This window comes from Stenotrophomonas sp. RG-453 (assembly GCF_033843685.1).
Classification (GTDB): Bacteria; Pseudomonadota; Gammaproteobacteria; order Xanthomonadales; family Xanthomonadaceae; genus Stenotrophomonas; species Stenotrophomonas bentonitica_A.
In genome coordinates this window covers 114,032-171,125 of the sequence record NZ_JAMYED010000006.1, presented here as the reverse complement: position 1 = coordinate 171,125, position 57,094 = coordinate 114,032, and the positions used below count along the sequence as shown (strand labels likewise).

General features: G+C 67.1%; 50 protein-coding genes, 2 tRNA genes and 1 pseudogene (2 of these 53 cut by a window edge). 28 read left to right on the top strand and 25 right to left on the bottom strand.

Annotation, left to right across the window (positions count from 1 at the left end; genetic code table 11):
* From NJD74_RS13180 to NJD74_RS13160, 5 genes are all read right to left on the bottom strand, one after another.
* Positions 1 to 1,075 carry the 5' portion of a monovalent cation/H+ antiporter subunit D gene (locus tag NJD74_RS13180; protein WP_102788622.1) on the bottom strand. It extends 461 nt beyond the left edge of the window, so only the first 1,075 of its 1,536 coding nucleotides appear in the window; it begins with the start codon at positions 1,073 to 1,075; its stop codon lies off the left edge, out of view.
* A complete protein-coding gene (locus NJD74_RS13175) occupies positions 1,072 to 1,455 on the bottom strand; it encodes a Na+/H+ antiporter subunit C (protein ID WP_019185295.1) in 384 nt (127 codons plus the stop codon). The genes NJD74_RS13180 and NJD74_RS13175 overlap by 4 nt, the downstream gene beginning before the upstream one ends.
* A complete protein-coding gene (locus NJD74_RS13170; RefSeq protein WP_070426119.1) occupies positions 1,455 to 4,280 on the bottom strand; it encodes a monovalent cation/H+ antiporter subunit A in 2,826 nt (941 codons plus the stop codon). The genes NJD74_RS13175 and NJD74_RS13170 overlap by 1 nt, the downstream gene beginning before the upstream one ends.
* Before the next feature lie 359 nt (positions 4,281 to 4,639).
* Positions 4,640 to 5,119, bottom strand: coding sequence for an Mpo1-like protein (locus tag NJD74_RS13165; RefSeq protein WP_070426118.1), 480 nt, complete (start codon positions 5,117 to 5,119; stop codon positions 4,640 to 4,642).
* A 186-nt stretch (positions 5,120 to 5,305) separates the two neighbouring features.
* Positions 5,306 to 6,232 (bottom strand): phosphoribosylaminoimidazolesuccinocarboxamide synthase, encoded by a 927-nt coding sequence (locus NJD74_RS13160; RefSeq protein ID WP_019185298.1) that lies wholly within the window; start codon positions 6,230 to 6,232, stop codon positions 5,306 to 5,308.
* A 143-nt stretch (positions 6,233 to 6,375) separates the two neighbouring features.
* On the opposite strand from NJD74_RS13160, the gene NJD74_RS13155 reads away from it, so the two are divergent.
* From NJD74_RS13155 to yegS, 4 genes are all read left to right on the top strand, one after another.
* Entirely contained in the window at positions 6,376 to 6,705 is a 330-nt protein-coding gene (locus NJD74_RS13155; protein WP_319624320.1) for a DnaJ domain-containing protein, read from the top strand.
* Between the two features lie 42 nt (positions 6,706 to 6,747).
* Positions 6,748 to 7,425: a ribulose-phosphate 3-epimerase gene (rpe, locus tag NJD74_RS13150; RefSeq protein WP_070426117.1), complete on the top strand. Its 678-nt coding sequence runs from the start codon at positions 6,748 to 6,750 to the stop codon at positions 7,423 to 7,425.
* Between the two features lie 12 nt (positions 7,426 to 7,437).
* Entirely contained in the window at positions 7,438 to 7,920 is a 483-nt protein-coding gene (locus tag NJD74_RS13145) for a GNAT family N-acetyltransferase (RefSeq protein ID WP_102788740.1), read from the top strand.
* Between the two features lie 271 nt (positions 7,921 to 8,191).
* Positions 8,192 to 9,124: a lipid kinase YegS gene (gene yegS, locus NJD74_RS13140; protein ID WP_019185303.1), complete on the top strand. Its 933-nt coding sequence runs from the start codon at positions 8,192 to 8,194 to the stop codon at positions 9,122 to 9,124.
* A gap of 66 nt (positions 9,125 to 9,190) precedes the next feature.
* Here the strand turns inward: yegS and NJD74_RS13135 are convergent, their stop codons facing one another.
* From NJD74_RS13135 to NJD74_RS13125, 3 genes are read right to left on the bottom strand one after another with little or no spacing between them, the layout of a single operon-like run.
* The gene (locus NJD74_RS13135) at positions 9,191 to 9,907 is read right to left on the bottom strand and encodes a hypothetical protein (RefSeq protein ID WP_102788621.1); all 717 of its coding nucleotides are present in this window, start codon (positions 9,905 to 9,907) and stop codon (positions 9,191 to 9,193) included.
* A gap of 10 nt (positions 9,908 to 9,917) precedes the next feature.
* Positions 9,918 to 10,259, bottom strand: a complete 342-nt coding sequence (locus NJD74_RS13130) for a hypothetical protein (RefSeq protein WP_019185305.1) — start codon at positions 10,257 to 10,259, stop codon at positions 9,918 to 9,920.
* A gap of 29 nt (positions 10,260 to 10,288) precedes the next feature.
* On the bottom strand, positions 10,289 to 11,182 hold the full coding sequence (locus tag NJD74_RS13125) for a hypothetical protein (protein WP_139146348.1): 894 nt from the start codon (positions 11,180 to 11,182) through the stop codon (positions 10,289 to 10,291).
* Between the two features lie 34 nt (positions 11,183 to 11,216).
* Between NJD74_RS13125 and NJD74_RS13120 the strand changes: the two genes are divergently transcribed.
* The 6 genes from NJD74_RS13120 (at position 11,217) to NJD74_RS13095 (ending at position 17,336) form a co-directional block, all read left to right on the top strand.
* Positions 11,217 to 12,341 (top strand): hypothetical protein, encoded by a 1,125-nt coding sequence (locus NJD74_RS13120; RefSeq protein WP_319624319.1) that lies wholly within the window; start codon positions 11,217 to 11,219, stop codon positions 12,339 to 12,341.
* 223 nt (positions 12,342 to 12,564) lie between these two features.
* Positions 12,565 to 14,040 (top strand): anthranilate synthase component I, encoded by a 1,476-nt coding sequence (gene trpE / locus NJD74_RS13115; RefSeq protein ID WP_284128686.1) that lies wholly within the window; start codon positions 12,565 to 12,567, stop codon positions 14,038 to 14,040.
* A 75-nt stretch (positions 14,041 to 14,115) separates the two neighbouring features.
* The gene (locus NJD74_RS13110; protein ID WP_019185309.1) at positions 14,116 to 14,694 is read left to right on the top strand and encodes an aminodeoxychorismate/anthranilate synthase component II; all 579 of its coding nucleotides are present in this window, start codon (positions 14,116 to 14,118) and stop codon (positions 14,692 to 14,694) included.
* A 33-nt stretch (positions 14,695 to 14,727) separates the two neighbouring features.
* The gene (gene trpD / locus NJD74_RS13105) at positions 14,728 to 15,765 is read left to right on the top strand and encodes an anthranilate phosphoribosyltransferase (RefSeq protein WP_070472315.1); all 1,038 of its coding nucleotides are present in this window, start codon (positions 14,728 to 14,730) and stop codon (positions 15,763 to 15,765) included.
* 63 nt (positions 15,766 to 15,828) lie between these two features.
* Positions 15,829 to 16,623 carry an indole-3-glycerol phosphate synthase TrpC gene (gene trpC / locus NJD74_RS13100; RefSeq protein ID WP_070472312.1) on the top strand — a complete coding sequence of 265 codons (795 nt, stop codon included), beginning with the start codon at positions 15,829 to 15,831 and terminating at the stop codon, positions 16,621 to 16,623.
* Positions 16,620 to 17,336, top strand: coding sequence for a haloacid dehalogenase-like hydrolase (locus NJD74_RS13095; protein WP_319624318.1), 717 nt, complete (start codon positions 16,620 to 16,622; stop codon positions 17,334 to 17,336). The genes trpC and NJD74_RS13095 overlap by 4 nt, the downstream gene beginning before the upstream one ends.
* Positions 17,337 to 17,386: 50 nt before the next feature.
* On the opposite strand, the gene NJD74_RS13090 is transcribed toward NJD74_RS13095, so the two are convergent.
* Together NJD74_RS13090 and crp are read right to left on the bottom strand one after the other, a co-directional pair.
* Positions 17,387 to 18,148 carry a sulfite exporter TauE/SafE family protein gene (locus tag NJD74_RS13090; RefSeq protein ID WP_019185313.1) on the bottom strand — a complete coding sequence of 254 codons (762 nt, stop codon included), beginning with the start codon at positions 18,146 to 18,148 and terminating at the stop codon, positions 17,387 to 17,389.
* A gap of 123 nt (positions 18,149 to 18,271) precedes the next feature.
* Positions 18,272 to 18,937 (bottom strand): cAMP-activated global transcriptional regulator CRP, encoded by a 666-nt coding sequence (crp, locus tag NJD74_RS13085; RefSeq protein ID WP_019185314.1) that lies wholly within the window; start codon positions 18,935 to 18,937, stop codon positions 18,272 to 18,274.
* A 170-nt stretch (positions 18,938 to 19,107) separates the two neighbouring features.
* On the opposite strand from crp, the gene speD reads away from it, so the two are divergent.
* Both speD and sugE read left to right on the top strand, forming a co-directional pair.
* On the top strand, positions 19,108 to 19,902 hold the full coding sequence (speD, locus tag NJD74_RS13080) for an adenosylmethionine decarboxylase (protein ID WP_019185315.1): 795 nt from the start codon (positions 19,108 to 19,110) through the stop codon (positions 19,900 to 19,902).
* A gap of 172 nt (positions 19,903 to 20,074) precedes the next feature.
* A complete protein-coding gene (sugE, locus tag NJD74_RS13075; protein ID WP_070472306.1) occupies positions 20,075 to 20,392 on the top strand; it encodes a quaternary ammonium compound efflux SMR transporter SugE in 318 nt (105 codons plus the stop codon).
* Positions 20,393 to 20,538: 146 nt separating this feature from the next.
* Here the strand turns inward: sugE and coq7 are convergent, their stop codons facing one another.
* Complete coding sequence (coq7, locus tag NJD74_RS13070; protein WP_019185317.1) at positions 20,539 to 21,183, bottom strand: 2-polyprenyl-3-methyl-6-methoxy-1,4-benzoquinone monooxygenase; 645 nt, start codon at positions 21,181 to 21,183, stop codon at positions 20,539 to 20,541.
* Positions 21,184 to 21,364: 181 nt separating this feature from the next.
* On the opposite strand from coq7, the gene rplM reads away from it, so the two are divergent.
* Both rplM and rpsI read left to right on the top strand, forming a co-directional pair.
* Positions 21,365 to 21,793 (top strand): 50S ribosomal protein L13, encoded by a 429-nt coding sequence (rplM, locus tag NJD74_RS13065; protein ID WP_017354548.1) that lies wholly within the window; start codon positions 21,365 to 21,367, stop codon positions 21,791 to 21,793.
* A 2-nt stretch (positions 21,794 to 21,795) separates the two neighbouring features.
* Complete coding sequence (gene rpsI, locus NJD74_RS13060) at positions 21,796 to 22,188, top strand: 30S ribosomal protein S9 (RefSeq protein ID WP_019185318.1); 393 nt, start codon at positions 21,796 to 21,798, stop codon at positions 22,186 to 22,188.
* 265 nt (positions 22,189 to 22,453) lie between these two features.
* On the opposite strand, the gene NJD74_RS13055 is transcribed toward rpsI, so the two are convergent.
* Together NJD74_RS13055 and NJD74_RS13050 are read right to left on the bottom strand one after the other, a co-directional pair.
* Positions 22,454 to 22,528 (bottom strand) — tRNA-Gln (locus tag NJD74_RS13055).
* A 49-nt stretch (positions 22,529 to 22,577) separates the two neighbouring features.
* A tRNA-Met gene (locus NJD74_RS13050) sits at positions 22,578 to 22,654 on the bottom strand.
* A gap of 121 nt (positions 22,655 to 22,775) precedes the next feature.
* Here NJD74_RS13050 and NJD74_RS13045 point away from each other — a divergent pair.
* From NJD74_RS13045 to bfr, 3 genes are all read left to right on the top strand, one after another.
* Positions 22,776 to 23,405 carry an RNA pyrophosphohydrolase gene (locus NJD74_RS13045; RefSeq protein ID WP_019185319.1) on the top strand — a complete coding sequence of 210 codons (630 nt, stop codon included), beginning with the start codon at positions 22,776 to 22,778 and terminating at the stop codon, positions 23,403 to 23,405.
* Positions 23,406 to 23,521: 116 nt separating this feature from the next.
* Positions 23,522 to 23,728 (top strand): (2Fe-2S)-binding protein, encoded by a 207-nt coding sequence (locus NJD74_RS13040; RefSeq protein ID WP_019185320.1) that lies wholly within the window; start codon positions 23,522 to 23,524, stop codon positions 23,726 to 23,728.
* Positions 23,729 to 23,874: 146 nt separating this feature from the next.
* The gene (gene bfr, locus NJD74_RS13035) at positions 23,875 to 24,345 is read left to right on the top strand and encodes a bacterioferritin (protein ID WP_019185321.1); all 471 of its coding nucleotides are present in this window, start codon (positions 23,875 to 23,877) and stop codon (positions 24,343 to 24,345) included.
* A gap of 1 nt (position 24,346) precedes the next feature.
* Here the strand turns inward: bfr and NJD74_RS13030 are convergent, their stop codons facing one another.
* From NJD74_RS13030 to NJD74_RS13020, 3 genes are read right to left on the bottom strand one after another with little or no spacing between them, the layout of a single operon-like run.
* Entirely contained in the window at positions 24,347 to 26,662 is a 2,316-nt protein-coding gene (locus tag NJD74_RS13030; protein ID WP_319624317.1) for an ATP-binding protein, read from the bottom strand.
* A 2-nt stretch (positions 26,663 to 26,664) separates the two neighbouring features.
* Positions 26,665 to 28,524, bottom strand: coding sequence for an EAL domain-containing response regulator (locus tag NJD74_RS13025; RefSeq protein WP_070426107.1), 1,860 nt, complete (start codon positions 28,522 to 28,524; stop codon positions 26,665 to 26,667).
* A 57-nt stretch (positions 28,525 to 28,581) separates the two neighbouring features.
* Positions 28,582 to 29,208: a DUF4126 domain-containing protein gene (locus tag NJD74_RS13020; RefSeq protein WP_070472299.1), complete on the bottom strand. Its 627-nt coding sequence runs from the start codon at positions 29,206 to 29,208 to the stop codon at positions 28,582 to 28,584.
* 181 nt (positions 29,209 to 29,389) lie between these two features.
* Here NJD74_RS13020 and NJD74_RS13015 point away from each other — a divergent pair, with 181 nt between their 5' ends.
* The 5 genes and pseudogenes from NJD74_RS13015 to ampE all read left to right on the top strand — a co-directional run bounded on the left by NJD74_RS13015 (position 29,390) and on the right by ampE (position 33,038).
* Positions 29,390 to 30,139, top strand: a complete 750-nt coding sequence (locus NJD74_RS13015; RefSeq protein WP_019185325.1) for a DUF6776 family protein — start codon at positions 29,390 to 29,392, stop codon at positions 30,137 to 30,139.
* Between the two features lie 4 nt (positions 30,140 to 30,143).
* Positions 30,144 to 30,509, top strand: a pseudogene (locus NJD74_RS13010) (polymer-forming cytoskeletal protein); the annotation flags it as partial.
* 150 nt (positions 30,510 to 30,659) lie between these two features.
* Complete coding sequence (erpA, locus tag NJD74_RS13005; protein ID WP_019185327.1) at positions 30,660 to 31,049, top strand: iron-sulfur cluster insertion protein ErpA; 390 nt, start codon at positions 30,660 to 30,662, stop codon at positions 31,047 to 31,049.
* Between the two features lie 69 nt (positions 31,050 to 31,118).
* A complete protein-coding gene (nudC, locus tag NJD74_RS13000) occupies positions 31,119 to 32,024 on the top strand; it encodes an NAD(+) diphosphatase (RefSeq protein WP_070472296.1) in 906 nt (301 codons plus the stop codon).
* Between the two features lie 120 nt (positions 32,025 to 32,144).
* Positions 32,145 to 33,038, top strand: coding sequence for a regulatory signaling modulator protein AmpE (gene ampE / locus NJD74_RS12995; protein WP_319624316.1), 894 nt, complete (start codon positions 32,145 to 32,147; stop codon positions 33,036 to 33,038).
* Between the two features lie 10 nt (positions 33,039 to 33,048).
* Here the strand turns inward: ampE and NJD74_RS12990 are convergent, their stop codons facing one another.
* The 8 genes from NJD74_RS12990 to NJD74_RS12955 form a co-directional block, all read right to left on the bottom strand.
* A complete protein-coding gene (locus NJD74_RS12990; protein ID WP_070426103.1) occupies positions 33,049 to 33,468 on the bottom strand; it encodes a DUF2752 domain-containing protein in 420 nt (139 codons plus the stop codon).
* Positions 33,468 to 33,827, bottom strand: a complete 360-nt coding sequence (locus tag NJD74_RS12985) for a CD225/dispanin family protein (RefSeq protein WP_019185331.1) — start codon at positions 33,825 to 33,827, stop codon at positions 33,468 to 33,470. The genes NJD74_RS12990 and NJD74_RS12985 overlap by 1 nt, the downstream gene beginning before the upstream one ends.
* A 214-nt stretch (positions 33,828 to 34,041) precedes the next feature.
* Entirely contained in the window at positions 34,042 to 35,931 is a 1,890-nt protein-coding gene (locus NJD74_RS12980; protein ID WP_319624315.1) for an MFS transporter, read from the bottom strand.
* Between the two features lie 116 nt (positions 35,932 to 36,047).
* Complete coding sequence (gene yccS / locus NJD74_RS12975; RefSeq protein WP_319624314.1) at positions 36,048 to 38,225, bottom strand: YccS family putative transporter; 2,178 nt, start codon at positions 38,223 to 38,225, stop codon at positions 36,048 to 36,050.
* 146 nt (positions 38,226 to 38,371) lie between these two features.
* Entirely contained in the window at positions 38,372 to 40,441 is a 2,070-nt protein-coding gene (locus NJD74_RS12970) for a TonB-dependent receptor (RefSeq protein WP_319624313.1), read from the bottom strand.
* A 323-nt stretch (positions 40,442 to 40,764) separates the two neighbouring features.
* On the bottom strand, positions 40,765 to 43,890 hold the full coding sequence (locus tag NJD74_RS12965) for an efflux RND transporter permease subunit (protein WP_319624312.1): 3,126 nt from the start codon (positions 43,888 to 43,890) through the stop codon (positions 40,765 to 40,767).
* A 34-nt stretch (positions 43,891 to 43,924) separates the two neighbouring features.
* On the bottom strand, positions 43,925 to 47,164 hold the full coding sequence (locus tag NJD74_RS12960) for an efflux RND transporter permease subunit (protein WP_319624311.1): 3,240 nt from the start codon (positions 47,162 to 47,164) through the stop codon (positions 43,925 to 43,927).
* An 88-nt stretch (positions 47,165 to 47,252) separates the two neighbouring features.
* Positions 47,253 to 48,491, bottom strand: a complete 1,239-nt coding sequence (locus NJD74_RS12955) for an efflux RND transporter periplasmic adaptor subunit (RefSeq protein ID WP_319624310.1) — start codon at positions 48,489 to 48,491, stop codon at positions 47,253 to 47,255.
* A gap of 230 nt (positions 48,492 to 48,721) precedes the next feature.
* On the opposite strand from NJD74_RS12955, the gene NJD74_RS12950 reads away from it, so the two are divergent.
* The 5 genes from NJD74_RS12950 to NJD74_RS12930 all read left to right on the top strand — a co-directional run bounded on the left by NJD74_RS12950 (position 48,722) and on the right by NJD74_RS12930 (position 54,594).
* Complete coding sequence (locus tag NJD74_RS12950) at positions 48,722 to 50,053, top strand: M20 family metallopeptidase (protein WP_319624309.1); 1,332 nt, start codon at positions 48,722 to 48,724, stop codon at positions 50,051 to 50,053.
* A gap of 170 nt (positions 50,054 to 50,223) precedes the next feature.
* On the top strand, positions 50,224 to 51,042 hold the full coding sequence (gene queF / locus NJD74_RS12945; protein WP_319624308.1) for an NADPH-dependent 7-cyano-7-deazaguanine reductase QueF: 819 nt from the start codon (positions 50,224 to 50,226) through the stop codon (positions 51,040 to 51,042).
* Positions 51,043 to 51,227: 185 nt separating this feature from the next.
* Complete coding sequence (locus NJD74_RS12940) at positions 51,228 to 51,521, top strand: LysM peptidoglycan-binding domain-containing protein (RefSeq protein WP_070426094.1); 294 nt, start codon at positions 51,228 to 51,230, stop codon at positions 51,519 to 51,521.
* A gap of 39 nt (positions 51,522 to 51,560) precedes the next feature.
* Positions 51,561 to 52,064, top strand: a complete 504-nt coding sequence (locus NJD74_RS12935) for a hypothetical protein (protein WP_070472258.1) — start codon at positions 51,561 to 51,563, stop codon at positions 52,062 to 52,064.
* A gap of 304 nt (positions 52,065 to 52,368) precedes the next feature.
* Positions 52,369 to 54,594, top strand: a complete 2,226-nt coding sequence (locus NJD74_RS12930; protein WP_070472255.1) for an NADP-dependent isocitrate dehydrogenase — start codon at positions 52,369 to 52,371, stop codon at positions 54,592 to 54,594.
* Positions 54,595 to 54,685: 91 nt separating this feature from the next.
* Here NJD74_RS12930 and NJD74_RS12925 read toward each other — a convergent pair whose 3' ends face one another.
* Complete coding sequence (locus NJD74_RS12925; RefSeq protein ID WP_102788616.1) at positions 54,686 to 55,306, bottom strand: hypothetical protein; 621 nt, start codon at positions 55,304 to 55,306, stop codon at positions 54,686 to 54,688.
* Between the two features lie 458 nt (positions 55,307 to 55,764).
* Between NJD74_RS12925 and aceK the strand changes: the two genes are divergently transcribed.
* On the top strand, positions 55,765 to 57,094 hold the 5' portion of the coding sequence (gene aceK, locus NJD74_RS12920) for a bifunctional isocitrate dehydrogenase kinase/phosphatase (protein WP_319624377.1). It continues 383 nt past the right edge of the window; 1,330 of the gene's 1,713 nt are visible here — the first part of the coding sequence; the start codon lies at positions 55,765 to 55,767; the stop codon falls past the right edge of the window.

Here is a 57,094-nt window from a genome sequence, read left to right as displayed (position 1 = left end):
CGCCGCGGCGGCGGCGGATCAGATCGGCAATGAGGAACAGTGCGGCGGCCACGAAGGTGCTGTGCGGCAGGTAGTAGAGGCCGGCCGAGAGCACTTCGGGCGTACGCACCGAGAAGGCGATGAACAGCGTCGCTGCCGAGACCACCACCAGGTAGGAGATCAGCACGCGCAGGCGTGCCGCAGCGAGCACGCCCAGGCCGCCCAGCACGAGGGTGGCCACACCGGCCCAGAGCAGCCACTGGCTGCCGTAGCCGGCCATCGGTCCGGCACCCTCGCCGAACCACAGCGTGCTGACCCGCAGCACCGCGTACAGGCCGACCTTGGTCATGATCGCGAACAGCGCCGCCACCGCCGCCGGCGCACGCGCATACGCTTCGGGCAGCCACAGATACAGCGGCATCAGCGCGGCCTTGCTGCAGAACACCAGCAGCAACAGCCCCATGGTCGCCTTGACCAGGGTCAGGTGCGAGGCCGGCACTTCAGCGATGCGCTGGGACAGTTCGGCCATGTTGAGCGAGCCCAGCGAGGCGTACAGCAGGCCGAGTGCGATCAGGAACAGGGTCGAGGCGGTGACGTTGAACACCACGTAGTGCAGGCCGATGCGCATGCGCAGGCCGCGCCCGCCGCTGAGCAGCAGGCCGTAGGAGGCGATCAGCATCACCTCGAAGAACACGAACAGATTGAAGATGTCGCCGGTCAGGAACGCGCCGTTCAGGCCGACCAGCTGGAACTGGAACAGCGCATGGAAGTGCGGCGCGCGCCGGTCCCAGCCCGAGCAGGCGTGCAGCAGGCAGGGGATGGCCAGCAGCAGGGTGGTCACCAGCATCCATGCCGAGAGGCGGTCGGCCACCAGCGCGATGCCCAGCCGCGAGGGCCAGTCGCCCAGCAGGTACACCGCGATACTGCCATCGGCGGTCTGCGCGAACAGCAGGGCCACCGCGGCGGCCAGCGCGGCCAGCGTGGTCCACGCCACCGTGCGCTGCACCTTCGGCCCGTAACGGCGGTGCTCGACGAACAGCGAGCAGGCCGCGCCGAACAGGGGAATCAGGATGGGCAGGATCACCGCATGGTTCATGCGCCGCCCTCCCGGCCCGGCGCGGTATCGGCAGGCAGCTCTTCTTCTTCGTGCGCGTCCACGTGGTCGCTGTGGTTGTCGCTGCGACTGCGCATGGCCAGCACGATGCTGACCGCGGTCATCGCAAACGCGATCACGATGGCGGTGAGCACCAGCGCCTGCGGCAGCGGATCGGTGTAGTTGCCCAGGTCGCTGTCGATGCCCTCACGCAGCACCGGCGCCTTGCCCTGCACCAGGCGTCCACCGGCGAAGATCAGCAGGTTGGTCGCATACGACAGGAAGGTCATGCCGAGGATCACATCGAAGCTGCGCGCGCGCAGCAACAGGTAGATGCCGATCGCGCTCAGTACGCCGATGGCGCTTGCCAGGGCCAGTTCCATCAGTGCATCTCCCCGGTTTTTGCCGAACGGCGGGTGGGATCGATCTCGCCTTTGCGGGCGTTGCGGGTGCGCGAGGGCTTGATCGTGCCCATCATCGAGAGCATCAGCATCACCCCGCCGAACACCACCAGGTACACGCCGGTATCAAAGCCGATCGCACTGGCCAGCGGCACCTCGCCGATCAACGGAATGTGCAGGTCCAGGTGGCCGCTGGTCAGGAACGGCACGCCGAACAGCATCGAGGCGCAGCCGCTGAGGATGGCGATCAGCAGACCGGCACCGATGCAGCGGATGTAATCGAAGCCGAAGCGCGATTCCACCGAAGTGGTGCCTTGGATGACGTACTGGATCAGCAGCGGCACGGCCAGCACCAGCCCGGCGATGAAGCCGCCGCCGGGCGCGTTGTGGCCGCGCAGGAACAGGAAGATCGAGACGGTCAGGGTCAGCGGGAACATGATCTGGGCAAGATCGGCCGGTACCGGCAGCTTGATCGGCGGGCCGGGCATGATCTGCTCCGGTGCCATCCGCGAGCGGCGCAGCATGGCGTGCACCACCAGCGCGGCGATGCCGAACACGGTGATCTCACCGAAGGTATCAAAGCCACGGAAGTCGACCAGGATCACGTTGACCACGTTCTGCCCATAGGCCTCCGGCAGCGCACGTGCCAGCAGCTCGCCGGCCATGGTGTTGGGCGGCAGGGTCATGGCGGTGTAGGCCATCGCGGCCAGGCCACCACCGGCGACGATCGCGATCACCGCATCGCGCCGCTTGCGCCAGACCGACTTCTCCGGCGGCGACTGGATCGGCAGGTAGTTCATGCCCAGCAGCATCAGCACCAGGGTGACCATCTCCACCAGCAGCTGGGTCAGGGCCAGATCCGGCGCGGACAGGAACACGAAGGTCAGCGAGACCATCAGGCCGACGCCACCGACCACCAGCACCGCCAGCAAACGCTGCCGGTAGACGAACAGCGCGCCCAGCGCGCAGGCCATCATCACCAGCCACAGAGCCCAGCCCAGCAGCGGGATCGGCTGCGGCGAGGGCCAGTTGGGCGAGGCGGGATGGGCCACGAACGGGGCGGCGGCGACGATCACCGCCACCACCACCAGCGCCATCAGCATGCGCTGCAGGCTGCCGTTGGCCAGGCCCTGGGTGAGCCGGTGGGCGAAGCCGAACACCAGGTCCAGCTGCTTGTGGAAAATGTTGCGGCCGATGCTGCGGCTGACCACCGCGTGCAGGTCGATCAGGCGGCGCAGGCCGAAGTACAGCGCGATGCCGCCGACCACACCGGCTGCGCTCATCGCCAGCGGCATGTTGAACCCGTGCCAGACCGAGAGGCTGTAGGCCGGCATCGCCGGGCCGAGGATGGACGACGCCGCGGCGTGCAGTACCGGGGCGATGGTGATCGCCGGCGCAACGCCGACGGCTACGCAGACCACCACCAGGATCTCCACCGGCACCTTCATGAAGCGCGGCGGCTCATGCGGGACGCGGTCCAGATCGTGTGGCCCCTTGCCGAAGAAGGTGTCGTGCACGAAGCGCAGGCTGTAGGCCACACCGAACACGCCGGCCAGCAGCGCGGCGATCGTCATGGCGATGCGCATCGCCTCCGGCCCGGCGGTCAGGGCTTCGGCGAACAGCATTTCCTTGGACAGGAAGCCGTTGAGCAGCGGGATGCCCGCCATGGCCAGCGAAGCGATGATCGCCAGCGCGCTGGTGATGGGCATCAGCTTTCGCAGTCCCCCCAGCTTGCGCATGTCGCGGGTACCGGTTTCATGGTCGATGATGCCGGCGGCCATGAACAGCGAGGCTTTGAAGGTGGCGTGGTTGAGGATGTGGAACACACCGGCCACCACCGCCATCGGCGCGGACAGGCCGAACAGCATCGTGATCAGGCCCAGGTGGGAGATCGTCGAATAGGCGAGCAGGCCTTTGAGGTCATGCTGGAAGATCGCGTTCCAGGCACCGATCAACAGGGTGATCGCACCGATCCCGCTGACCGTATAGAAGAACAGGTCGGTGCCGGCCAGCGCCGGGTGCAGTCGGGCCAGCAGGAAGACGCCGGCTTTGACCATCGTGGCCGAGTGCAGGTAGGCCGAGACCGGCGTCGGCGCGGCCATCGCGTGCGGCAGCCAGAAGTGGAACGGGAACTGGGCGCTCTTGGTGAAGATGCCGGCCAGGACCAGGAACAGCGCATAGGGATACAGCGAACTGGCGCGGATCAGATCGCCGGCGGCGAGCACGGCATCCAGTTCGAAGCTGCCGACGATGCGGCCGATCAACAGCACGCCGCCAAGCAGGGCCAGGCCGCCGCCGCCGGTGACCACCAGGGCCATCCGGGCGCCCTCGCGGGCGTCCTGCCGGTGCGACCAGAAGCCGATCAGCAGGAACGAGCTGATGCTGGTCATTTCCCAGAACACCATCAGCAGCAACAGGTTGCCCGACAGCACCATGCCCAGCATGGCGCCCATGAACAGCAGCAGGTAGCAGTAGAAGCGGTGGGCGCTGTCGCGGGCACTGAGGTAGTAGTGGGCGTACATCACCACCAGTGCGCCGATCGCCAGCACCATCCCGGCGAACATCCAGGCCAGGCCATCCAGGCGCAGCGAGAAGGCCAGGCCGATCTGCGGTATCCACTCCCCGTAACTGCGGACGATGCCGCCGTCCATGATCGCCGGGGTCATCGTCGCCAACAGCGCCAGGCCCCCCAGCGGAGCGGCCGCGGCTACCCAGGCGGCCGTGGAGCGGGAGGTGCGGCGGAATGAAGCGACAGCCACTGCCATCAGGAAGGGCAGGGCGAGCAGCAGGAGCAGACTAGGATTCATGCAGGGAATGCGGGATTCACGAGCAGGCCGTTCAGTCTAACAGGCAGGCAATTGCTGCCGATACACCCGAATACGCCCTCAATTGCATGTAACGTGCACTGATTCATTTTTTCCGGGCAGCGCCCGGCCCCATTCGGGTCCGTCGGCGGCCGTATGGAAGCCCGCTGGTGACTTTGCCGACTGTGGCCTCCCGACGCCTGTGGAAACGGATCCGGAACCAGGCGTCGCAGGGGCTGCGGGGCCGAAACGGTGTGCACGAAGATGAACGGTGGCCGTCGCTCGAAAGGCCACTGGGGACGATGCTGGAGGGTGCGGCGTGGAGTGCCGGTGAGTGTCCGCGCTCGTTCAGGAAAAGCGGGTCAGTAGCGCCAGTCCATCCGGCGATAGAGCTTGGCCAATACCCACAGGGGGCCGATCAACAGGTAGACCAGATCGGTCAGGAAGCTCGGCTTGCGGCCTTCGTGCTTGTGGCCGATGAACTGCGCCACCCACGCCACGGCAAAAAGCCCCAGCGCCAGCCAGAACAGGTTCACCAGGCCGATCTCGGCTTCCAGCAGCCGGCAGACGCAGCCGCTGACGAAGAAGAACGCGAGCATGCCGTAGCCCAGCGTGCGCGAAAGACGGTTGTAGAAGCACCAGGCGGCGAACATCGCCAGGCCGGCCCAGATCCCGTTCTGGAACCAGGTGATCAGCGGCGGCAGGCACCACAGCAGGGCGATGACCGACCACGCGATCGCCGGGACGGCCAGGACGTGGATGCGCTGGTTCAGCACATTGCGGTGGTCGTCGGAATAGCTGGCGAAGTAGCGGTCGATCGGGCGTGCGACGGTGGTGGCCATGGTCCCTCCCAGGATCTGCAGAGCATACCGCCCCGGGCGGGTGGAGCCGACCGTTGGTCGGCTTGCTCTCGCCCAGACGATACCCCTCGTGCTGCACGCGATAGGCCACCAACGTCCGCGGCAGTCGACCAACGGTCGACTCTACGGCCGGGACCCCCGGCCATCACGGCCGGGGGCGCAGGCGAATCAGTCGACCGAGATCCCGGCCAGGCGCTGCAGCGCCTCGGCGTACTTGGCGCGGGTACGTTCGATGATCTCGGCCGGGATGCTCGGGCCGGGCGCGGTCTTGCCCCAGTCCAGCGTCTCCAGGTAATCGCGGACGAACTGCTTGTCGTAGCTTGGCGGGCTGGTGCCCACCTCGTACTCGTCGGCCGGCCAGTAGCGCGAGGAATCCGGGGTCAGCATCTCGTCCATGATGTACAGACGGCCATCGGCATCGGTGCCGAACTCGAACTTGGTGTCGGCCAGGATGATGCCGCGCTCGCGCGCATAGTCGGCGGCGAAGGCGTAGATGCGCAGGGTCGCATCGCGTACGCGCTCGGCCAGGTCCGCCCCGACCGCCTTCACCATCGCATCGAAATCGATGTTCTCGTCATGGTCGCCGACGGCGGCCTTGGTCGAGGGGGTGAAGATCGGTTCGGGCAGCTGCTCGGCCTGGCGCAGGCCGTCAGGCAGCTCGATGCCGCTGATCTTGCCGGTGCGCTGGTAGTCCTTCCAGCCACTGCCGATCAGGTAACCGCGGGCGATCGCCTCCACCGGGACCGGCTTGAGCTTGCGGGTGACCACCGCGCGCTTGGCGTACAGGGCCGGATCCACGCCCTCGGGCAGCACGCTGGCGACATCGATGCCGGTCAGGTGGTTGGGCATCAGGTGCGCGGTCTTGGCGAACCAGAAGTTCGAGACCTGGCAGAGCATTTCGCCCTTGCCGGGGATCGGGTCGGGCAGCACCACGTCGAAGGCTGACAGACGGTCGGTCGCGACCATCAGCAGGTAGTCCCCCGGCGGTGTGCCGGCGGGGAGCCGGTCGCGCGGAATGTCGAAAACATCACGCACCTTGCCGCGATGGCGCAAGGGCAGGCCGGGGAGATCGGATTGCAACAACGTGGTCGGCACGGGCACTCCTGAGGCTTCGTCATGACAGCTGTCCAGGGGACCCGGAGGGCCCGCACAGACAGCGGGCGGCCTAGTGTAAAGCGGGTTGGGCCTGCTGTGACGTAAAATGAGGATCCTTTGTCGCCTCGGCTGCCCAGACCACCATGCGCTGGTACGGAAAACTGCTCGGATTCATCGCTGGCGCCCTGTTGTTCAGGCCCAATCCGCTGTTCGGGGCCGCGTTCGGGCTGTTGCTGGGGCATGCCTTCGACGCGGACTGGTTCCGGCTGAACAGGGAAAATCCCTACCGTGAGCTGGGGCTGACCTCCGAGGCGACCGATGCCGAGATCGACCTGGCCTACCGCCGGCTGATGTCCCAGTACCACCCCGACAAGGTGGTCGGCGCCGCCCCGGAGCTGCGCCAGCAGGCCGAGCGCAAGTCGCGCGAGCTCAATGCCGCCTATGACCGCATCAAGACCCTGCGCAAGCGCTGATTCCGCGCGGCGCTCCCTTTCAACATCCTGAAGGTCCCGGCCATGTCCAACTGCATCATTGCTCCCTCCATCCTGTCCGCCGATTTCGCCCGCCTGGGCGAGGAAGTGGACAACGTGCTCGCGGCCGGCGCCGACTGGGTGCATTTCGATGTGATGGACAACCACTATGTGCCGAACCTGACGATCGGCCCGCTGGTCTGCCAGGCGCTGCGCAAGCATGGCGTGACCGCACCGATCGACGTGCACCTGATGGTGGAGCCGGTGGACCGCATCATTCCGGATTTCGCCGAGGCCGGCGCGACCTACATCAGCTTCCATCCGGAGGCGAGCCGCCACGTGCACCGCACCATCCAGCTGATCCGTTCGCTGGGCTGCAAGCCGGGCGTGGTGCTCAATCCGGCCACGCCGGTGGACATCCTGGACTGGGTGCTCGATGACCTGGACCTGGTGCTGGTGATGTCGGTCAACCCGGGCTTCGGCGGCCAGGCCTTCATTCCCTCGGCGCTGGACAAGGTGCGCGCGATCCGCAAGAAGATCGATGCCAGCGGCAAGGACATCCGCCTGGAGATCGACGGTGGCGTGAAGGCCGACAACATCGGTGCCATCGCGGCGGCCGGTGCGGATGCGTTCGTGGCCGGCTCGGCGATCTTCAATGCGAAGACCAGCTACCAGGACATCATCGCGCAGATGCGCGGCAATGTCGCCGCGGCGCGGGGCTGAGCCATGGGATCGGTGGCTGCCGTGACCATCCGCGTGGCCACCGCCGAGGATGCGGGGCGGATCCTGCGCTTCATCCGCGAGCTGGCGATCTACGAAAGGGCCGAGTCGTCGGTGCAGACCGACGAAGCGGGCATCCGCGCGAGCCTGTTCGGGCCGGAAGCGAAAGCGCACGCGCTGATCTGCGAGGCCGACGGCGTGGCCATCGGCTATGCGGTGTATTTCTACAATTACTCGACCTGGCTGGGCCGCAACGGGATCTACCTGGAAGACCTGTACGTGAGCCCGGAACGGCGCGGCAGCGGGGCCGGCAAGGCATTGCTGCAGCACATCGCACGGATCGCGGTGGCCGAAGGCTGCGGCCGGTTCGAGTGGTCGGTGCTGGACTGGAATGAACCGGCGATCCAGTTCTACCAGGCCGCCGGTGCGAAGCCGCAAAGCGAGTGGACGGTGTACCGGATGGAAGGCGAGGCATTGCGGACCTTCGCCGAAGGCTGAGCACCCGGCAGAGCCGACCGTTGGTCGGCTGCCGCAGCCAACCCACCCCGGTAGAGCCGACCGTTGGTCGGCTGCCCTCCCGGCGGCAAAAAAAAAGACCGCACCCTTGCAGATGCGGCCCCGGGAACAGCGGGAGGCTGATCCTGCCTCCATCCATCTTCCTTGCTATGGCCTTCCATTCTCCGGGCCATCGGTGACGCTTTGATGACGTTCACCGACGGCCACCCCGCGCGCTGCTAGCCTTCGCTTCCCCACTCCCTGGAAGTACCCCATGAGCCGTCCCCATTGGCGTTTGATCCTCAACGGCAAGGCCACCGGCAATGAGGATGTGCGCGAGGCGGTGGCAGCACTGCGCGAGCGCGGGGTGCAGCTGGAGGTGCGGGTGACCTGGGAGTCGGGCGATGCCGAGCGCTACGTGGCCGAGGCGATCGCACACGGGGTCGACACGATCATCGCGGCCGGCGGAGACGGCACGCTCAGCGAGGTGGCCGAGACGCTGGCCCATCGCGAGGAGCCGGCCGATGCACTGCCGTCGCTGGGCCTCTTGCCGCTGGGCACGGCCAATGACTTCGCCACGGCGGCCGAAATTCCCGACGAACCGCTGGCGGCGCTGGAGCTGATCAGGCACGCGCCGGCGCGGCCGGTCGATCTGCTGCGCATCGATGCCGACGGCAAGGTGTGGTGGTGCGCGAACGTAGCCAGTGGCGGTTTCGGCACCGAGGTGACGGTGGAGACCGATGAGGGCCTGAAGAAGGTGCTCGGCGGGCTGGCCTATCTGGTGACCGGGGTCTCGCGGCTGGGCCGGATCGATCCCATCCAGGCGCGGGTCCGGGCGCCGGGCTTCGAATGGGCCGGTGGCTTCATCGCGCTGGGCGTTGGCAACGGCCGCCAGGCCGGCGGCGGCCAGGTGCTGTGCCCGGAGGCCCTGATCGACGATGGTGTGCTCGATATCACCGTGATTCCCGAGCTGAGCGGGGAGGTGGCGTCCACCTTCGCTGCGCTGGTCAAGGGCGGCAAGCGCGGTGCGCTGGAACAGGTGGCCGAACGTGTCCAGGCGCCGTGGGTGGAGATCGAGGCCGAGGCGCCGCTGACCCTCAATCTGGATGGCGAGCCGGTCCAGGCCCGCCATTTCCGCATCGACTGCGTGCCGGGGCGGGTCAACCTGCATGTAGCGCTGGACAGCCCGCTGCTGTCCAGAGCCTGAGTTCCGGCGCGGCTGCGGGGCCGTCCTGCATACGGCTGGCGCGTGGTGGCGCCTGCCGTGCCCGGCTCACTTGAACAGGCGGTCCAGCAACCGGCCGGCCGCGTTTTCAACCGTCTGATCCGCGCGCCCACCGATACCCGTGGCGACGCCGCCCGACGTGACTGAGCGATCCTTGAAGGAAACGGGGAATGTCTGCAGCCGTCGCAGTCGTCCCTGGCCCAGGTTTTCGTACTGGCCGAAGCTGGCACTGATATCGAAGCGGCTGCCCGGGGTCTGCGCCTCGTTCATGGCGCGCTGCACGAGGAAGGTGACCGTGCTGGATCGGCCTGGCAGCAGGGTGAAGGTCGGGTCGACCCGGTTCGTGGTGGCGATCGGGATGCCCTTGATCGTGTCTTTGTCCTGCCCGCCGAAGAAGCGGTAGGTATAGCCGTGGCTGTCGGTCGCGTTGAAGGTGTCGTACTCATAATTCAACACCATCGGCTGCGACGACACATTGCGCAGTGTCATCGTCACCGTGATCTCTACCGAGCCGCGCGTGCGCTGTCCTGCCCGGATCGAATCCAGCCGCGCTTCGATATCGCCAAATCGCTCCAGTGCGCCGGTGTTGTCGGGGGCCGGCACGCCGCAGCGTTGGTTCAACGCGTCCAGCTGGGCACGCAGCTGTGCGTTCTCACGACGGAGCGCGTCGGCGGATTGTGCGTGGGCAGGCACGGCCTGACCGGCCAGCAATGCGGCCGCCGCAGCGGCCGACAGCAGCGACTGCTTCAAGGTGATTCCGTTCATGTGCAGATCCTCAATGCATGGACATGGCTGCGCCAAACAGGCCGAGCACGGTGAGATTGACCAGCACCCAGACGATGCCCGCAGCGAACAGGCTGGCCAGGGTGATCAACAACTGCTTGATGCCATCGGGGTTCCCCTTGCTTTGCGCATAGGCGAAACACAGGATCGTGCTGAGCAGGAACAGCACCACACCGACGATGCCGACGATCGGCACCAGCGCGCAGCCCCAGCCGATCCATCGCAGCGTCCTGGCCGTGCGCATCAGGCCGTCGGTTGCGCGCCGCCCGGCTTCCTCGCGCACGAGGCGCTGCTGCAGCGCGTTCTGGACGTCGCTTTCATTGAGTTGATTCATGGATGATTCCCCTGTGGATTCCGAAACGATCAGCTGCCCAACGCACGCCGTGCGCAGTCCTCCGGTGAAACGCACGGATCCTCTTCCGCTGGCTGCGCTGCCACCGCCGGATCGGGCGAGTAGGACGCCAGGACGCGTCCGCTGCGGTCCAGAAGCTGGACATGCGTGACATAGGCATTGATGCGACGCTGGTTCAGATCGGCAGACTGGACGAAGAAGTAGGTCCGCAGCCGGGGTTTGCTGTTCCATCGGCTGCGAAGCCCTTCGAGCTCGCGGGCAACCGTTTCGTCAGCGACCGGGGCGAGCTGGACCTGCGCGGGATTGGCCCAGGTGTAGCTATACTCCGGAATGTCCATGAAGTAGCGGTACTTGCCGCCGTTGAATTCGCCGACCGGGAAGCCCTTCCGCTCGAAGTCATAGGCCTGCAGGTCGGCATCATCCAGTTCGCTCCAGTAATAGGGCGAGCGGCCAGCGTCTGCGATGCTCTGTTCGAGCTGCGGGCGAAGCGCCCCCATCAGGTCCTTGCGGCGGAAGGTATCGGCGGTGCCGCGGTATTCCTGCGAGGCAAGGCTGGCCATCGTGTCGAAATCCGTCGGAAGCTTGGACATGGCGGCATAAAGAAACATGACCTGCTGGCCGCTGTCCAACTTGCGGTACTCGGCCAGCGGCTTGGCCAGGTCGGCTTGAGGAAGGGTGGTGGGCGCCGGTTTATCGGCGTTTGCCTCACCCTCGGCCGCAGCGGCGTTGCTGTCCTTATCGGTACTCGGGGAAGCTGCATCGCCTTTGCCGCCGCATCCGACGAGCAGCAGGGACAGGGTGAGCGCAGTAGAAACTGATCGCAGCGCAGAGAGGGCCATGGCGTCCTTGACGTGGTGATGGGATGGCGGCAAATCTGCGTCCAGATGCGCAGCGACGCAGGTCATGGACATGACTTGACGAACAACACAGGAGATGGTTGTGAAAGCGGAGCTTATGGAAGAGCTGTACGCGGGGGTCACCGACCCGGAGCGGATGCAGTCATTCGTTGAACGTCTCGGTCGCGCGGTCGGTTGCCACTCCGGCAGCGTGACCCTGCGCGACGTGCACGGGGGGCGACACAGGGCGCTGGTCGCGGCCGGCGCGATGGCCGACCCGCGTACGGTGGAGCGCTTCAACGAAGACACGCTCTACTCGGTGGACAACCTCTGGTTCAACCGGGCCGCGCCGACGATGCGTGCTGGCAGCGTCATCGTCAGCGATCGGGTGGCCACGCTCGATGAGATGCGTGGAACGCGGTACTACCTGGACTTCCTGCGCCAGATCGACACGCTGCGTTCGGTGGCATTGTGTGCCTCGCGCAAGCCGGACCAGGTCACCATGCTGACCTTCGTGGGAACCGAGCGGCGCGGCGATTTCGATGCCCGCGAGGTGGCACTGTGCGAAGCGTTGGCCCCTCACTTCGTCAATGCCTTCGAGCTGCGCCAGGCACTGCAGGACGCGTGGCGGCAGGCAGGAACGCTGGCCCTGCTGCTTCTCGATGAGAACCTGCGGCCGGTATCGGTCAATGCCGGGGGCGAGGAGATGCTGCTGGCGCGCGTCCTGCGTGTGCGCCGAAAGGCGGCATTGGAGCCGGTGCATCCCGCCTCGCGGGCGGGTTGGAATGCCCTGGTCCGGCGCCTGGCGCTGCGGGGCGGTCCGGCGCAGGACCCCGGAGAGGATATCGTCGCTCTGCACGATGCAGATGGACTCCTGGCAGGATTCGCATCGCTTCGGCCCTATGGAAAGTACATTCCCGGCACCGGTACCGCCCGCTTTGTCATGACGGTCAACACGGTGGTGCGCCGCTCCTCGGCAGGGCTGTCCACCACCCTGCGCGAGCTTTTCGGCCTGACCCCGGGCGAAGCGACGCTGGCCGTAGCGCTGCATCACCAGGGCGAGCTGTCGGCCGCCGCGGCGACCTGCGGCATCGGTGTCGGGAGTGCGCGGACCCGCCTGCAGAGCATTTTCGAGAAGACCCGCCTGCATCGGCAGGTGGACCTGGTCAGGATGCTGGACACCCTGAACGGCATGCTGGCCAGTGAGCGCCCGCTGCCGCTGTACTGACGCCCGGGCAGTCGCTCCATGCCGGAGTGGGCCGCCACGTCGGCCTCGGAGCGGCTGCACGCAGGCCCGGGCGGGGTTCCCCCCCGCGCCGGGCTGAGGTACAGTCGCCGGGTGTCCATTCTGACGACCCCGCATACCCTTTCTTCCGCTCGCCGTTGGTGGCGATGGTGGCCTGTTGCCGTCGTCCGTCCCGCCACCGCCGTTTCCCGGAAGGAAAGTCGTCTTGATCACGCTCGAGCAGTTCCAGCAGCAGGCCGCTGAAGGCCACACCCGCATCCCCGTCGTCCGTGAAGTGCTGTCCGACCTGGACACGCCGCTCTCGGTCTATCTGAAGCTCGCCGACGGCCCGCATACCTATCTGTTTGAATCGGTCGAGGGCGGCGAACGCTTCGGGCGCTATTCCATCATCGGCCTGCCGGCGCGCCGGGTGTATGCCTTCCACGGCCATACCCTGACCATCAGCGAATCCGGCACCGTGGTGGAAACCCGCGAGGTCGCCGACCCGTTCACCGAGGTCGAGGCCCTGCGCAGCGCCCACTCGGTGCCGAAGCTGGCCGGTCTGCCCGGCTTCACCGGCGGCCTGGTCGGCTGGTTCGGCTTCGAGTGCATCGGCTACATCGAACCGCGCCTGGCGCCGCCGCGTGGCCGCGACGAGCTGGGCACGCCGGACATCCTGCTGCTGCACTCCGAAGAACTGGCGGTGTTCGACAACCTCAAGGGCCGCCTGTACCTGATCGTGCATGCCGACCCGGGTCAGCCCGGTGCATGGGAGGAGGCCCAGGCGCGGCTGGATGCGCTGGTCGCCAAACTGCGTGCGCCCGGTGCCGGCTACCCCGCGCCGATCACCCGCGACGTGCTGGACGAGAACGATTTCGTCTCCGGCTTCACCCGCGAAGGCTTCATCGCTGCGGTCGACAAATCCAAGGAATACATCCGCGCCGGCGACATCTTCCAGGTGGTGCTGAGCCAGCGCCTGAGCGTGCCGTTCAAGGCGCGCCCGGTGGATGTGTACCGCGCGCTGCGTGCGCTCAATCCCTCGCCGTACATGTATTTCCTCGATACCGGCGACGTGCAGGTGGTCGGCTCCTCGCCGGAAATCCTGGTGCGGCTGCAGGACGGGGAAGTCACCGTGCGTCCGATCGCCGGCACCCGCCCGCGCGGCGCGACGGTGGAGGAAGACAACGCACTCGAAGTGGAACTGCTGGCCGATCCCAAGGAACGTGCCGAGCATCTGATGCTGATCGATCTCGGCCGCAATGATGCCGGCCGCGTGTCCAAGGCCGGCACGGTGGAAGTGGGCGAGCAGTTCGTGATCGAGCGCTACAGCCACGTCATGCACATCGTCAGCGAGGTCACCGGGCAGCTGCAGCCGGGCCTGAGCTATGCCGACGTGCTGCGTGCGACGTTCCCGGCCGGCACCGTCAGCGGCGCGCCGAAGATCCGCGCGCTGGAAGTGATCCGCGAGCTGGAGCCGATCAAGCGCAACGTCTACGCCGGCAGCATCGGCTACATCGGCTGGCATGGCGATGCCGATACCGCGATCGCGATCCGCACCGCGGTGATCAAGGACGGTCGCCTGCACGTGCAGGCGGGCGCCGGCATCGTCTACGACTCCGACCCCGGCAAGGAATGGGACGAGACGATGAACAAGGGCCGCGCGTTGTTCCGTGCCGTGGCGCAGGCAGCCAAGGGCCTGTAACGCACTGCTGCCGAACGGCCTGACCCGTGCGCGGTTGCGCGCACGCCACTTCCCCATTCAAGACGGACCCTGACCATGTTGTTGATGCTCGACAACTACGACAGCTTCACCTACAACCTCGTGCAGTACCTGCAGACGCTCGGCGCCGAAGTGAAGGTGGTGCGCAACGACGCGTTGAGCGTCGATGAGATCGCCGCGCTGGCGCCCGAGCGCATCGTGATCTCGCCCGGCCCGTGCACGCCCAACGAAGCGGGCGTGTCGCTGGAGCTGATCCGCCGGCTCGGCCCGACCACACCGATCCTCGGCGTGTGCCTGGGCCACCAGAGCATCGGCCAGGTGTACGGCGGCGATGTCATCCGCGCCACCAACATCATGCACGGCAAGACCTCGCCGATCCGGCATGAGGGCAAGGGCGTGTTCGCCGGCCTGCCGGACCGCTACCAGGCCACGCGCTACCACTCGCTGGTGGTGGACAAGACCACGTTGCCGGCGTGCCTGGAAATGACCGCCTGGACCGAGAACGAGGACGGCTCGATCGAAGAGATCATGGGCCTTCGCCATCGCGAGTACCCGGTCGAGGGCGTGCAGTTCCACCCCGAGTCGATCCTCACCGAGCATGGCCACGCCCTGCTGAAGAATTTCCTGCAGCGCTGAGCGCGCCGCACCTGCATCACAAAGGACCCCCGCATGACCTTCTCCCCCCAGGAAGCCCTGCAGCGCACCATCGAGCACCGCGAGATCTTCTTCGACGAAATGGTCGACCTGATGCGGCAGATCATGCGCGGTGACGTGTCGCCGGTGATGACCGCCGCGATCCTGACCGGCCTGCGGGTCAAGAAGGAAACCATCGGCGAAATCGCCGGTGCCGCCACCGTGATGCGCGAGCTCGCCCTCGCGGTACCGGTGGAGGACAAGACACATCTGGTGGATATCGTCGGCACCGGTGGGGATGGTTCGCACACCTTCAACATTTCCACCTGCGCGATGTTCGTGGTGTCTGCGGCCGGGGCCAAGGTGGCCAAGCATGGCAACCGCAGTGTTTCCTCCAAGTCCGGCAGTGCCGATGCAGTCGAGGCACTGGGCGCGATCATCGATCTGCAGCCGGAGGAGGTCGCGCGCGCGATCACCGAGACCGGCATCGGCTTCATGTTCGCGCCGATGCACCACCCGGCGATGAAGGTCGTCGCGCCGGTGCGCCGCGAAATGGGCGTGCGTACGATCTTCAACATCCTCGGCCCGCTGACCAATCCGGTCGGTGCGACCAATGTGCTGATGGGCGTGTTCCACCCGGATCTGGTCGGCATCCAGGCACGCGTGCTGCGCGAACTCGGTGCCGAGCGCGCGCTGGTGGTGTGGGGTCGCGACAACATGGATGAGATCTCGCTCGGCGCCGGCACGCTGGTCGGCGAGCTGCGCGACGGCAAGGTGCGCGAGTACGAGATCCATCCGGAAGACTTCGGTATCGCGATGTCGGCCAGCCGCAACCTCAAGGTCGAGAGTCCGGAGGAATCCATCGCCATGCTGCGCGGCGTGCTCGACAACCAGCCCGGCCCGGCGCTGGACATCGTCGCCCTCAACGCCGGCGCCGCCCTGTATGTGGCCGGTGTCGCCGACAGCATCGCCGATGGCCTGGCCCGCGCGCGCGCGGTGCTGGCCGATGGCAGTGCGCGCTCGCGGATGGAGCAGTACGTGGCCGCCACCCGCCGCATCCGCGGGGCCGTCTGAGCCCGCGTTTTCAGAATTCAGCGGGGCTGGCCGATAATGGCCGGCCTCCAGGACCCCAATGACATGAGCGACATCCTCGATACCATCCTGGCCCGCAAGGCCGAAGAAGTCGCCGCACGCCGTGCCCAGGTGCCGCTGGAGGCGCTGATCTCGCGCGTGGAGCAGGCCCCGCCGGTGCGGGGGTTCGCCGATGCGCTGCGCGCCTCGATCACCGCCGGCAACCCGGCCGTGATCGCCGAGATCAAGAAGGCCAGTCCGTCCAAGGGCGTGATCCGCCCTGACTTCCATCCGGCCGATATCGCGGTGAGCTACGAGTTCGGTGGTGCCAGCTGCCTGTCGGTGCTGACCGACGTGGACTTCTTCCAAGGGAGCGATGCCTATCTGCAGCAGGCCCGGGAGGCCTGCACGCTGCCGGTGCTGCGCAAGGACTTCGTGATCGATGCCTACCAGGTGTATGAAGCGCGCGTGCTCGGCGCGGACTGCATCCTGCTGATCGTGGCTGCTTTGGACGACCGCCAGCTGGCCGAGCTTTCCGACCTGGCCATGCAGCTGGGCATGGACGTGCTGGTGGAAGTGCACGACATCGACGAGCTGGAGCGTGCCATCCAGGTGCCGGTGCCGCTGATCGGCATCAACAACCGTAACCTGCGCACCTTCGAGGTCTCGCTGCAGACCACGCTGGACATGCGCCAGGCCGTACCGCGCGACCGCCTGCTGGTCACCGAAAGCGGCATCCTCGGCCCGGCCGATGTCTCGGTGATGCGTGAGGCCGGGGTCAATGCGTTCCTGGTCGGCGAGGCCTTCATGCGCGTGGAAGAGCCCGGCGAGGGCCTGCGTCAGCTATTCTTCAGCGCATGACAGCGATCTACCCAACGCCGCGCGACGACGCCCCGCTGGTGGTCTTCGATTTCGATCACACCCTGTATGACGGCGATTCCGGCAGCCATCTGTTCGCCTGGCTGATCAAGCGCAACCCGCTGCGGCTGCTGGCCGCCCTCATCGCCACGCCGCTGCTCGGCCCGCTGGTGGCGTTCCTGCCGACCCGGCGCCGCGGCATCTCCGGCTATGTCTGGATCGCCACGTTCGGCCTGCACCGGGCGCGCGAGTTCAACAAGGTGATCGACCGCTACGTGCTCAAGCACGAGGCCGACATCCGTTGCCGCCTGCTGCCGGTCGCGCTGGAGGTGTTTGCCCGCCACCGGGCCGCCGGAGACCGCGTGGTGGTCGCCACCGGTGCGCCGCCGGAACTGGCCCGCGCGATCCTGGCCTTCGTCGCCCACCAGGGCGTGCCGGTGATCGGCAGCGAGGTCGGCCCGTTCCTGGGCGCGGTCATCGCCACCCGGCACTGCCACAACGAAGAAAAGATGCGGATGCTGCGCGAGCGCGGGTATGGCGAGATCGACGTCGCCTACTCCGACAGCAGCGCCGACCTGCCGCTGCTGCTGGCCGCGGCCGCGCCGGTCGTGGTCAATCCCAAGGCCTCGCGGGTGGCGTACTTCCGCCAGGTGCTGCCCCCGGATACCCCGGTGCTCAACTGGGGCTGCGTGGACCGGGCCGGCGACCCGGTCTGATCCGGCGCTGAAAACGCCCGGGAAGGGCTGAAAAGCGTGTCGCGTCCGGCTCAGCCTGCGCGCCACTGCACGATTGCGTGGCTGATCTGGAACAGGCTGATGCCCAGGACCAGCACGCCGACGGCGATCAACACCCAGCGTTCCTTGACGTTCTTGACCAGAATCGCGGCGATCGGCGCAGCCATCATGCCGCCGATCAGCAGGCCGGCGACGATGTTCAGGTACTGCACGCCCATGGTCAGTAGGAAGGTGATCGACACCGCGAGGGTCACCACGAACTCGGCGGCATTGACCGTGCCGATGGTGGTGCGGGCCTTTCCGCCGCGGGCGAGCAGGGTGGAGGTGGCCACCGGGCCCCAGCCACCGCCGCCGCTGGCATCCAGCAGGCCGGCCACGAAGCCCAGCAGCGGGACACGCTTCACTTCCTGCGCCGGCAGCATCCGGCCGGCCGCGCGCAGCAGGATGAAGATGGCCAGCACCAGCAGATACATATAGATGAAGGGGCGAATCACGTCACCGGGCAGCTGGGTCAGCACGTAGGCCCCCACCACACCACCGACCGCGCCGGGAAGGGCCAGGCGCAGGAACAGCCGGCGATCCACGTTGCCGGCGACCAGGTGCGACACCCCGGAGGCGCCGGTGGTGAAGACTTCAGCGGTGTGCACGCTGGCGCTCACGGCTGCCGGCGGCACGCCCATGCTCAGCATCACCGAGGAGGACACCAGCCCGAAGGCCATGCCCAATGCGCCATCGACCAGCTGTGCGCCCAGGCCGATCAGGATGAACCAATAGAATTCGCTGCCAAGTTCCATGCGAACAGCCTAGCGGCAAATGGGCAGGTAGTGCCGGCCGCCGGCCGGCAACCTCGTCCAGGTCGACGGGCAGGGGGGGATCTGCGTGGTTGCCGGCCAGCGGCCGGCACTACGCGGGCAGGATCAACGGGTGCCGTACAGAACGACGGTCTTGCCGCGGGCATGCAGCAGCCCGTCGGTCTGCAGCTTCTTCAACACGCGGCCGGCCATCTCACGCGAGCAGCCGACCAGGCGCGCCAGCTCCTGGCGCGAGACGCGCAGCTGGGTGCCCTGCGGGTGGCTCATGGCCTCCGGCTCGCGGGACAGGTCGTGCAGGGTCCGCACGATGCGGTCGGTCACGTCCAGGAAGGCCAGGCGGCTGGCTTTCCTGCTGGTGTCGAGCAGGCGCTTGGAGAGCTGCTGGCCGATCGAGTAGAGCAGCCGCGGGGCATCGGCGGAGAGCGGGCCGAGGAACAGCTGATGCAGGCGTTCGTAGCTGATCTCGGCCAGTTCGCACGGGGTGCGGGTGCGCAGGATCACCTCGCGGCGGTCCGATTCCACGAACAGCCCCATCTCGCCGACGAACTCTCCCGAGCCGAAGTAGCCCAGCACCAGCTCACGATCGTCATCTTCCTCAGCCATTATTGAGACGGAGCCGCTGATGACGTAGTACAGGGTGCCTGCCGGATCCCCCGGACGGAATACGTCGGTACGGGCGGGATAACGGCGGCGGTGGCTGTGGGCCAGGAAGCGATCGATTGTTGCGATATCCAGGGCCAATGGACTTGTGGCAAGGCGCACAGTTGACACGTTGAGGCGCTCCGATTGCTCATGAAGAATTCACGGCTATGTGCCGGGAGCTTAACGATCCGAATTGTTAAGGGCAAACCGAGCACAGCTACTCGTTTCAATGCAAGTTTCGCCCCCGATCACTTTGCCCCATAATTACTTCTTTCCCACCACACACAGGATCGACCGCCGTGGTCAAGCCGTTGCCTCGCCTGAGGTTGCAGGGTTTCAACAACCTCACCAAGGCGCTGAGCTTCAACATCTATGACGTCTGTTACGCCCGCACCGAAGAGGAGCGTCAGCGTTACATCGAATATATTGATGAAGAGTACAACGCCGATAGGCTGACTCAGATCCTGACCGACGTTGCCGAGATCATCGGCGCGAACATCCTGAACGTGGCCCGCCAGGACTACGACCCCCAGGGTGCCTCGGTGACGATCCTGATCTCGGAAGAGCCGGTGATCGACAAGAAGCAGGCCGGCAAGGAGCTGATCTCCGACGCCGTGGTCGCCCACATGGACAAGAGCCACATCACTGTCCATACCTACCCGGAAACCCATCCGCAGGAGGGCATCGCCACGTTCCGCGCGGACATCGATGTGGCCACCTGTGGCGTGATTTCCCCGCTGAAAGCGCTGAACTACCTGATCGAGAGTCTGGAATCGGACATCGTGATCATGGACTACCGCGTGCGTGGCTTCACCCGTGACGTGAAGGGCAAGAAGCACTACATCGATCACAAGATCAACTCGATCCAGAACTTCCTGGCCAAGAACATCAAGTCGCGCTACGAGATGTTCGACGTCAATGTCTATCAGGAAAACATCTTCCACACGAAGATGCACCTGAAGGACTTCGACCTGGACCAGTACCTGTTCGAAGAGAAGGCCAAGAACCTGTCGTTCAAGGAACGCATGAAGATCGAGGCGCTGCTGCGTCGTGAGATCGAAGAGCTGTTCCACGGGCGCAACCTGGCCGAGTAAGGCACACCCTGCGATGTCGTCCGGGCCTGGCCCCGGCCGGCGTCGTCCAGGCGGGACGGCCCGCCCTGTGGAACCGGTGTTTGCGCAAAATCGGGTTCCACGGCAGCTACCGACGACGGTCCGGTGTGAAAACACCGGGCCGTTTTGTTTTTGTTAACCCAAGGAATCCCCCATGCCCTGGATCTATCTTCTTGTGGCCGGTCTGTTCGAGATCGGCTTCGCCATCGGAATGAAGTACTCCGAAGGCTTCAGCAAGCCCCTTCCCACGCTGGCCACCGTCGCCGCCGCCCTGGTCAGCCTGTACCTGATGAGCCAGGCCATGAAATCCATTCCGGTCGGCACCGCCTATGCGATCTGGACCGGGATCGGCGCACTGGGCGTGGCGATGCTGGGCATCTTCCTGTTCGGCGACAGCGCTTCGCCGTCGCGGCTGGCCTGCATCGCGTTGATCGTGGCCGGGGTGATCGGGCTGAAGCTGGTCTCGGGGTAACGCCCTCGCATTCGCGCTGGCGCTCCCACGGTTCGCTGTGCGAACCGTGGGCCCCCGGCTCACTGAACACCCATACCCCCGCCGCTTCGCGGCGCCCCCCTGACTCAGGGGGGCTTTTCACCCGATGCACGCGGCGCGGTGGAGGCTTAAAGGCGGTACGCGATGGTCTTCATGACCTTGGAGGCCAGCGCCATCACCGATGGGATCGGGGCGGGCAGCCTGCGCGCGCCGGCATGCTCGGCGTGGTCGGCATGGCGGGCCTCGTCGATCTTCATCACCTTGATCACCTCGCGGCTGCGCAGGTCGGCCGGCGGCAGGGTGTCCAGGTGTTCGTCCAGATGGGCTTCCACCTGGCGCTCGGTTTCGACCACGAAGCCCAGGTTCCAGCCGTCCCCGCGCAGGCCGGCCAGGGTGCCGATGGTGTAGCTGCCGGCATACCAGATCGGGTTGAACAGGCTGGGACGGCTGTCCAGTTCGCGCAGGCGCTGGGCGCACCAGGCCAGATGGTCGGTCTCTTCCTGGGCCGCATCGAGCAGGTGGGCGCGGGTTTCCGGCTCGCGGGCGACCGCGGCCTGGCCGAAGTACAGGCCCTGGGCGCAGACCTCGCCGACGTGGTTGATGCGCATCAGGCCGGCGGCGTGGCGGCGCTCGGGTGCGGCCATCTGCACGTCCGGGGTGCCCTCGGCGGGGTAGGGGCGGCTGGCCGGCGGATTGCCGAACACCGTATCCAGGGCCCGCTGGGCTTCGGTCAGCAGGTGGTCGAGCGGGGTGATCTGGCGGAGCGCGGTCATGGCAGGCGGTGTCGCGGCGGGGGACCGTCGATTCTCGCCCCATGGGGCCGGTGTGCCAAGCCGGGATCGGGGTCAACTTGCATGTGGTGGGGATGGCCAGTACAATCCCGCCTCTTCACAACGCGTGGCAGAGTTCCGGCCGTACTGCGCCGTAATGAGCCCGACCTACTTGAGTTCTTTCATGAGCACTTTCACTGCAAAGTCCGAGACCGTCCAGCGCGACTGGTATCTCGTCGACGCTTCCGGCAAGACGCTGGGCCGTCTGTCCACCGAGCTGGCCCGCCGTCTGCGCGGCAAGCACAAGCCGGTCTACACCCCCCACGTTGATACCGGTGATTACCTGGTTGTCATCAATGCAGAAAAGATTGCCGTCACCGGCAACAAGCTGCAGGACAAGCTGTACCACCGCTTCACTGGCTACATCGGCAACCTGAAGACCGAAACTCTGGCCCAGGCGCTTGAGCGCCACCCGGAGCGCGTCATCGAGACCGCCGTCAAGGGCATGCTGCCGAAGGGCCCGCTGGGCCGCGCCATGTACCGCAAGCTCAAGGTGTACTCGGGTTCCGAGCACCCGCACGCCGCTCAGCAGCCCCAGGTTCTGGATATCTAATCATGGCTATCACGCAAAACTACGGCACCGGCCGCCGCAAGTCCTCCACCGCCCGCGTGTTCCTGCGCAAGGGCGCCGGCAACATCACCGTCAATGGCCGTCCGCTGGACGAGTTCTTTGGCCGTGAGACTGCACGCATGATCGTGCGTCAGCCGCTGGAACTGACCAAGAACACCGAAACCTTCGACATCATGGTCACCGCTGCTGGCGGTGGTACCACCGGTCAGGCCGGTGCGATCCGTCTGGGCATCGCCCGCGCGCTGATCGAGTACGACGAAACCCTGAAGTCCGAGCTGCGCAAGGCTGGCTTCATGACCCGTGACGCCCGTGAAGTCGAACGTAAGAAGGTCGGCCTGCACAAGGCACGTCGCGCCACCCAGTTCTCCAAGCGCTGATCCATCGCGCCTGGCGTGGGATCCTTCGGGATCCCCCTGGGAGGTACGCAAAAGCCCGGCTTCGGCCGGGCTTTTGTCGTTTTCGGGGGTGGGTGTCCCGTCCGGGGGCGCGCGCCGCCAGGCGAGGGGATGTGGCAGGCAGGGCAGGGGAGGGCTGGCGCCCACACCTTGCTGCGCAAGGTGTGGGGTCCGGGCGCTTCGCGTCCCGACAAACGCCCAAACAAACAGAAAAGGCCGATCTTTCGATCGGCCTTTTCTGTTTGTTTGGCTGCCCCGGATGGATTCGAACCACCGAATGCCTGAGTCAGAGTCAGGTGCCTTACCGCTTGGCGACGGGGCAAAATGTGCGTGCAATTATTGCACTTTCTCCCTGAAAAACCAAGCGAACTTGGTGGCTATGGGTGGACTCGAACCACCGACCCCAGCATTATGAGTGCTGTGCTCTAACCGGCTGAGCTACATAGCCTCAGGGAGCCGGTAATTCTGGAGATGTATCTGGAATCTGTCAACACTTTTTCACCGCGCTTGTGAGTGGGCAGCGGGCGTGGCACAGTCCCGATCAGTAGATTTTTCTAGGAGTCCGCATCGTGATCGATCCGGACGGCTATCGACCGAACGTCGGTATTGTGCTGATGCGGCAGGATGGGCAGGTTTTCTGGGCACGACGCGTGCGCCGGGATGGCTGGCAGTTCCCGCAGGGCGGCATGAACACCGACGAGACGCCTGTCGAAGCCATGTATCGCGAGTTGCAGGAAGAGACCGGGCTGTTGCCGGAGCACGTTGAAGTGCTCGGGGCGACGCCGGGTTGGCTTCGCTATCGGCTGCCGGCACGGGCCATCCGCCGCAATGAACGGCAGGTCTGCATCGGCCAGAAGCAGGTGTGGTTCCTGCTGCGGCTGGCCGGGGACGAATCCCACGTCACCCTGGACCATACCGACAGCCCCGAATTCGACCAGTGGCGTTGGGTCGACTTCTGGTACCCGGTGGAGCACGTGGTGATGTTCAAGCGGGGCGTCTACGCACGCGCCCTGCGCCATCTGGCGCCGCTGGCCCGGGGAGTGGCCGGGACGGGGGTGGAATCGATGCCGAAATCCGCCCAGGAAGCCTGGATGCCCGGCAATGCGGCCGGCCACGACCGGCCACGCAAGCGCACCACGCCCAAGCGGGGCGGCGGCTACTGGCCGCGCAAGACCAAGGGCGAGCCGGGCGCGGTCTGAGCGATCCCGGCGGCCGTGAACCGTATCGAGAATGATTCAGGTTCGAAATTGACAACCATTCTCGTTTCGATTGGAATAGCAGCAGGCCGATCCGGGCCTGCCTGCCGAGTCCGCACGTGTACGTCTGCATCTGCAACGGGGTTACCGACCATCAGATCCGTGAAGCCGCCCAGAGCGGTGTCGCGAGCGTGTCCGAGTTGACGATGCGCACCGGCTGCGGCGCCACCTGCGGGTCCTGCCTGGACATGGCGGCGGACCTGCTGGCCAAGTTCAGCGCCACCCACGATCTGCCCCTGCCGGTCCTGGGCCTCCAGGCCGCCTGACCGGGCGGTGCGCCCGCGAGCCGCCGGCCGCCCAGGGTGGGCTAGCCACCCTTCTGCCGGGTCGCAACTGAGCACGATTCGCGTTCCTTCATGCTCCCGCGCGACGCGCTACAGTGCCCGCGATTCCACGCAGCAGGAGCACGCTCATGAAGGGCGACGCGAAAGTCATCGAATTCCTCAACAAGGTCCTCTACAACGAGCTGACCGCCATCAACCAGTACTTCCTGCACGCCAAGATGCTGAAGAACTGGGGCCTGAAGGAGCTCGCCGATCACGAGTACAAGGAATCGATCGAAGAGATGAAGCATGCGGACATCCTGTCCGACCGCATCCTCTTCCTCGAAGGCCTGCCGAACTTCCAGGCACTGGGCAAGCTGCGCATCGGCGAGAACCCGGCCGAGATCCTGCAGTGCGACCTCAGCCTGGAACGCGATGGCGTGGTGACCCTGCGCGAAGCGGTGGCCTATGCCGATTCGATCGGTGACTACGTCAGCCGCCAGCTGTTCGTGAAGATCCTCGAGTCCGAGGAAGAGCATATCGACTGGCTGGAAACCCAGCTGGACCTGATCGAGCGCATCGGCGAACCGAACTACCTGCTGACCAAGATCGAAGACTGAGTCAGCCCTGCAACGGGGCGCGCAGGCGGGCGTGATAGCCGCCCAGCGCGATCCGTGCACGCGCGAACTCGGCGATCAACAGCGCCACCGCGACCGCGGGGCGCTCCAGCGTGCCGGCGCGGGCATCGTGCTCGATCCGCCAGGCCGCTGCCGACAAGGCCATCGCACCCACATTCGCACTGGCGGATTTGAGGCTGTGCGCCAACGCGCGCAGCTGGTCCAGATCCGCGGCGACCGAGGCGTCCTGCAGCTGCCGGATCAACGGTGGCGTGTCATCCAGGAACACGCCGATGATGCGCGCGGTGTCGGCGCCGATCACCTCCAGCAGTTCATCCAGCACCTCCTGATCGAGCACCGGGGCCGGTGACTCGTCGCGGGTTGGCGAAGCGGCGGGCGGAGCCGGCGCGTGCTGAGGCAGGGACGGTGGCTGCACTGCCGGGTCATCGGCCATCGCACTGCCCCAGCGCGCCAGTACGGCCTGCAGCGTTTCGCGGTTGATCGGCTTGGACAGGTAGTCATCCATGCCGGCCTGCAGGCAGCGCTCGCGGTCGCCGGCCATCGCGTTGGCGGTCATCGCCACGATCGGCAACCGTGCGGTGCCGCGCAGGGCCTCGTGCGCACGCCAGCGGCGGGTGGTGTCGTAGCCATCCAGCACCGGCATCTGGCAATCCATCAACACCACATCGAATGGCCGCGCGTGCATCGCTGCCAGCGCCTGCTCGCCCTGCGTGGCGGGCTCCACCTCGCAGCCCAATACCTGCAGCAGGCGCTGGGCGACCAGCAGGTTCACGCTGTTGTCCTCCACCAGCAGCACGCGCAATGGGAACTGCGGCAGGGCCATGGGCGAGCCGGCGTACTCCACCTCGGCCAGCAGCGCGGCCGGCCGGGCGCTGGCGACCACCGGCCTCAGCAGTGCATGCAGCTCGCTGTCTGCAACCTGCCGCGGCAGCGCCGGTCCCGGGCCGAGGGCCTCGGGCGCGGGTGCCTCCTCGCCGTACAGCCACAACAGCTGCGCTCCGGCATGCCGCTCGTTGCCGACCAGCGCCTTCTGCAGCGCCTGGGTGCCGTGACGCAGGCCGTCAGTGTCGGCGATGACCCAGGCCAGCACCGGGTCGATGCCGGGGCGCTGCGGCGCGCGCAGGGCGTCGATCGCTTCGGCGGCGGTCTCCACCGTGTGCAGGCGCAGGTCATGGTGCTGGGCCACGCGCTCGATGCGCTGGGCCAGCAACGCATCGCGCGTGATCAGCAGGGCGCGGCGCACGGTGCCGATGGCGGGCAGGTCGCCGATCACCTTGAGCAGCGGGATCTCGAACCAGAACGTGGCGCCCCGCCCGGGCGTGGAATGCACGCCGATGCGGCCGTGCATGAGATCGATGATGCGCTTGCAGATCGCCAGCCCCAGGCCGGTGCCGCCATACAGGCGCGTGGTCGAGGCATCGGCCTGGCTGAAGGACTGGAACAGGCGCGCCTGCAGGGCGTCATCGATGCCGATGCCGCTGTCGGCGATCTCGAACCGCAGCTGGTGCTGTGCGTTGGTCTCGCCCTGGCGCTGCACGCGCAGCCGGATCTGGCCGCGCTCGGTGAACTTGATCGCGTTGACCAGCAGGTTGCTGAGCACCTGGCGCAGCCGCACCGGATCGCCGCGAACCGACAGCCGCACCGCCGGGTCCAGCTCGAGCGACAGCTGCAGGCCCTTGGGATCGGCGGCACGCTGCATGAGCTGCACCAGTCCTTCCAGCAGCTCGCGCAGGTTGAACGTGGTGATCTCCAGGTTAAGGCCCCTGGCTTCGAGCCGCGAGTAATCGAGGATGTCATCGACGATGCGAAGCAGCTGCTGCGAGCTGGTCGCGGCGGTCTGCAGCATCTGCCGCTGGTCGCTGCCGAGCTGACCGCGCGCGATCAGGTCCAGCATCGGCAGGATGCCGTTGAGCGGCGTGCGGATCTCATGGCTCATCGTGGCCAGGAACTCACCCTTGGCCAGCGCCGCGGCTTCGGCGGCCTGCTTGGCGCTGAGCAGTTCCTGTTCGAGCTGGTTCTGCTGCTGCCGGCGTTGTTGAAGGTGATCGCGCTCCAGCAGCAGCGACTCGCTGCGCTGCTGCAGGGTGTGGAGCTGATCCTGCGTCTCCCGCCAGCGGCGCACCACCTGCAGCGCAGCCAGCAGCGCCAGCACGCCGGTGCCCGCGGCGATGTCGATCCAGGGGCCATTGGCGCCGATCCGTGACATCACGCCGGCGGTCGCGCAGGCCGCGGCCGACCCGGCGGCGATCCACAGCGAGGCCGGGGTGGGCGAGGGGGCTGGCCGTCCGTGGCGTCCCATGCTCAGAGCACCGAGTTCTGGAAGTCGAAGTTCAGTTCGCTGCCGGCGGACTGGACCATGTTGCCCTGGATGAAATCAACGCCGCTGATCCACATCGCGGCCGCGGCCTGCGGATCTTCGATCTGCTGGCCGATGATGCGCAGCCCGGCGCGGTGCGCCCGGTCGATCGCCGCGCGCAGTTCGTCGCGGGTCTGCTGGTTGGCATGGCTGTTGGAGAAGCGCGCGGCCATGCGCACATACGCCAGCGGCAGCTGCGCCATCAAGGCGTTGGCCTCATCGCCCGGCTCGAACTGGCTCAGGCAGAAGCGCACGCCGGCCGCATGCATGCGCGTGCAGAACTGCTGCAGCGTAACGGTGTGGATCAGGGCATCAGGCAGGCGCACGTCGATGACCAGCGCGCTGCCGTCGATCTGGCGGCTGGCCAGCGACTCCAGCAGCCAATCGCCGAACGCATCGCGGGCCAGCGTGCGCAGCGACTGCGAGACGAACAGGTGCAGCGGTTGTGCGGCGTGGCGATACAGATCCAGCAGGCCCAGTGCGTGGTCGAGCACCTGCTGGTCAAGATCGGCGATGCGCCCGGCCGCCTCGGCCGCCGGAATCACCTGGCCGGCGGCCAGCACGCTGCCATCGGCCTGGCGCAGCCGCAGCAGCACCTGGTACTGCGCGGTGTTGCCGCCGGCGACGGCGACGATGGGTTGATAGGCCAGTTCCAGTTGCCCTTCCAGCAACGCAAGATGTTCCTGTGCGGCCACATCTTCGCGACGCACATAGGCGGCCACGCCGGCGGTCAGCAGGCGCGCCTGCAGCGTCGTGCGTTCGACCGCTTCCAGCGCGCTGCCCGCATCGGAGAAGCCCGGGGAGAGCTGGGCATGGCCGACCACGCCGCGCAGGTGCACCGATTCGTCATCGCGGATCACGAACGCGCGCGTGGACAACTGTTCGCGTAGCGCGTGCGCCATCGTATCCAGCGTGTCCTCGTCGGCATCGCGGGCCAGGACCAGGAAGCTGTTGTCGTTCAAGCGCGCCAGCAGGTGCGGTTGCGCGGCATCGGCCAAGCGTTGGCCGGCCTGGGTCATCAGCCGTTCGAAGGCGGCATAGCCATAGCGTTCGCGCAGGCCGAGCGCACTGGCGATCTCGATGAAGAACAGGCCGCCGCGATCGCGGTGCGCGAGCGAGGTGCCCAGCTCCTGCATCACGTGATGGCGGGTGGGCAGGCCGGTCTCGGGATTGTTCATCGCCGGCGCACCCGCGTTGCCCGCCTGCGAGGCGGCCTGCGCACGGGCGCGGCGGATCCGGTTGGAGACGGCCGCGATCAGGTGGCGCGGGCGGATCGGCTTGCTGAGGAAATCATCGGCACCGCTGTCGAGTACCTCGAACTGGCGCTCCGGATCCGGGTCGCCACTGAGGAACACGATCGGCAGCAGCTGCTGGCCAGGCTGCTGGCGGATCAACGCGGTCAGGCGCATGCCGTCCAGGCCGGGCAGGTGCAGGTCCATCAGGATCAGGTCGGGGCGATGCTCGGCGATGGCCTGCTGCACGCCTTCGGCATCGCCGTGCACCAGCGCCTGCATGCCGGCGCCGTGCAGCACGCTCTGTGCGAACAGCGCCTGCGAGCGGTCGTCTTCGACGATCAGGACGCGGTACGGCGAATCGATGCCTGGCGGCACCAGGTCGCTGGCATCGGTGGTCATTGGCGGCAGCAACGGCGGCGGGCTGGCCGGCACGGGATTGAGCGCGACGACATTGCTGTGCGGCAACGCGGCGGGCGTGGCCTGGCGTTGCCAGCGCTGCCAGTGCTCGGCCGGCGGCGTTTCAGCGCGCACGGCGCGGGCGGGTGCAACAACGTTGTCGTGAACGGCCATCCGTACTCCCAGTCTGCGCCGCAATTATGCGATGAACGCCCGGAGGCAGGGCGCGCCTTACCGGGGCAGGGTGCCCGGTTTCACCTGCGTCTGCCCACTGTCGGCCTGGCGCATCAGCCAGCGCATCCCCTTCCACAGCGTCCGCCAGATCATCCACACGATCAACGCGCCGATCAGGCTGCACGCCACCACCAGGATCAGCGCCAGCCACGGGTGCGCCAGTGCGAGCGCCAGCCCGCCGACCACCACGGTGTCTTCGGCCGCCGAGGCGACCCAGTTGCTGGCCGGTTCGGGCGAGGTGTTGAGCAGGGCACGGGTGCCGGACTTCAGCCCGTGGCTGGCCAGCGCCACGCCGGCCCCGGCCACCAGGGCGGTACCGCTGAGTTCACCGCTGGGCGAGAGCGTGGCCGCGGCCAGGAACGCACCCGCCGGTACCCGGGCGAGGGTCTGGATCAGGTCCCAGACTGAATCGACCCCGGGGATCTTGTCGGCGAAGAACTCGGCGATGGCCAGCGCGGCCGAGGTGCCCAGCACCCACCACGATTCGGTGGCCTGCAGCGCGGGCGGCAGGTCGACCCAGCCGAGCAGGCCGGCCAGCCCCACGCCGAACACGGTCAGGTACACGCGGATACCGGCCAGCCAGGCCAGCAGGATGCCGATCACGAACAGGTGGGCTTCGGTCATGGCACGCGCTCCGGTGGCAGAATGTGCACAGGCGCACACTATCGTGGATGACGTCCATGAACGCTACTGCCCGGATCCCGAGCCTGCGCGGACAAGGCCTTTTCCCTGACTTACACTAGCCCGTCGTTCCAGACAGGGGCCGTTGCGACAGCGCCGGCAGGCGCGGTCGCCCAGGACTGCCATGAATAAGCCCACACCTTCCCGCATCCAGATCCGTCGGCCGGGCACGCCGCCCGTGCAGGACCGCAAGCGCCTGCTGGTGCTGGGCGGTGCCTGGCTGCTGTCGCTGATCCTGGCCGCGCTGCTCGGCGCCTGGCTGGGCTCACCCGGCGGCGACGTCGGCACCCAGCTCAAGGCCGCCGAGACCCGCAACGAGCGCCTCCAGCAGCAGCTCATCGAACTGCAGCAGCGCCAGGCGACCCTGCAGGCCTCCGACCGCATCAGCCGTGCTGCCAATACCGAGGTCCAGGCCTCGCTGGGTGAGCGCGATGAAGAGATCGCCGGCCTGCGCGCCGACGTGGCCTTCTACGAGCGCCTGGTCGGGGCGACCAGCCAGCGCAAGGGCCTGAACACCCATTCGGTGGAGTTTTCGCCGGAAACCGGCGGCACCTGGCAATACGCCGTGGTGCTGACCCAGAACCTGAACCGGGGGGCGATCAGCCAGGGGCAGATGCGCTTCACCGTGGAAGGCGTCAAGGACGGCAAGCTGACCTCGGTCAGCTGGGACGAGCTGCACCAGCGCACCAAGGTACCGGGCCAGGACTATTCCTTCCGGTACTTTCAGCAGCTCACCGGCAGCGTGATGCTGCCCCAAGGCTTCACCCCGCAACGTGTGCGGGTCACGCTGGGATCGGGCGCGGGGGGCGCCACCCAGGTATTCGATTGGAAACAGGCCGGGGCACCGGCGGCATCGGCAAAAGAAGGGGAGTAAGCCCATGTTTGGCAGCAACAAGTCCAACCGCGACGGACATCTGGTCGTGGACGCGCTGATCGGCGCGCAGGTGGTGATCCGCGGGGACGTGGAATTCAGCGGTGGCCTGTATGTGGAAGGCACCATCCTGGGCAAGGTGATTGCCCAGGACGGCGCCAGCAACGCCACCCTGACGGTGGCCGAGCACGGCGCCATCGAGGGCGAGATCCGCGCCCAGGTGGTGGTCATCAGCGGCCGCCTGGATGGGGATGTACATGCCACCGAGCGGGTCGAACTGACCCCCAGCGCCCGGGTCACCGGCAACATCCACTACCAGGTGGTGGAAATGCACGCCGGTGCCCAGCTGACCGGCCGCCTGATCCACACCTCGGCGCAGATGGCCCTGCCGCCGCCGTCCGGGGATGCGGACGAGGGCAAGGGCAAGGACACCGCCGCCCGCAGGAAGCTGGCCGAGGCGATGGCCTGAATCGCGCCGGCGCCACACCTTGAAACCGTGCTCATGCAGCCCCATGCTGGGGGCATGAGCACGCTTGTTTCCCTGCCCGGCGCACCCGCCGCCGCGCCGAACTACCAGTCCCTGGACCGTCCGCTGAACTTCACCGAGGCCGCTGCGGCCAAGGTCAAGGAGCTGATCCAGGATGAGGGCAACGCTGCCCTCGCCCTGCGCGTCTACATCGAAGGCGGTGGCTGTTCCGGCTTCCAGTACGGGTTCGAGTTCGATGAGAACCGGGCCGAGGACGATCTGGCGGTGGATACCGCCGGCGTCACCCTGCTGGTGGATCCGCTGAGCCTGCAGTACCTGATGGGCGCCGAGGTGGATTACACCGAGAGCCTGACCGGCGCGCAGTTCGTGATCCGCAATCCGAACGCGAAGACCACCTGCGGCTGCGGCAGCAGTTTCAGCATGTGATGCGCGCGCAACCGGCCTGAGGGTCGGTTGCCGCTTGCCAGTCCCGCCGAATGTGGGCAGGCTCTTGCGATGTCCAAATTCTCTTCGCAGCTTTCCGGTTTCGCCTTCGTCAGCGAGCCGTTGGAGCGCGCCGATACCCTGCGCGATGACGCCGATGCGTTGTTGCGGCTGTGGCCGGACGCGCGCGTATTGGTGCTCGACCAGGACGGTACCGCACTGGCGGGCAACGACGGCCAGCCCCTGCCACTGACCGGCGCCGAGCTGGGCGGTGGCCCGGGTACCGCGATCTTCCTCGGCCTGCGCGGCGAGCAGGCGTGGTTCTCGATGGAGGCCGCCGGCCTGTCGGTGACGGCCCCGCAGCGGGTCGACCTGCGGCAGTCCGCCGCGACCTGGTCCATCGCCGATTCCACCGCCTTCTGTTACGCACGCGGCATGTCCTACTGGCAGTCGCGCACCCGTTTCTGCGGCGTGTGTGGCGGCGCGGTGACCTTCAGCCGTGGCGGCTTCGTCGGACGCTGCGGCCAGTGCGCAACCGAACATTACCCGCGGGTGGATCCGGCCGTGATCGTGGCCGTGGAAAACCAGGGCCGGCTGCTGCTGGGCCGGCAGGCCAACTGGGCCCCGCGTCGCTATTCGGTGCTGGCCGGCTTCGTCGAGCCCGGTGAATCGCTGGAGCAGACCGTGGTCCGTGAGGTGTTCGAGGAAAGCCGGGTGCGCGTGCGCGAGTGCCGCTACCTGGGGACCCAGCCATGGCCGTTCCCCGGCGCGCTGATGCTCGGCTTCGCCGCCACGGCCGAAGACGACGTGCCGACCGTGAACGGCGAGCTGGAAGATGCCCGCTGGTTCACCGCCCAGGACGTGGGCGCTGCCCTGGCCCGGGATGTCGAGGACGACGGCGAAGGCATCCGCCTGTCCCCGCCGATCTCGATCTCGCGCAGCCTGATCGAGCACTGGTACCGCCAGCAGGTCGCCTGACCGTCGCCTGCCGTTGCCGCAGGCTGAACACGCGGCGCGTTACATTACCTACGGCCCGGGGAATTGCCGGGCCGCAAGGCATAGTAGCGGCGCGTTCCACGTCCCGAGCCGGAGGCTTACATGTTCACCACCCTGGTCGCCGTGCTGGTTGCCTTGGCCCTGGGCCATGTCGCGCCGGGCGCGGCCGTCGCGCTGCGGCGTTTCGGCCTCTACCGGCGCTGGCTGCAGTGGCTGGACCGGCATGCCGCCGAAGACGGCGCCTGGCGCGGACGCAAGGGTGCCTGGCTGGCGGTGCTGCCGTTCGTCGTGGTGCTGGGCCTGATCCAGTGGCTCTTCGATGATCGGGTGTACGGCCTGCCGTCACTGCTGCTGGGCGTGCTGGTGCTGGTGATGTGCTGGGGCCCGCGCGACCTGGACCGTGATGTCGAGGCGGTGATCGATGCCGATGACGCCCATGCGCGTCATCTGGCGATCGCGCAGCTGCAGTCCGCCGGTGGCAGCCTGCACGAAGACGTCCCCTCGCTCGTCGAAGCAACGGTGCTCAACGCGCTGCGGCGCTGGTTCGCGGTGCTGTTCTGGTTCCTGCTGCTGGGTCCGGTCGGCGCGCTGCTGTATCGCCTGCTGGCGTTGCTGGCGGTCGGCCCGATGCGCTCGCTGGCCAGCGTGGAAGCGGTCGCCGGTGCACGCGTGGTGCTGTCCTGGCTGGAATGGCCGGTGGCGCAGCTGATGTCGCTGTCGATGGCGCTGGTCGGCAACTTCGATACGGCGCTCAAGGCGTGGCGCGAGGCGCATGGCAACCAGTGGGCCACCTCCACGCACTTCCTTGGCGCGGTCGCGCGGGCGAGCGTCAGTGCCGAGCTGCGCGAGGATGCGCACGATTACAGCGATGCGGGCATGGTGCCGGTATGGCGTCGGCTGCCGGAACTGCGCGATGCGATGAGCCTGGTGTGGCGCATGCTGCTGTTGTGGATGGCAGTACTGGCGCTGCTGGTGATCGCCGGCTGGGTGACCTAGCGGTTCACGCTCAGCCCGGCGCCAACCAGGTGAACGGCACCCATGGCAGGTTGCGTGCGATCCAGTACGCCGGCAGCAGGATCAGCCAGAACGCCGGTTTCATCAACAGCGTGATCAGCGGCTGCAGCACGCGTGGGCGCCAGCCCATCGCCCAGCCGATCACCAGCGGGGCGATGGCCAGCATCAGCATCGCCAGGGGATTCATCGAGAACGCGGCGACCACATCGCCGTGGGCCAGCGCGTGCAGTGCACGCGTCAGCCCGCAGCCGATGCAGTAGTACCCGGTAACGGCCAGGAAGCTGCACGGCGGGAACGGACTGCTGGCGCTGTTGGGGTCGTAGTGCCGCAGCACCCAGAACCCCGCGCCGGCGGCCAAGGCGGCCGGCGGCAGGGCCGCCAGCAACCAGCGCTTGCCGTGCAGCGCGATCATCAGCTGGCGCTTTCGATCTGCTGCTGGAACTGCTGCATCTGCTGCATGTAACCGTCAACGCCCATGAAGGCCAGCGAGATCACGAACAGCACGACGCCGGCGATCAGGAAACCGGTGGTGACCCACGCCCAGATCTTGGCGTTCTTGGAGGCACGACGTGCGCCTTCCAGGTCGCCCTGGTTGAGCAGGCCGTTGACCTTGCTGGCGAACACGATCGCGACCACGCCGGTGACGATGCCCGGGAAGCTCAGGCACGACAGGCAGCACACGAAGAACGCCAGGATGGTGACGACGATCGACCAGATCAGGTGGTTCGGAATGCTGCCCGGGGCGGGCGGCAGGGGGGCGGTGGCATTCATCAGCGAAGCTCCATTTGCTTGGGTGGGTGTGTACGGGATGGATCCGGGGCGAACAACACACGCGATGAGGCACGATCGGCAACAGGTGACACGACGGCAATGTCCGGCATCGAGCGTCCGCCCGCGCCGGCCAGCGCGGGCGAGGTGCCCCGGGCGGTAATCTAACCGATGTACCCGCGTCCATGTATACGGTTACATGCAGGCAGGGCAGGACTCACGCCTGGTCAGCCCGCAGCTGCCGCACCTGTGTCTCCAGCATCGGGGCCGTGGCGACCTCGCCGGCGATCGGTGCCGACGCGACCACCTCGACATGCGCGCGGAACCGACGTGGCACGCGCATGCGGCCCAGGCGCGTGTCGCGCCGGCTCCACATGCTCGACCACATGCCGCGCAGCGCCATCGGCACCACCGGCACCGGGCGGCGCTCGAGAATCTTCTCCACGCCCGACTTGAACGCGCCCATCTGCCCATCACGCGTCAATGCGCCCTCGGGGAAGATGCAGACCAGCTCGCCTTCGGCCAATGCCTTGTCCACCTCGTCGAACGCGGCCTGCATCAGGGCCGGATCCTCGCGTGCACCGGCGATCGGGATCGCCTTGGCGGTGCGGAAGATCCAGCGCATCACCGGGATGTTGAAGATCCTGTAGTACATCACGAAGCGCACCGGGCGCGGGATCGTGGCCGAGAGGATCAGCGCGTCCATGTAGCTCACATGGTTGCACACGATCAGCGCCGCGCCCTCGTCCGGCACGTTGGCCTCGATCCCGTGCGGGCGAAGGCGGTACAGCGCACGCACCATCACCCAGCTGAGGAAGCGCATCAGGAATTCGGGGACGATCGTGAAGATGTAGATCGACACCACGGCGTTGGCGATCGCCAGGGCCAGGAACAGCTGCGGAATGGTCCAGTCCAGCACGCGCTGGGTGAGCAGGCCCAGGCCTGCGGCCAGCACGATGAAACCGGAGTTCTGGATGTTGAGCGCGGCGAACACGCGCGACATCTCCGACTTGGCCGTGCGGCTCTGGATCAGCGCGAACAGCGGCACCACGAAGAAGCCGGTGAACAGGCCGATGCCGATCAGGTCGATGATGATGCGCACGCTGCCGGGCGCCTGTACGAACTGCCAGATCGACAGCCCGGCCGCGGCGGCTTCCCCGGCACGTGCGAAGTACAGGTCGAGCATGAAGGCGGTCATGCCGAACGCGCCCAGCGGCACCAGGCCGATTTCCACGGTGCGCCCGGACAGCTTCTCGCACAGCAGCGAGCCGGTGCCGGTGCCGAGCGAGAACAGCGCCAGCGCGAAGATGTACAGCGTGGAGCCACCGCCTAGATTGATTTCGGCGTAGGTGGGCAGCTGCGAGGTCAGCATGGTGCCGACGAACCAGAACCAGGACACGCCGAGGATCGCGTTGCGCACCGCCTTCTGCTTCTTGGCCATGCGCAGCACCGCCAGCGACTCGGGCAGCGGGTTCCAGTTGATCTTCAGGTCCGGTGCGCCGGCATCGACCTTCGGGATCATCCGCGCGGTGAGGTTGCCGGCCACGGCCAGCACGATCACCGCGGTCGCGGCGACGATCGGGCCATGGCTGCCCGCCAGGGTGAAGATCAGACCGCCGGCGATCATGCCGGTCAGGATCGACAGCGAGGTGCCCATTTCGACCAGGCCGTTGCCGCCGGTCAGCTCCTCGGGCTTGAGGATGGAGGGCAGTACCGAGTACTTCACCGGCCCGAACAGGGTGGACTGCATGCCGGTGCAGAACAGCGCGACCAGCAGCACCGGCATGCTCTCGGTCAGGAAGCCGACCGCGGCCAGCGACATGATCGCGATCTCCATGGTCGTGGTGATCACGATCAGCCGCGACTTCTCCAGCTTCTCCGCGATCTGCCCGGCCAGCGCCGAGAACAGGAAGTACGGCAGGATGAAGATTGCCGGTGCCAGGTTGGTGTACAGCGAGCGCTCTTCGATCGGCGTGCCGAGGAAGAACAGCAGCGCGATGATCGCCTGGCGGTAGACGTTGTCGTTGAACGCGCCCAGCGACTGGACGATGAAAAACGGCAGGAAACGGCGTTGCCTGAGCAGGGCGAACTGACTATGGCCGGACATGGAGACTCCTTGCGAACCGGCGCAGCCTAGCATTCTCCCTGTTGGCGCAGCATGGCAGCGCCGCGGTACGGTGCAGGCAGCCCCGTTCAACATCCGTATCGACCACCGGTCGATACCTACCGCAGCGTGCGCGCGGCCTCGTTGGCGGCACCGCGCAGCTTGGGCAGCAGGCGCAGCATCAGGCCCATCTGGGTCCGGATCAGCTGCAGCTGGGGCGGCATGTCGTCCGGGATCTGCTCCAGCTGTTCGGCCAGGGCGCGGTCGCCGTCGTTGGCGTCCTCGGCCACCGGCTCGCGCTGCTGCAGCGCGCTGGCGATCTGCTGCATCGCCTGCTCCACGCGTTCCCCGCCGGACAGGGCGAGTGGGTCCTGGCCGTAGCTGTCCAGCTGGGTGCGGTGCGCACCCAGCGCGGAGAGATGGCCGAGCAGCGTGTTGGACAACGCCAGGAAGCGGAACCCCGCATCCAGGTTGCGGCGTACGTGGCCCGGCTCGCGCAGCATGTTCGACAGGGCCGTGGACAGCGCCGCATCGGCGTTGTGCATGTCGCGCCGTGCGATGCGGTAGGCCAGATCGTCCCGCATGCCACTGCCGTACTGGCCGAGCACGGCGTGCAGGTACCTGGCGCAGTTGTCGAGCACCCGCGCCATCACCAGATTCAGGCGGCGGCCCTGCCAGTCGGGCAGGATCAGGAAGGCGGCCGCCGCGGCGATCGCACAGCCCAGCAGCGTATCCACCAGCCGTGGCCAGATCAGCAGGAAGCCATCGCCGATCAGGTTGAAGCAGGTCAGCGCCATCACCGTGATCGCCGCCGAGGCCACCAGGTAGCGATCGCTGCGGGTGAAGAAGAACAGCAGCGCCGAGAGCAGGGCGATCAGCAGCTCGATGCGCAGGTCCTGGAACAACTGCATCAGCGCCCAGGTCAGCACCAGGCCGATCAGGGTGCCGGCGATCCGCTGCGCAAGCCGCTGGCGGGTGGCACCGAAGTGCGGGCGGCAGACGAACACGATGGTCAGCAGCACCCAGGAGCCGTTCTGGGCGTTGAACAGGCGGATCGCCGCGAAGCCGACGATCAGCGCCAGCGCCATGCGCAGGCCATGCCGGAACAGCACCGAGCCGGGGGTGAGCTGCTGGCGGATACGCACGCCCATCTCGCGCAGGGTGTGCGGGCTGGTATCGCGCAGGCGCGTATCGACGTTGTCCAGCGTGGACTCGGACTTCTCGGCTTCGGACAGGCGGCGTTCGATGCTCTGCAGGTTGTGGCCCAGCAGTTCCAGCGAGGCCAGCAGGCGCTGCCACTGGGGATTGTGCTGGGCGCGCAGCCAGCTCAGTGAATCGGTGAGGTCGGCGGTGGCCTGCTTGGTGCGCTCGCCGTACTGGAACGGCTGGCGCAGGCGGATCGCCTGGCCCAGGTTGGCGCAGGCCTCACCCTGCAGCGCGAGCAGGCGCTGGCAGCGGTACAGCACGTCGCTGTGGAAGAACGCTTCGGTCAGCGCGCCATAGGGGTAGTGCGAGGAGCTGGCGCGCTCGTGGAAGTCCTGGGCCATGTAGTACAGGCGCAGGTACAGGCCGGACTGCACGCCGGGCCGACCGGAGCGGCCAAAGCGCGCCAGGATCGCGGTCTTGGCGATGTTGAGGGCTTCAACCACGCGCCGGTTCTGCTCGGCCAGGGCGAGCTGGCGCTTCTGCACGTCCGCATCGCGGACCGGTTCGAACAGATCGGCCTTGAGCTTGAGGTAGCGGCCCAGCTCCAGATACAGGCGGGCAACCCGCTCGCGCACCGGGCGGTTGGCGAACAGGGCGGTCCACAGGATCGAGAGCAACGCATACCAGACCGCACCGGCCAGCAGGTGGCTCACGGCGTTGATCGCCTGGGACAGATCGGCGGCACCGTGCTGTTCCAGCCCGATCATCGTGTAGATGGCCAGGGTTACCGTGGCCTGCGCGATCGAGGCATAGCGCTCGCCGAGCGCGCCGAGCAGGGTCAGCCCGAAGGTGGCCGCGGCCAGGGCGGTGATGAACCACCACGGATGCGGGAACAGCACCACCACCGCCGCGGCGGCCGCCACGAAGCACAGCAGCGACAGCGCCACCGATTTGATCCGGCCCCACCAGTTGTCGTCGGTCTCGGCGATCGCACTGGCGATGATGCCCAGGAACACGCCGGGCAGGGCGGGCAGCTGGTCCAGGTACCAGCACAGCCCCATGGCCGCCGACAACGCGATGAATACCCGCAGGCCATAGCTGGCCTTTTCATGTGCCCACAGGCGGCTGACGCGGGTTTCGAACGAGGGCATGGCGACTCGGCGGAAGAGAGGCCGCCATTATTGCCGGTGCGGAGTGAAGGGGACACCTCTACCGCCGACGGTAGTGCCGGCCGTTGGCCGGCTCCCGACAATGCCGAGGAGCCGGCCAGCGGTCGGCACTACCTGTGTGCTTCCGGTTACATGTCCCAGCGCACGCTTACCGCGAAGGTGCGCGGCAGGCCGACGCCTGCGTTGGACCAGTACTTCTTGTTGGCCAGGTTCTCCACGCCGGCGCGCCAGGTGACGGGATGGCCGGCGGCCTGCATCCGGTAGCCGACACCGGCGTTGACCAGCGTGTAGTCGGGCAGCTTGAGCGTGTTGTCGGCGTCGTAATAGACGTCACCGTAGTAACGGGCCAGTGCGTACACGCTCAGGCCCTCGACCTGCGGGACGCTGTAGTCGGCGTGCAGGACGCCCTGCCAGCGGGCGGCGCCGGCGGTGCGGTTGCCTTCCTGGGCGACGCTGCCGGGGGAGAGCTTGTCGTAGGTGGGGTCCAGCCAGGTCACGCCGCCACCGAGCGTGAAGGCATCGGTCAGGCGTACGTCGCCGCTGACTTCCACGCCTTCGTACAGCGTGATGCCGTCCTGCACCAGCAGCTTGCCGGCGGGCGTGAGCAGGTCGATGTTCGCGCCACGCTCCAGCCGGAAGGCGGCGGCATTGGCGCTCCAGCGCGGGTACTCGATCTTGGCGCCGATCTCGTACTGCTTGCTGATGGTCGGGTCGAGCACGTCACCGGCGTTGATGTAATCGCTGCCCACGCGGCTGCCGGCTTCCAGCGATTCCACGTAGCTGGCATACAGCGTCACTGCGTCGGCCGGCTTGTACATCAGGGCGTAGGTCGGGGTGACCGGATAGGTGTGGTACGCACCCTTGTTCTCGAAGTCGTTGTAGCGCGCGCCGGCCAGCAGCGACCAGCCATCGGCGAAGCTGACGGTATCGCTGACAAACGCCGCCTGCTGCACCGTTTCGCTGCCGCGGCTGAGCACGCGCGAGCCGACCGCGTCATGACGCAGTGTCGGGCGCTGGTAGAGGTTGCCGCGGCCGATGGTGTTCCACTCGTAGGGACGGTCCCAGCCCAGCCCGGTCTGGTGGGCGACGCCGGCGACCACCTGGTGCGACAGCGGGCCGGTCTGGAAGCGGCCCTGCACGATCGCCTGGGCCAGCTTCCACTCGCTCTTGCCGCCGAGCTCGTAGGTGTTGACGTTGTAATCGCCGTTGACGTCATCGATATAGGCGAAGATCTTGTTGACGTCGTTCCATGAGGTGGTCACGCCATAGCTCAGGCTGGCCTTCCAGTCATTGTTGATCTGCCAGTTCAACGCCGTGGAGAGCAGGCTGGAACGGGTGTCGTAGTAGCTGCCATCGATGCTGTTGTCGATGTCGCCCGCGAGCGGGCGCGGCAGCTCTGTCAGGCCGATGAAGTAATACTGCGGCGACTCGTTGCTGAGATCGCGCGACTGGAACACGCCATCGAAGGTCCAGGTCAGCCGGTCGGTCAGGCGTGCATCCAGCGACAGGGCGCCGACCTTGCGGTTCACCTCCCCGCCGTTGAAGGTTTCACCTTTCTCCTGGTACGCGTTGAAGCGGTAGCCGAACATGTCCTCGTTGCCGAAGCGTCCGCCCACATCGAGCTGCCCACTGACGATGCCCGCCTCGCGCCAGCCCAGCTGTGCCGACAGCGTGGTGACCTCGGTCGGCTTCTTGGTGACGTAGTTGACGATGCCGCCGGGCTGGCCGAAGCCGTACATGAAGCCGCCGGGACCTTTGAGCAGTTCCACCTGTTCCATCACTTCCAGCGGCCACTCGGTGCCCCACGAGGACACCTGCAGGCCGTTGACGCGGTAGCTGTCGTAGCTGAGATCGATGCCGCGGTTGCGGATCGGCGAACTCCAGCCGCTGGCGTAGGCGCTGACCTGGGTGACCACCGAAGGATCGGTGAGGAAGGCTTCGCCCAGCGAGACCACCTGGCGCTTTTCGATGTCCTCGCGGCCGACGACCGAGATCGCAAACGGGGTATCGCGCACGGCGCGGTCGCCCAGGGCGCCGGTATCGGTGTGGGTACGTTCGGCGGTGACCTTGATCGCATCCAGGTCGGTGGCCGAGCGCGCCCGCGCGGTGCCGTCCGGTACGGACTGGGCATGGGCGGCGCAGGCCAGCGACAGCGCAACGGCCAACGTGGCCAGGCGGGGCAGGGAGGACGACAGCATCGATGGGTTCCTTGGCGGACAGCACAACGCCGTCCGCGATCTACAGAGGGCGGGGAGGGTCGATGACTGGATCGCGCAGGCTGGCCGGGAACCGGCAGCGGGGGCATCGCAGAGGGCGATGCAGGACCGTGGCTGGATGAGAATTGTTGTCGTTTTGTTACATGGCGTCAAACCGGGGCGCACCTACCGGGCGTACCTGCCTGACGTACCGACCAAGGTCGGTACCTACCGGGATGCGACGCGGCATCGGTAGGTGACGACCGTTGGTCGTCACGCCGTAGCGCGGCCGGGGCCCAACGCAGGTTCCGACCAACGGTCGGTACCTACCGGGCGATGGCGCTGCGCTTCAGGGCGCGCTTCTCGCGGCGCCGCGCCCGGCGGGCCACCCAGCGCTCGCGCAGGCACGAGAAGATCACGTACAGCGCGGGCGTGCTGAGCAGGGTCAGGCTCTGCGAGAACAGCAGGCCGCCGATCATCGCGATGCCGAGCGGGCGACGCAGTTCGGAGCCTTCGCCCAGGCCGATGGCCAGCGGTACCGCGGCCAGGATCGCCACCATGCTGGTCATCATGATCGGGCGGAAGCGCACGATGCTGGCTTCGCGGGCGGCTTCCAGCGGCGTCTTGCCATGCTCGCGCTGCGCCACCACCGCGAAGTCGATCATCATGATCGCGTTCTTCTTGACGATGCCGATCAGCAGCACCAGCGCGATCATCGAGATCACCGACAGTTCGGTGTTGGTGCCGTACAGCGCCAGCAGCGCGCCGACGCCTGCCGCCGGCAGCGTGGAGAGGATGGTGACCGGGTGGATCAGGCTCTCGTACAGCATGCCCAGCACCAGGTACACGGTGATGATCGCCGCCATCACCAGGATCAGCATCGCCATCGGGTCCGAATCGAAGCCGAACCCGGCGTCGTCGGCCAGGCGGATGTCGCCGGGCATGCGCATGCCGTTGACGGTGCTGTCGATGATGGCCTTGGCCTCGCCCATGCTGGTGCCGGGGGCGAGGTTGTAGCTAAGGTCCATCGTGGTGTACTGGTTCTCGTGGGTGATCTGCGACGGTGCCAGCCCCGGTACCTGTTCGGCCACCGCGGTGATCGGCACCATCTCGCCATTGCCGGCGCGTACGTAGATCTGGTCCAGCGCGCCCGGTGTCGCGGTCTGCTCCGGCAGGGCGTTGACCACCACGCTGTACTGGTTGATGTCCGAGTAGATCGTGGAGATCTGGCGCTGGCCGAAGGCGCCGTACAGCGCGCCGTCGATGGCACCGACCGACACGCCCAGGCGGGCGGCCTTGGCCCGGTCGATCACGATGTTCTGGCGCAGGCCGGCGGCGTCCACGTCGGTGCCGACGTCGGTCAGCTTCGGATTCTTCTTCAGCGCGGCCTGCAGCTTGGGCAGCCACTCCTGCAGCTGGGCCAGGTCGTTGCCCTGCAGCGAGACACGGTACTGCGCGCCCTGGCTGGCACCACCGCCGTCATTGCTGGGCAGATCCTGGATGGCGCGCAGGCGCAGCTGCAGGTCGGGGTAGCGATCGGCCTTGGCGCTGAGGCGGGCCAAGGCCTGGGCGGTGGTCTCGCGGCGGCCGTCCTTGCGCGACTTCAGTTCAACATTGAACTGCGCGCTCGAGCCCTGGCGGCCACTGCCCAGGCGCACGCCCACGGTCTTCACCGCCGGGTCGGCCATCAGCATGTCGGTGATGCGGCGCTGGCGGTTGACCATGTCTTCGAACGAGACCGTGGCGCTGGAATTCGCACGGCCCCAGATCAGGCCGGTGTCCTGGGGCGGGAACGCGCCCTTCTTGACCGCACCGAACAGGAACACCGTCGCGCCGATCAGCAGCAGCGGCGTCAGCGACAGCAGCAGCGCGTGGCGCAGCGAGAAATCCAGCAGCTTCACGTAGATCCGCAGCATGCGGTCGTGGCCGGCATCGAGCAGGCGGCCGAAGCGGCTCGGCGCACCGGCGTCGGCATGTGCGCTCAGGAAGCGGCTGCACAGCGCCGGGGTCAGCGTCAGCGAGATGATCATCGAGACCACGATGGCCGCCACCAGGGTGACGGTGAACTCGCGGAAGAACGCGCCCATCATGCCTTCGGCGAACAGCAGCGGAATGAACACCGCCACCAGTGAGGCGGTGATCGAGACGATGGTGAAGCCGATCTCGCGCGCGCCAGTGAGGGCGGCCTGCATGCGCGGCATGCCTTCGTCGAGGTGGCGCATGATGTTCTCGATCACCACGATCGCATCGTCGACCACGAAGCCGATCGCGATCACCAGCGCCAGCAGGCTCAGGTTGTTCAGGGTGAAGCCCAGCACGTACATCACCAGCGCCGCGCCGGCCAGTGAAAGCGGCACGGTCACCGCCGCGATCAGGGTCGGGGCCAGCCGGCGCAGGAACAGCGCCATGGTCAGCACCACCATGGCCAGCGCGATCAGCAGGGTGATCTGCACTTCATGCAGCGACGAGCGGATGGTCGGGGTGCGGTCGAAATACGGGGTGAGCGTGGTACCCGGTTCGAGGTAGTCGCGCAGGGTCGGGATCTGCGCCTTCACCCGGTCCACGGTTTCCACGATGTTGGCGCCGGCGCGGGTGAACACGTACATCACCACCGCCGGTTTGTGGTTGAACCACGCGGCCTGGTAAGCGTCCTGCTGCCCGTCGTAGACGTTGGCGATGTCCTGCAGGCGGATCACGCGGCCATCGTCGGCGGTCTTGATCACCAGCTGGGCGAAATCAGCGGCGCGCGCCACCGAGTCGTTGGCGATGATCGCGGTGGTGGTGTTGCCATCGGTGAGGAAGCCGGTCGGCGAGGTCACGTTGGCCGCGCGTACCGCATTGCGCAGGTCATCGGCGGTCAGGCCGAGGGCATTCATCAGGCGCAGGTTGACGTCCACCCGCACGGCCGGCGTGGAGGCGCCGGCGATATCCACCGAGGAAACGCCGGTGATCTGGCGCAGGCGCTGGGCCAGCAGCGAATCGGCCACGTTGTAGAGGTCGTCGGCCGACTGCGTTTCGGAGGTCAGTGCGATCGCGATGACCGGGTCGTCGTTCGGGTTCGCCTTCTGGAACATCGGCGTTCCCAGCCCGGCGGGCAGGTCGGACTGGGCGGAGTTGATCGCGGTCTGCACGTCCAGCGCGGCCGAGTCGATGTCGCGGTCGCTCTGGAAGATCATGAAGACCAGCGAGCTGCCTTCGGAGCTGGACGAGCGCATGCGGTCGATGCCGGGCAGCTGGCCGAGGTGGCGCTCCAGCGGCGCGGTCACCGTGGAGGCCATCGTCGTGGCGTCCGCGCCGGCCTGGTTGGCGTGCACGAAGATCACCGGGATCTGGATGTTCGGCAGTGCCGACACGCCCAGCTGCAGGTAGCAGATCACGCCCACCACGAACAGGCCGATGGCCAGCAGGGCGGTGCCGATCGGGCGGCGGATGAACGGGCCGGAGATGTTCATCGAACGCCTCCGCAGCGGTCTGCGGTGCTCGTCATCACGCCTGAGGCTCCTGCACCGGGCCATGGCCGTGACGCAGTGCGCGCTGTTCGCGGCGCTGGCGCAGGCGCTCGGAGAAGCGCTCCATGTACAGGTAGATCACCGGTGTGGTGTACAGCGTGACCAGCTGCGAGAGCAGCAGGCCGCCGACGATGGCGATGCCCAGCGGGCGGCGCAGCTCCGAGCCGATGCCGGTGCCCAGCGCCAGCGGCAATGCACCGAGCATCGCCGCAGCGGTGGTCATCATGATCGGGCGGAAGCGCAGCAGGCAGGCGCGGCGGATCGCTTCATGTGCGTTGGCCCCGGTGCGGCGCGCCTCGATCGCGAAGTCGACCATCATGATGCCGTTCTTCTTGACGATGCCGATCAGCAGCACGATGCCGACGATGCCATCCACCGACAGCGGCAACCCGCACACCATCAGTGCCAGCAGTGCGCCGACACCGGCCGGCGGCAGGGTGGAGATGATGGTGAAGGGGTGGATGTAGCTTTCATACAGCACGCCCAGCACGATGTAGATCAGCACCAGCGAGGCCAGCAGCAGCCACACCACGTCGGTCTGGCTGCCGGTGAACTCGGCCGCCTTGCCGATGAACTGCGCATGCACCTGCGAGGGCATGTTCAGGCCGGCCTTGGTTTCCTCGATCGCCTTGACCGCATCGGACAGCGAGTAGCCCGGCGCGATGTTGAACGACACCGTGACCGCCGGCAGCTGTTGCTGGTGGCTGACCACCAGCGGGGTGCTGGTGACCTTGCCTTCGGCCAGCGCGGCCAGCGGAATGATGTTGCCCGCACCGACCGGAATACCGGTGTTCTGCGCGCCGATGCCGGTGGCCGTGGACGAGTTGGACGAGGTGACCTGGCCGAAGTTGGTGGCGTTGCTGCCGGTCAATGCACCGGCCCCGTTGGAGGCCACCGCCAGCTGGTTCATCAGCGCGGTGCTGGTGCGGAATTCCGGCGCCACTTCCAGCACCACGCGGTACTGGTTGAGCTCGGTGAAGATGGTGGAGATCTGGCGCTGGCCGAAGGCGTCGTACAGGGTGTCGTCGATGGTCTGCATCGGCACGCCGAGCACGCTGGCCTTGTCGCGGTCGATGGTCAGTTCCAGCGCGCGGCCCTGGTTGGACAGGTTGTTGTCCACGTCGGCCAGTTCCGGGCGCTGGCGCAGCGCTTCGGTCAGCCGGGTGGCCTGCAGCGCGACCTGCGCGCTGTCCACGTCCGACAGCGAGTACTGGTACTCGGTGGCCGCCACGCGGGTATCCAGGGTGACGTCCTGCACCGGCTTGAGATACAGCGCCACGCCGGGGATGCCGGCCACGGCCTTCTGCAGGCGCGGCAGGATCTCATCCAGGCCATCGCGGTCGCCGCGCTCCTTGAGCACGATCGACAGCTGGCCCTGGTTGAGCGTGGGGTTCATGGTGCCGGCGCCGATGAAGGCGGACACGCCGGTCACCGCCGGATCGCTGCGCAGGGCTTCGGCCACGGCCTTGGTGCGCTGCTCCATCTGCGGGAAGGCGATGTTCTGGTCGGCCTGGACCACGCCGGTGATCAGGCCGGTGTCCTGTTCGGGCAGCAGGCCCTTGGGGATCACGATGTACAGCACCACGGTCAGCACCAGCGCACCGGCGGCGACGGCCAGGGTCAGCGGCTGGTGATCGAGCACCCAGTCCAGGCTGCGCTCGTACAGGCCGACGGTGCGCGACCACACGGTGGTCTTGCCGGCCGCGGCGGCACGCTCGTGCGCGTCTTCGCCTTCGGGCAGCGCGTCCGGCTTGAGCAGGTAGGCGCACATCATCGGGGTGAGCGTCAGCGAGATCAGCATCGACAGCGTCACCGCGATGCTCAGCACCCAGGCGAACTCATGGAACAGGCGGCCGGTGACGCCGGGCATCAGCAGCAGCGGCAGGAACACCGCCACCAGCGAGATGGTCAGCGAGAGCACCGTGAAGCCGATCTGCTGTGCGCCGATCTCGGCTGCTTCGGGGCCGCTCTTGCCCTGTTCGATGTAACGCACGATGTTCTCGATCATCACGATCGCATCGTCGACCACGAAGCCGGTGGCCACCACCAGCGCCATCAGCGAGAGGTTGTCCAGCGACATGCCGGCGAACGCCATCACCCCGAAGGTGCCGGCCAGCGACAGCGGCACCGCCACCGAGGGAATGATGGTGGCCCACAGGCGGCGCAGGAACACGAAGATCACCGCCACCACCAGGCCGATGGTCAGGATCAGGGTGAACTGCACTTCATGCACCGAGGCGCGGATGGTCTCGGTCCGGTCGTTGAAGATCTCCAGGTGCACGTCGGCCGGCAGCACGTTCTGCAGCTGCGGCAGCAGCGCACGGATGCGCTCGACGGTCTGCACGATGTTGGCACCGGGCTGGCGGCGCACTTCCAGCAGCACCGCCGGCTTGCCATCGGCCCACGCGGCCAGCTGGTCGTTCTCCACGCCATCGACCACGTTGGCGACATCGGACAGGCGCACCGGGCGGCCGTTCTTGTAGCTGATGATGGTGTCGCGGTACTCGGCGGCACTGGTCAGCTGGTCATTGGTGCCGATCGAGTAGGACTGGGTCTTGCCGTTGAGCGAGCCCTTGGGCGCGTTGACGTTGGCCTGGGTCAGCGCGCTGCGCAGGTCTTCCAGGGTCAGGCCCATGTTGGACAGCTGCGCCGGGTTGACCTGGATGCGAACGGCCGGGCGCACGTTGCCGGCGATCGAGACCAGGCCTACGCCCTGCACCTGCGACAGGCGCTGGGCGAGGATGGAGTCGGCGTAATTGTTGACGTCGCGCAGCGGGCGCGTATCGGAGGTGAGCTTGAGGGTGACGATGGCCGCGTCGGCCGGGTTCACCCGGTTGTAGACCGGCTGGTAGGGCAGCGAGGAGGGTAGGGTGGCCTGGCGGATCGCGGCCTGCACGTCCTGCGCGGCGATGTCGATGTCGCGGTCCATCGAGAACTGCAGGATGATCGTGGACAGCCCCGCCGACGAATCGGAGGTCATGATCTCCAGCCCGGAAATCTGCCCGAACTGGCGCTCCAGCGGCGTGGTCACCAGCGAGGCCATGGTGACCGCGTTGGCGCCGGGGTACTGGGTGGTCACCACCAGGCTGGGCGCATCGATCTCGGGCAGCGCCGACACCGGCAGCTGGCGGTAACCGAGGATGCCGAGCAGCAGCAGGCCTGCCATCAGCAGCGAGGTGGCGATCGGGCGGCGGATGAAAATCGTCGAAAAGCCCACGGGCGGGTCCTTGCTGGTGCGTCGTGCTGCGTTGGATCAGGCGAACGCCGGCGCTTGGGCCGGCGTCAGGTACACAGGGCGGGCGCGATCAGCGCGGACCGCCACCGCGGCGTCCACCGCCACCCTGCTGCTGGGCGGCCTTGAGCTCGGCTTCGGTCGGTGCGGCGGGGGTTTCGCCGGGCTTGAGCGCGGTGACCTTGGCGCCCGGCTTGAGCCGGAACTGGCCTTCGCTCACGACCCGTTCGCCGCCCTTCAGGCCCTCGGTGATCTGCACCTGGCTGTCGCCGACTTCCACGCCGCTCTTGACCGTCTGCATGGCCACGGTGCTGTCCGGGGTGACGATATAGACGTACTCGCCGTCCGGGCCACGCATCACGGCCTGGGTCGGAATGACGACGCCGCCGGCGATGGTGCGCAGCTGCATGCGGACGTTGACGAACTGGCCCGGCCACAGCGAATTGTCTTCGTTGTCGAACAGGGCGCGCGCGCGGAAGGTGCCGCTGTCGCTGCTGATCTGGTTGTCGACCACGTCCAGCTTGCCGCCATCGGTCAGTACGTGCGCATCGTTGCGGTCCAGCGCGGCGATGGCCACCGCGCCGGCGGCCTGGGCCTGGCGGACGGCGGGCAGCTGACGCTCGGGCAGATTGAACACGACGTGGATCGGGTGGATCTGGGTCAGGGTCACCAGCGCGGTGCCGGCGCTGACGATGTTGCCGGCATCGACCGCACGGATACCGGCGATGCCCGAGATCGGCGCCGTCACGCGGGTGTACTGCAGCTGCACCTGGGCGGCGCGCATGCTGGCTTCGTTGGCCGCCACGGCACTTTCAAACTGGGCCACCTGGTTGCGCTGGGTATCCAGGTCGGTCTTGGCCACGTACTGGCGGTACTCGGCCGAGTTCGAGCGCTGGTAGTTGGAGCGGGCGGTGGCGAGCTGGGCCTGGTTCTGGCGCTTGGCCGCCGCGGCCTCGTCGTAACTGGCCTGCAGGGTGCGCGGATCGATCTGGGCGAGCAGGTCGCCCTTCTTCACTTCCTGGCCTTCCTTGAAGTTCAGGCTGATCAGCTGGCCGCCGACCTGCGGGCTCACGGTGACGGTGTTCATCGCCGCGACCGTGCCCAGTGCACTCGCATAGACCGGCACGTCCTGGCGCGCCGCCTCGATCACCGTGACCGGCACCGGGCCTGCGTTGGCCGGATCACCGCCCTGCCGCCCTTCGGCTGTCGGACCTGCCGCGTCTTCCTTCTTGCCGCCCATCAGGCGCACACCCACGACGGCAACCACCAGCACTGCGACCACCAGCAGCACGATCTTCCAGAAACGCGACATTCAATAACTCCTGAGGGGGCTGGCGGAGGGCGGGGGCCCCGGTTGGCTAGGCGCAAAGCATACTCGTCGCCCGTGGCCTTTCATGCATGACGGATGGGACGGGCGATCAGACCGGATGTGACGGGTGAGGTTCCCCCATGAACGTTCGCCGGGGCAGAAAGTTACACCGCGGCGGTTCCGGATGCCCTACATTCAGGTTCGACCGTTGTCCTGCCCCGTGGAGACCTGCAATGCCCCGTCTGTCGCTGCTGATGTCCGCCCTGCTGCTGGCCACCCCCGGCCTGGCCGCCGCCGCCCCCGCCGAACGCCCGGAAGTGGCCGCCGCCGCGACCCGCCTCAAGGCCCAGGTGATCGACTGGCGCCGCGATTTCCACCAGCACCCGGAGCTGTCCAACCGCGAGGAACGCACCTCGGCCAAGGTCGCCGAGCGCCTGCGCGCGATGGGCCTGAAGCCGCAGACCGGCATCGCCCACCATGGCGTGGTGGCCATCATCAAGGGCGGCAAGCCCGGCCCGCGGATCGCCCTGCGCGCGGACATGGACGCCCTGCCGGTGACCGAACAGACCGGCCTGCCGTTCGCCTCCAAGGCCACCAGCACCTACCGCGGCGAGACCGTCGGGGTGATGCACGCCTGCGGCCACGATGCCCACACTGCCACCCTGCTGGGCGTGGCCGACGCGCTGGTGAAGATGCGCGCGAACCTGCCCGGCGAAGTGATGCTGATCTTCCAGCCCGCCGAAGAAGGCGCGCCGCCGCCGGAAGAGGGCGGTGCGGCGCTGATGCTCAAGGAAGGCCTGTTCAAGGACTTCAAGCCCGAGGCGGTGTTCGGCCTGCATGTGTTCTCCAGCGTGCCCGCGGGCCAGATCGCGGTGCGCGGCGGCCCGCTGATGGCGGCCTCGGACCGGTTCGGGATCAAGGTGATCGGCCGCCAGACCCATGGCTCGGCCCCGTGGAACGGGGTGGACCCGATCGTGGCCACGGCCGATCTGGTCGGCACCGCGCAGACCATCGTCAGCCGCCGCGCCAACCTGTCCAAGCAGCCGGCGGTGGTGACCTTCGGTGCGATCAAGGGCGGCATCCGCTACAACATCATTCCCGATGAAGTGGAGATGGTCGGCACCATCCGCACCTTCGACGAGGGCATGCGCCGGCAGATCTTCGCCGACCTGCGCAACGTGGCCGAGCACACCGCGGCCGCGCACGGGGCCAAGGCGGAAACCGAGATCTACGAATCCGAAGGCAACCCGGCCACGGTCAACGATCCGGCCCTGACCGCGCGGATGCTGCCGAGCCTGCAGGCCGTGGTGGGCGAAGGCAATGTCTACGAGCCGCCGCTGCAGATGGGCGCCGAGGACTTCTCGCTGTATGCCCAGCAGGTGCCGGGCATGTTCTTCTTCGTCGGCTCGACCGGCGAGGGGATCGATCCGGCCACGGCGCCGGCCAACCATTCGCCGAAGTTCCTGCTCGATGAGAAGGCACTCGATGTGGGCCTGCGCGCGCTGCTGCAGGTGAGCCTGGATTACCTCAATGGGACGCCGGCTGCGGCGCCTGGCGCGGGCTGAAGCCAGCGGACGGCTGGTAGACGGCAGGTCCCGGCCGCTGGCCGGGGCGAAAACCGGCACGGGCGGGAGGGTTCCGATCCTCCCCCCGACTGGGGATGCAACCACCCGGCCGCCGGTTCCGTTCGTTTTCGCCGGCGGACGCCGCGCGCCTACCGGCGTAAAATGGCGGCATGAATACCCCCCAGGACTCCAGCCTCGGTCGCGAGGTGGCTTACCCGTCGCAGTACGATTCCGGCCTGCTTTTCCCCATCCCGCGCCGCGGCGCCCGCGAAGAGATCGGCCTGGACGAGGCGGCGCTGCCGTTCGTCGGCCATGACCGCTGGCAGGCCTATGAGCTGAGCTGGCTGGACGGGCGCGGCAAGCCGCGCGTGGCGGTGGCCACGGTCAGCGTGCCGTGCACCTCGCCGAACCTGATCGAATCCAAGTCATTCAAGCTGTACCTCAATTCGCTCAACAGCACGCGCTTCGACGATGACGCGGCTGCGCGCCTGTGCATCACGCGCGATCTGTCGGCCTGTGCGGGGGCGGTGGTGACGGTCGTGTTCGGGGTGCCACCGCTGGTGGAAGACGCCGAGGGCGAATCGCTGGACGAGCGCGACGTGGCCATCGAGCGCTACGGCCCACCGGCGCCGGAATTCCTGTTCGCCGATGCCGATGACGTGGTCACCGAGACATTGAGTTCGGCGCTGCTCAAGTCCAACTGCCCGGTCACCGGCCAGCCGGACTGGGCCAGTGTCAGCGTGCGCTACCGCGGCCCGAAGATCGACCGCGACGGCTTGCTGAAGTACCTGATCAGCTACCGCGAACACGCCGAGTTCCATGAGCAGTGCGTTGAGCGGATCTTCAGCGAGATCACCCAGCGCTGCCAGCCACAGTGGCTGGAAGTGGAAGCGCGCTACACCCGGCGCGGCGGGCTGGACATCAACCCGTGGCGGGCCAGCCCGGGCATCGAACTGCCGGCCCGCACCGTCCGCGACCTGCGCCAGTAGAGCGACCCCACGGGTCGCTGCCCCGGAACCCGGCACCACGCGCAGCCACCCATGGGGTGGCTCTACCCCCGGGCAACGTGGCCGCCGGTAGCCGTTCCGCGCGCCTTCACATCCACGCCATGCCCCATTAACAAGGGCTGTGACACCGTGCCTCCCATGTCGTCAATCAAGACGGGAGTGTATGGATGAGTACCGATAAGAAAGTCGACTTTTCCGGTGTCAGCGCCAGCGTTGACACCACCGCGCAGAAAGTCGATCAGGTCGATTTCTCGGGTGTGACCGCCTCGGTGGATACCACCGCGGAGAAGGTAGGAGGCACCTACACGGTGCAGAAGGGCGATTCGCTCTCGAAGATCGCCAAGCAGGAACTGGGCGATGCCAATGCGTGGAAGCGCATCTTCGAGGCCAACCGCGACGTGCTGGACGATCCGGACAAGATCCAGCCCGGCCAGACCCTGAAACTGCCGCCCAAAGCCTGATCCACTTTACTGCCCACCATCACACAGGGAGCAATCTCCATGAAGAAGTCGTCCATCAGTACTGCCGTTCTCGCTGCGCTTCTGGCCACCGTAGCCCTGGCTGGCTGCAAGAAGAAAGAAGACACCGCCGATAACAACGCACAGCCGGCGGCGACCGCGCCTGCCGCGCCGGCTCCGATGACCGAAGCCGCGCCGCAGCCGATGACCGCTGCCACCGGCGTGACCGTTTCGACCGTCACCGTCGGCAAGAGCGCTGCGGCGGACAAGACCGTCACCTCGGCCGCATTGTTCGCGCCGAAGGACGACATCATCGTCTCGATCCGCACGGACGGCAGCGCCAACAACGCCAACGTCGCGGCCAAGCTGACCTTCCAGAACGGGCAGGTCGCCGGCGAGCAGAACCAGGTGGTCAATACCACCGGTGCCGAGACCACCAACATCTCCTTCAAGAATGCCAATGGCTGGCCGGCGGGCAAGTACCGCGCGGAAGTCACGGTAGATGGTAAGGCGGCTGGATCGCCGCAGGAGTTTGAGGTCAAGTAAGCCTAGACGCCGACTCTCTCCCGGCAACAGGCTCACGATGGACGCAGCCGCGAGGCTGCGTCTTTTTTATGGGCGCCTGCCGGACCACAGCGTTCCAGTACGTTTGCGTATGGGATGGCTTTGCTCCGGGGGGCTGAAAACGCGACAATGCGGGGGTTTCCCGCCGTGCGCGCCGTTGGTCGGCGCGGTCCCCGGGGAAAGTGCGGGCCCGCTGTGCCAGGCCCTGCACGCGACACGGTTGCACGCGGCCCGGCATTGCCGCCGGCCATCATTCACGAGATCTGCAAGAGAGCCCTGATCCCCCATGTCGAACACGCCCAAGATTCTCTACACGCTCACCGATGAAGCCCCGTTCCTGGCCACGCAGTCGCTGCTGCCGATCGTCGAGGCCTACACCGCCACCGCCGGCATCGCCGTGGAAACCCGCGACATCTCGCTGTCCGGCCGCATCCTGGCCCTGTTCCCGGATTACCTGAAGGATGACCAGAAAGAGGCCGACCACCTGGCCGAACTGGGCCAGCTGGCGACCACCCCGGATGCGAACATCATCAAGCTGCCCAACATCAGCGCCTCGGTGCCGCAGCTCAAGGCCGCGATCAAGGAACTGCAGGACCAGGGCTTCGCGCTGCCGAACTACCCGGACGTGCCGACCGACGACGTCTCGCGCGACATCAAGGCGCGCTACGACAAGGTCAAGGGCAGTGCAGTGAATCCGGTGCTGCGCGAAGGCAACTCCGATCGCCGCGCGCCGCTGTCGGTCAAGAACTACGCCCGCAAGCACCCGCACCGCATGGGCAAGTGGTCCAAGGACTCCAAGTCGCACGTTGCGCACATGGATGGCGGTGACTTCTACGGCAGCGAGAAGTCGGCCACGTTGGCCAACGCCGGCAGCCTGAAGATCGAACTGTTCAAGGCCGACGGCAGCAGCGTCGTGCTCAAGGAAAAGACCGCGGTCAAGGCCGGTGAAATCGTCGATGCCGCCGTGATGAGCCGCAATGCGCTGGCCTCGTTCGTGCAGGCGCAGATCGCCGATGCCAAGGCCAAGGGCGTGCTGTTCTCGCTGCATCTGAAGGCCACCATGATGAAGGTCTCCGACCCGATCATGTTCGGCGTCGTCGTCGAGGAGTTCTACAAGGACGTGCTGGCCAAGCACGCCGACGTGCTCAAGCAGGCCGGTTTCGATCCGAACAACGGCATCGGCGATCTGTCCGCGCGCCTGCCGCAGCTGCCCGAAGCGACCCAGGAAGCGATCAAGGCCGACCTGGCTGCCGAGTACGGCAAGCGCCCGGGCCTGGCCATGGTCAATTCGGACAAGGGCATCACCAACCTGCACGTGCCCAGCGACGTGATCGTCGACGCCTCGATGCCGGCGATGATCCGCGACTCCGGTGGCATGTGGAACGCCGACGGCAAGCTGCAGGACACCAAGGCCGTCATTCCGGACCGTTGCTACGCCGGCGTGTACCAGGCGGTAATCGACGATTGCCGCACCCACGGTGCCTTCGACCCGGCCACCATGGGCTCGGTGCCCAACGTGGGCCTGATGGCGCAGAAGGCCGAGGAATACGGCTCGCACGACAAGACCTTCCAGATCCCGGCTGACGGCACCGTGCGCGTCACCGACGAGGCCGGCAAGGTGGTGTTCGAGCACGCCGTGCAGACCGGTGACATCTGGCGCATGTGCCAGACCAAGGATGCGCCGATCCAGGACTGGGTGAAGCTCGCCGTCAACCGCGCCCGCCTGAGCAACACCCCTGCGGTGTTCTGGCTGGATGCCAACCGCGCGCACGACGCACAGGTGATCGCCAAGGTCGAGACCTATCTGAAGGACCACGACACCAACGGCCTGGACATCCGCATCCTGGCCCCGGTGGAAGCGACCGCCTTCTCGCTGGACCGCATCCGCAAGGGTGAGGACACCATCTCGGTGACCGGCAACGTGCTGCGCGACTACCTGACCGACCTGTTCCCGATCATGGAGCTGGGCACCAGCGCCAAGATGCTCTCCATCGTGCCGCTGATGGCCGGTGGTGGCCTGTTCGAGACCGGTGCCGGTGGTTCGGCCCCCAAGCACGTGCAGCAGTTCGTGGAAGAGGATTACCTGCGCTGGGATTCGCTCGGTGAGTTCCTCGCCCTGGCCGCTTCGCTGGAACACCTGGGCAACCGTTACGACAACGCCGGTGCCACCGTGCTGGCCAAGACCCTGGACCAGGCCAACGGCCAGTTCCTGGACAACGACAAGTCGCCGTCGCGCAAGCTCGGTGGCATCGACAACCGCGGCAGCCACTTCTACATCGCGCTGTACTGGGCCCAGGCCCTGGCCGCGCAGGACGACGATGCCGCGCTGAAGGCCCGTTTCGCGCCACTGGCCAAGGCACTGGCCGACAACGAGCAGGCCATCGTCGGTGAGCTGGCCGCGGTGCAGGGCAAGGCGGTCGATATCGGTGGCTACTACCGCCCGGACGTGGCCAAGGCCAGCGCCGCGATGCGCCCCAGCAGCACCTTCAACAGCGCGCTGGCTGCGCTGTAAGGCAACGGTCCCGCCACTGCGGTGATCGATGAAGAACCCGCGCTCCGGCGCGGGTTTTTTTATGGGTGATTGGTTCTGATCGGGCGGCAGTTCACTGGCGGCCGGGACGGCGGCCAAGCTGGGTCGAGAGGAGGGCGATCTCCGCATCCAGCGCAGCCTGCTGCTCTGCGGCCATCAAACGCAGGACGACGGTGCCATCTGTCTCCGTGCAGGCACCCGTGTTGAAGCACAGCGCATCCATCAATTCACTTCCCACCCCGCAGGCAAGTCCACGTTGGCAGGCGGTGATCTGCCACGCCAATCCGGTGATGAGCGGATCTCCACCCGCGGCTCCCGTCGCAGCGGCTCCCTGAGCAAGGGCCCCCAGATACGCCATCGCCGTCGCGTCGTCGCCCGCAATGACCTGCTCCATCAACTGGCCATACTCCGCCGGCGTGAGAGGTGCCGTAGCGGTCTGGCGAAGACGCAACCAAAGCTGCGAAGCAAGATCACCCTGGCGTGCGGCCTGCTCGCGCCAAGCCAGCATGGCGTCAAGTGGAATCACCTGCCCGCCATCCACACCGCCACATTGCGCGAAAACACGTTCGCCGGTCAGGCGCATCTGCTGCGCGGCATCTGGATCCGGATGCACCCTGGCCGCGCTTTCGACGCCCTCGAGATAGGACGCACGCCGGAGGTTCACCAGAAAACACTTCTCGTACAGCTCGGCCAACCGACGCTGCGCGTGGACATCACCGCCTCCGGCCGCAGCGCTGACACGTTCGAACTCTCTGCGGGTGGCATCTTCGAAGCCGGCCGCGAGTGGTCCAGACTTAAGCGCATGAGGGGCTGGAGCGACAGCCTCCGCGGACAGCGCAGGTGTCGAAGAAGGTCCTGCCATGGTCTGCGATGCCCGTGACGGGTCACGTTGGCCCCAGAACACGGCTATCAGTATTGCCGCCAGCAACAAGGCGCCCGCCCACACTGTCCTGCGACGGCCTGTCGTCATCACTGCCCCTGTTCGATAGTTGATGGTTGATGGGGCGACTCTACCCCGGAACCCGGGTGCACACCTGCGCCGACTGGGCAACCGCCCAGTCGCTGCCGTATGGTGGCGGCAGGTCCTCTGGAAGTGGCTGCATGCGCCTGCTGTTCCTGCCGGTTCCATCATTGCTCCGTCCGGGGCGTCGCATGAACGCGACGCCGGACGCGCTCGCGCGGCTGATCCGCGATGGCTTCGAGGACTACCATGCGTGCTTCGCGGCGATCAGCCGGCGCGCGCGGCAGCGTTTCGAACAGAGGGACTGGGCGGGGGCCCGGCAGGACGCCGTGGAGCGCATCGGGCTGTACGACCTGTGCATCGCCGGGACCGTCGATGCCCTGCGCCGCGCAGCGGGCGCGGACATCGGTGAGCGCGCGCTGTGGCTGCGCATACGCCCCGCCTACGCTGCGCTGCTGGCCGGGTTGATCGACGCCGAGCTCTACAAGACCTTCTACAACACACTGGCGCGGCGGTTGTTCGCCACCCGCGGTGTGGACGGGGCGATCGAGTTCATGGCGATGGATGTGGAGCCGTCCGATGCCATCACCCATCCGGTCGCGCGACACAGCTACACGCTCTCTCCCACGCGTCCGGCGGACGCGTTCATGCGCGTGCTCGGCGACTATCGGTTCGATGTGCCGTATGCACACCAGCTGCGCTGCGCCGCGGCGGTGGCCGTGCGCCTGCAGGACGATCTGGCACATTGGGGCGATTACCCGGTGCGCAGCATCGAACTGCTCGATACGGTGTTCTATCGTGAGCGCCGCGCCTATCTGGTCGGGCGCGTCTTCGGCGAGCATTGCTTCTCGCCCTGCGTGATCGCACTGGTCCATGACGAGCGCGGCCTGCGCGTCGATGCGGTGCTGAGCCGGCGCCGCGATCTCGCGCATCTGTTCGGTGTCTCGCGCAGCTACTTCCAGGCCGACCTGGCGACCGTTGGCGATGCGGTGGTGTTCCTGCGCAGCCTGCTGCCGGGCAAGCCGGTCGATGAGATCTACACCGTGCTCGGGCGCGCCAAGCAGGGCAAGACCGAGCGCTATCGCACGTTCTTCCGTCACTTCCAGGACCAGCCCGGCGAGCAGCTGGTGCACGCCGATGGCACGCCCGGCATGGTCATGGCGGTGTTCACCCTGCCCAGCTATCCGCTGGTGTTCAAGCTGATCCGCGACCGTTTCGCCTGGCCCAAGACCATGACCCGGCACCAGGTCGAAGAGAAGTATGCGCTGGTATTCAACCTGGACCGTGTCGGCCGGCTGCTCGACGCACAGCCCTATCGGCACCTGCGCTTCCCGCGGTCGCGTTTCTCCGCGGCGCTGCGCGAGGAACTGCTGACCCAGTGCGCCGGCAGCGTGCATGAGGAGGGCGAGGAACTGGTGATCGCGCTGTGCTACGTGCAGCGACGCTTCCGTCCGCTCAATCTGTACCTGCGCGAGCAGACCGCCGAGGCGCGTCGCATTGCCGCGCTCGACTACGCGCAGG

Bases quoted from the DNA above. Each gene is read 5' to 3' on its own strand.
- NJD74_RS13175 (WP_019185295.1), bottom strand. From the start codon at position 1,455: ATGGAACTGGCCCTGGCAAGCGCCATCGGCGTACTGAGCGCGATCGGC.
- NJD74_RS13170 (WP_070426119.1), bottom strand. From the start codon at position 4,280: ATGAATCCTAGTCTGCTCCTGCTGCTCGCCCTGCCCTTCCTGATGGCA.
- NJD74_RS13165 (WP_070426118.1), bottom strand. From the start codon at position 5,119: ATGGCCACCACCGTCGCACGCCCGATCGACCGCTACTTCGCCAGCTAT.
- NJD74_RS13155 (WP_319624320.1), top strand. From the start codon at position 6,376: ATGCGCTGGTACGGAAAACTGCTCGGATTCATCGCTGGCGCCCTGTTG.
- rpe (WP_070426117.1), top strand. From the start codon at position 6,748: ATGTCCAACTGCATCATTGCTCCCTCCATCCTGTCCGCCGATTTCGCC.
- yegS (WP_019185303.1), top strand. From the start codon at position 8,192: ATGAGCCGTCCCCATTGGCGTTTGATCCTCAACGGCAAGGCCACCGGC.
- NJD74_RS13135 (WP_102788621.1), bottom strand. From the start codon at position 9,907: ATGAACGGAATCACCTTGAAGCAGTCGCTGCTGTCGGCCGCTGCGGCG.
- NJD74_RS13130 (WP_019185305.1), bottom strand. From the start codon at position 10,259: ATGAATCAACTCAATGAAAGCGACGTCCAGAACGCGCTGCAGCAGCGC.
- NJD74_RS13125 (WP_139146348.1), bottom strand. From the start codon at position 11,182: ATGACCTGCGTCGCTGCGCATCTGGACGCAGATTTGCCGCCATCCCAT.
- NJD74_RS13110 (WP_019185309.1), top strand. From the start codon at position 14,116: ATGTTGTTGATGCTCGACAACTACGACAGCTTCACCTACAACCTCGTG.
- trpD (WP_070472315.1), top strand. From the start codon at position 14,728: ATGACCTTCTCCCCCCAGGAAGCCCTGCAGCGCACCATCGAGCACCGC.
- trpC (WP_070472312.1), top strand. From the start codon at position 15,829: ATGAGCGACATCCTCGATACCATCCTGGCCCGCAAGGCCGAAGAAGTC.
- NJD74_RS13095 (WP_319624318.1), top strand. From the start codon at position 16,620: ATGACAGCGATCTACCCAACGCCGCGCGACGACGCCCCGCTGGTGGTC.
- NJD74_RS13090 (WP_019185313.1), bottom strand. From the start codon at position 18,148: ATGGAACTTGGCAGCGAATTCTATTGGTTCATCCTGATCGGCCTGGGC.
- sugE (WP_070472306.1), top strand. From the start codon at position 20,075: ATGCCCTGGATCTATCTTCTTGTGGCCGGTCTGTTCGAGATCGGCTTC.
- coq7 (WP_019185317.1), bottom strand. From the start codon at position 21,183: ATGACCGCGCTCCGCCAGATCACCCCGCTCGACCACCTGCTGACCGAA.
- rplM (WP_017354548.1), top strand. From the start codon at position 21,365: ATGAGCACTTTCACTGCAAAGTCCGAGACCGTCCAGCGCGACTGGTAT.
- rpsI (WP_019185318.1), top strand. From the start codon at position 21,796: ATGGCTATCACGCAAAACTACGGCACCGGCCGCCGCAAGTCCTCCACC.
- bfr (WP_019185321.1), top strand. From the start codon at position 23,875: ATGAAGGGCGACGCGAAAGTCATCGAATTCCTCAACAAGGTCCTCTAC.
- NJD74_RS13030 (WP_319624317.1), bottom strand. From the start codon at position 26,662: ATGGGACGCCACGGACGGCCAGCCCCCTCGCCCACCCCGGCCTCGCTG.
- NJD74_RS13025 (WP_070426107.1), bottom strand. From the start codon at position 28,524: ATGGCCGTTCACGACAACGTTGTTGCACCCGCCCGCGCCGTGCGCGCT.
- NJD74_RS13020 (WP_070472299.1), bottom strand. From the start codon at position 29,208: ATGACCGAAGCCCACCTGTTCGTGATCGGCATCCTGCTGGCCTGGCTG.
- NJD74_RS13015 (WP_019185325.1), top strand. From the start codon at position 29,390: ATGAATAAGCCCACACCTTCCCGCATCCAGATCCGTCGGCCGGGCACG.
- erpA (WP_019185327.1), top strand. From the start codon at position 30,660: ATGAGCACGCTTGTTTCCCTGCCCGGCGCACCCGCCGCCGCGCCGAAC.
- nudC (WP_070472296.1), top strand. From the start codon at position 31,119: ATGTCCAAATTCTCTTCGCAGCTTTCCGGTTTCGCCTTCGTCAGCGAG.
- ampE (WP_319624316.1), top strand. From the start codon at position 32,145: ATGTTCACCACCCTGGTCGCCGTGCTGGTTGCCTTGGCCCTGGGCCAT.
- NJD74_RS12990 (WP_070426103.1), bottom strand. From the start codon at position 33,468: ATGATCGCGCTGCACGGCAAGCGCTGGTTGCTGGCGGCCCTGCCGCCG.
- NJD74_RS12985 (WP_019185331.1), bottom strand. From the start codon at position 33,827: ATGAATGCCACCGCCCCCCTGCCGCCCGCCCCGGGCAGCATTCCGAAC.
- NJD74_RS12980 (WP_319624315.1), bottom strand. From the start codon at position 35,931: ATGTCCGGCCATAGTCAGTTCGCCCTGCTCAGGCAACGCCGTTTCCTG.
- yccS (WP_319624314.1), bottom strand. From the start codon at position 38,225: ATGCCCTCGTTCGAAACCCGCGTCAGCCGCCTGTGGGCACATGAAAAG.
- NJD74_RS12970 (WP_319624313.1), bottom strand. From the start codon at position 40,441: ATGCTGTCGTCCTCCCTGCCCCGCCTGGCCACGTTGGCCGTTGCGCTG.
- NJD74_RS12965 (WP_319624312.1), bottom strand. From the start codon at position 43,890: ATGAACATCTCCGGCCCGTTCATCCGCCGCCCGATCGGCACCGCCCTG.
- NJD74_RS12955 (WP_319624310.1), bottom strand. From the start codon at position 48,491: ATGTCGCGTTTCTGGAAGATCGTGCTGCTGGTGGTCGCAGTGCTGGTG.
- NJD74_RS12950 (WP_319624309.1), top strand. From the start codon at position 48,722: ATGCCCCGTCTGTCGCTGCTGATGTCCGCCCTGCTGCTGGCCACCCCC.
- queF (WP_319624308.1), top strand. From the start codon at position 50,224: ATGAATACCCCCCAGGACTCCAGCCTCGGTCGCGAGGTGGCTTACCCG.
- NJD74_RS12940 (WP_070426094.1), top strand. From the start codon at position 51,228: ATGAGTACCGATAAGAAAGTCGACTTTTCCGGTGTCAGCGCCAGCGTT.
- NJD74_RS12935 (WP_070472258.1), top strand. From the start codon at position 51,561: ATGAAGAAGTCGTCCATCAGTACTGCCGTTCTCGCTGCGCTTCTGGCC.
- NJD74_RS12930 (WP_070472255.1), top strand. From the start codon at position 52,369: ATGTCGAACACGCCCAAGATTCTCTACACGCTCACCGATGAAGCCCCG.